This is a genomic window from Alistipes sp. An116 (assembly GCF_002161005.1).
GTDB classification, from domain to species: domain Bacteria; phylum Bacteroidota; class Bacteroidia; order Bacteroidales; family Rikenellaceae; genus Alistipes; species Alistipes megaguti.
The window spans coordinates 115,343-167,038 of the sequence record NZ_NFLR01000007.1; the positions used below are offsets into that span (position 1 = coordinate 115,343).

The following is a 51,696-nucleotide window of genomic DNA, read 5'->3' on the forward strand; positions in this document are numbered from 1 at the left end:
TTATCCGCCACCTGCGCAAACCCGGCGACACGCGGCACTACATCCCCCGCGGCGGCATGTTCCGCTACGTCTCGTCGGCCAACTACTTCGGCGAACTGCTCGAATGGATCGGATTCGCCGTGGCTTCGTGGTCGTGGGCCGGGGCGGTCTTCGCCTGGTGGACCTTCGCCAACCTCGCACCCCGCGCCGCCTCGCTGCGCCGCCGCTACGAGCAGGAGTTCGGCGAGGAGTTTTCCAAGCTCAGGCGCAAGCGCATCATCCCCTTTATTTACTAACCAGGCCCCGGCCTCAAGGAGCCGCCAAGGAAACCCGACATACCGTCCAAAGTCGCCAAGAAGCCGTCCTGCAGCCGCAGCGGACCGGGCTTTCGAAGCCCCGGGAGGCGACTCCGGACGCAAACAAGCGGACGGCCAATCCGCGGAGGAACCTCGCAAGGCGCCCGGCCCACTGAAAAAACCGAAAAACACACCATAAAGATGGAATCCAAACTTTTCACCCCCTTCAAGCTCGGGCCCGTCACGTTGCGCAACCGCACGATCCGCTCGGCGGCATTCGAGTCCATGGGCAAGGACTTCGGCCCCACACGGCAGCTCAAGGATTACCACGTGGCCGTGGCCCGCGGCGGAATCGGCATGACGACGCTGGCCTACGCCGCAGTCTGCCGCAGCGGCCTCTCGTTCAACAAACAGCTGTGGCTCCGCCCGGAAATCGTCCCCGGGCTGCGCGACATCACCGACGCCATCCACCGCGAAGGGGCTGCCGCCGCCATCCAGATCGGCCACTGCGGCAACATGACCCACTGGTCGACCGCCGGGCAGATGCCCATCGGGGCCTCGTGGGGCGTGAACCTCTACGCCTACACCCCGGTGCGCGGCATGAGGCGCAGCGAGATCGAACAGGTGGCCAAGGATTTCGGACGCGCCGTCCACACGGCCCACGACGCCGGATTCGACTCGGTGGAGCTCCACGCCGGGCACGGATACCTCATCTCGCAGTTTCTCTCGCCCTATACGAACCACCGCCATGACGAGTATGGCGGTTCGTTAGAAAACCGTATGCGCTTCATGCGGATGTGCCTCTCGGAGGCCGTCGAGGCCGCCCGCGCCTGCAACATGGCCATCACCGTCAAGCACAACATGTACGACGGCTTCAAGGGCGGCATCCAGATCCCCGAAAGCATCGAGATCGCCAAGGTCATCGAGTCGTTCGGCGTCGACGGCATCGTCCTCTCCGGCGGGTTCGTCTCGAAGGCCCCGATGGCCGTCATGCGCGGGCTGATCCCCCTCTACACGATGAGCTACTACTCGCCCCTCTGGCTGCGTTACTTCATCCGCTGGTGCGGTCCCTTCATGATCAAGCAGTTTCCCTTCAGCGAGTGCTACTTCCTGGAGGATGCCCGGAAGTTCCGCGAGGCGCTGAAGGGCACGCTGATCTACGTCGGCGGGCTCATCAGCCGCGAAGGGATCGAACGGGCCCTCGGGTCGGGGTTCGAACTGGTACAGATGGCCCGGGCGCTGGTCAACGATCCGGCCTTCGTCAACAAACTCCGCGCAGGAGACGAGTCGACCCGCAGCGAATGCGACCACCGCAACTACTGCATCGCCCGGATGTACTCCGTCGACATGAAGTGCTGCAAACACTGTCCGGATCTTCCGCGCAAGATCGTCGAAGAGCTCAAACGCCTCCCCTGATGAAGCGCACAAACAAAATACCGGCCGGTGCGGAGACCGGAACAGTCGCAAAAGCGGGGTACAGTGAGGCGGCATACGGCAATAAGGCGGCGTGCGGCAGTGAGGCGGCATACGGCAGTGAGACGGCATACGGCAGTGAGGCGGCATACGGCAGTGAGGCGGCATACGGCAGTGAGGCGGCGTGCGGCAGTGAGGCGGCATACGGCAGTGAGGCGGCATACGGCAGTGAGGCGGCATACGGCAGTGAGGCGGCATACGGCAGTGAGGCGGCATACGGCAGTGAGGCGCAGCCCCGGCGTCGGATGCGGCGCGGAGAGGTACGGCCCGGCACACGCTGGGCGCTGGTGAGCGGCGCCGGTTCGGGCATCGGGCGCTGTTATGCGCGTCGGCTCGCGGCGCTGGGTTACAACCTCGTCCTGGTAGGCAACCGCCGCGAACCGCTCGAGGAGGTCCGCAACGAACTGGCGGCCCGCTGCGAGGGGCGCGAGCTGCGGATCATCGAGTGCGACCTGGCCCGCGAGGAGGCGGCCCGCGAGCTGTTCGACCGCACACAGGCCGAGGGACTCCCGATCGACGTGCTGATCAACAACGCCGGCATGTTCTCGTTCCTCGACATTCTCCGAACGCCCGAGGAGCGCATCCGGCATATCATCCTGTTGCACGACCTGACCAACACACTGCTCTGCCGGCTCTACGCCTCGGAGATGGCCCGTCGCGGGCACGGCGGATACATTCTCAACATGTCCTCCTATTCGCAATGGATGCCCTGGCCGGGACTGGCCCTCTACAGCGCCTCGAAGGCCTATCTGCGGTCGTTCTCGGTCGCCTTTGCCCGGGAGGTCCGCGAGCAGGGGATCCGCGTTACGGCGGTCTCGCCGGCCGGCGTGGCCACGGATCTCTACGGGCTGACACCCCGCTGGCAGCGGATCGGGCTGCGGATTGGCGTGCTGATCTCGGCCGACCGCTGTGCCCGGGCCGGGCTCCGGGCCCTGTGGCGCGGCCGGCGCTCGATCGTCCCCGACTGGTGGAACCGGCTGTGGATCCCGCTGTGCAAGATGCTGCCGATGTGGGTGCTGCGCCCCGTAAGGCGTTTTACCATGAAATTCCAGAAATAAACGGTCCCCGACCGTACAAACGGGCACTTTGAATCCTATGGAAACTATCGAAAATGTCGTCTTCGACCTCGGAGGCGTGCTGGTCGATCTGGATATCGACCGCTGCCGGGCCTCGTTCCGGCGCCTTGGCATGGATGCCGTGGCCGAACTGATCAACCCCTACTACCCGGCCGAGATGATCGGGCAATTGGAACACGGACTGATCTCGTTCCACGAGATGTGCGACCTCATGCGGCAGTTGGCCGCGACGCCCGCGGTGACGGACGAAGCGATCGGCCGTGCCTACGGCGACTTCCTGACGGGGGTTCCGGTCGCGAAGATGCGGCAGATCGAGCAGCTGCGTCGGCGCGGCATCCGCACCTACGTCCTCTCGAACAACAACCCCTCGTCGATGCGCTTCATCCGCGAGATGTTCACGGCCGACGGCAAGTGCATGGAGGATTACTTCGACCGGATCTACCTTTCGTACGAGATGCGCGAGCTGAAGCCCTCGGAGGCGATCTTCCGCAAGATGATTGCCGACAGCGGCATGGTGCCCGAGCGGACGCTCTTCATCGACGACGGGCAGAAGAACGTCGATGCGGCGCAGGCGTTAGGTTTCGCCGTCTATAAGCCCGTCCCGGGCGAGGATTTCGGCCACCTGCTCGACAGCATCGGGAGGCCGTAACCGCCGCCGCCAACAATTGGCCACGCAGGTTCGGGACGCTTTTCCACCGAAAAGTTTGCCGGAACGGAAAAAAGCCGCTATCTTTGCACAACCTGTTCCGGGCGGACGGGATTCCGCCGCGGAACGGGACTCGGGGTGTAGCGCAGTCCGGTTAGCGCACCTGCTTTGGGAGCAGGGGGTCACAGGTTCGAATCCTGTTACCCCGACCAAATAAAAACAGCCGTCTGCATCGTTGCAGACGGCTGTTTTTATCTCCGTATCGGCCGGTCATCCGGCCAATCTGTCATTTTTTTGCGTGCGGATCGGAGCACCTCCGGGTCGGAAAGCCGATTTGCTCCACAGGACCGGAGTACGCCGAGCCGGGTCCCGACGCCCTCTCCCCCGTCCGCCCCGCTCTCCCCGGCCCCCTCAGCGTCGCGCAAAAAGGGTGATCGCCAGCGAGGCAAAGGTCAGCAGTGCCCCGGCGCCTACAACGCCCGGCCATCCATACAGCGTCCAGGCCGCACCCGAAAACAGCGTTCCCAGCGATCCGCCGATGAAGTAACTGCACATGAAGATCGTATTGATGCGGTTCGATGCCGACGGGCAGAGTTCGAACAGTGTCGTCTGGTTGCTCAACTGGATGCACTGCATTCCGATATCGAGCAGCAGAATACCCGCGATGATCGGCAGGTAATGGTCCGCACCCGCCAGGAAGAGCCCCCACGCCGCCAGCTGCAGCACCGCACCGATCACATTGAAGCGGAAGATCCCCACCCGGGCGATGTACCTGCCGCAGAAGGTTGCCGTCACGGCGCCCGCTACGCCGCACAGTCCGAGCAGTCCGACCACGTCGCTCCCGGCTTGGAACGGCTCCCCGGCCATCTTGAAGGCCAGCGATGCCCAGAAACACAGAAACGATCCGAAGGCCAGCGCCGCACGTGCCGAGTGGAGGCGCAGCAGCGGATAGCGCCGCACGAGGGTAAACAGCGACCGCATCAGCGCTCCGTAGCTGCCCGTGAAGTTGGGCTGCGCATCGGGGAGGATGCGGAAGATGACAACCGCCGAGAGGAGCATCAGCACGGCGGCTATGTAATACATCTCGCGCCAGCCGAGCCACTCGCCCACCGCCCCGCTCACGACACGCGACGCAAGGATGCCGGTCAACAGTCCCGAGAGGACGATGCCGACGTTGCGGTTCTTCCGCTCCGGACGCGAATACTGCGCCGCCAGCGGGATGAAGAACTGCGGCACCACGGAGCAGACACCGATGACGAACGAACTGACGTGCAGCGTCGTCATGTCGGGAGCCAGGGCAGTGGCCAGCAGCGCCGCGATCAACAGCGCGAAATCGGTCAGCAGAATCCGCCGCCGGCTGTAGAGGTCGGCCAGCGGGATGAGGAACAACAGCCCCAGAGCATAACCGCACTGTGCAAAGAGGGCAATGTGGTTGGCCGCGAGCGTTGTAGAGCCGAGATCCTGACGGATCATCTCCAGCAGCGGCTGGTTATAATAGAGGTTGGCCACGGAGACGCCCGCAATGACGGCCAACAAATAGAGCAGGCGATCGGGGAATCCGGCGCCCTCTTTCAACTGCAAATTCATGATGATTCGGTTTGCGGGGCAAAAGTACACAGAAATCCCCCGAAAAGCAAGTTATCGGAGCCGTAGAGCCATCAGGCATCAGGCAGCGTCCGAGTGGTAAAGGCTGTAAAGGCTGCAAAGCGGAGAGACCGGCGACCGAGGAACGGCGGGACCGGGAATGCAGCGGCCCCGGAAGAAAACGGGACTCGGATGGCAGCGAGTCTCGGGAGGGGGTGTCGGAAGAGAACAAAGTTCCGGGCGATCGCAACAATCGGGTAATCAATCGAATAGATCGACACGGGAGGTGCCGCCGTACAATATCGGACGAAAAAGCCGGACTCTGAGCACATCGTCGGGACGTTTTTTTCTGAAAATTATTTTGCGATTTCGGATTTTAGAGTTATCTTTGTGCGCTCTTAGAAAGATAAGGGCATCCGTTCGGGGTGTAGCGCAGTCCGGTTAGCGCGCCAGCTTCGGGAGTTGGAGGTCGCTGGTTCGAATCCAGTCTCCCCGACGAATTCAAACGAAAACCTTTGCTTCGGCAAAGGTTTTTTTGTTTCCGCTCCGGCAGATATCCGCCGGCCCTCTTCAAGGCATGAGGGCGTCGGCGGACTTTTCTTTTCTACACCTCATCGCGGCGGAAACCAGAGACGGAGCAAGAGGACCCATACGGGACAAGAACAAGAGGCCGAAAAATAGAAGAGGAAGTAAAGGACGGGGGGGGGCAAAGCGAAGCGGAACGAGGCGAGGAAAAGAGCGTGGAGGGGGGGGGAAAAAAAAAAAAAGCTAAAATGGAGAGCCGGGAAGCCCAACGGGTCGGACAAACCGGGGAATGGTCACGTTGGAAAACCGGAGGGGACGTTGGAGCCCCACTCTCAGAGCCTCTTGTAGTGACAATAGAGCAACGAGCCGTCGTCGTCGTGCAGGTGCATGCCCCCGCCCTGGCAGTAGCGGAACACCGCACAGTCGGCACACTCGCCGCGCCGCGCCCACTCGCGATTGCGGAACGGTTCGAAACGATGCTCCCAAACCTCCCAGAAGCGGTCGCGATAGATGTTCCCCTGATGGAAGTTGGCCCGGATCGACGTACAGCCCGAAATGGCGCCGTCGACACGGATCGATGCCACCGTAACACCGGCCGCACATTCGTAGAAGTGGTCGCGAACCTCGGCCTCATAGCCTCCCAGAAAGCCCTCGCAGGCGTAACTGGCATCGATACGCCCTTCGCGACGCGTCTGCCGGATGAACTCCAGCAGGGCGCGGAACTGTGCATCGGTCATCCGCAGCGTGGGGTCCTCCTTGGCCCGACCCATCGGAAAAATCGAGAAGAGCCGCCAATGCTCGACCCCCTCGGCGATAAGCATCTCGCGAAAGGGCTCCAGCTGCGGAATCAAGGCCCCCGTCACACAGGTCACCACATCGTACGACAACGAAGGTTCGCGCACGATCAGTCGGATGGCGTTCAACGCCCGTTCGTAACTCAGGGGATTTTGACGGATGTAATTGTGCTCGCGCTCAAAACCGTCGAGACTCACCGAAACGGACCTCAGTCCGGCATCCAACAGCGAGCGGAAGCGTCGCGGGGTCAGGGCCATGCCGTTGGTGACCATTCCCCAGGGGTATCCGCGGCGGGTCACCTCCTGTCCGGCCCGTTCGAGATCCTCGCGCACGAGGACCTCGCCGCCCGAAAAGATGATGAGCACCTCCGAAGGGTCGACATGGGGCGTGATCTCCTCGTCGAGAACCCGCAAGAAGTCCTCGAGCGGCATATCGGCCACGCCGGGATCCACGCGGCAATCGCTGCCGCAATGACGGCACGCCAGATTGCACCGCAGCGTACACTCCCAAAAAAGCGTATCGAGACGGTGTTCGGCAACCTTCGCATCGTGAAGATCCGCAAAGATATTCAGGGCCAAGCGTTTGCGCAGCCCCACGCGACGATTTCTCATAACAGCTTTCCTCCCTTTTCCGGGCCGGGGAGACAGATCTTCACGTCTACGTTCACCTCGGACAGATTCGGACACGCTCCATGACCGGCCACAGATTCCGCCCACGGTCACCCCGGACTCCTCCGCAACCGGCCCGCGCTTCATCCACAACCGATTCTCCGCCCCCCCCCGGATTCCGCCCACGGTCACCCCAGGCTCCTCCACAACCGGCCGCACTTCATCCACAGCCGATTCTCCGGCCCCCGGATTCCACCCACGGCCGGCGGCTACTTGCCGGCTGGAGCCTCCTCCTCCGTGACGGGCTGCTCGGCAACCGGCGGCAGTGAATCGGGACGCTCACGCTCCAACCGTTCCATGCGCTTGATCCGCGCACTGTCCGACAGGGGCGGACGCACACCGTACATCAACACGATACGCGGCGGCACCTCCGCGTGTTTCAATGCGGCCGTGTCGGCCGGCTGCGAGGCCGGTTGCTGCGGCTCCGCAGGCTTCTGCTGCGGCGCCTGACGAACCGTCGAACAGGCCGTCGAGAAGCCCAACAACGCCGCCAATGCCAGTTTCCACTTTCTGTTCTTCATACTCCGAACCATTGGATTCTTTTCACAAAGATAGAAAAATTTTCCCCGGAACAAAAAAACCGGGCAAAAAGTTTTGAATCTCAAGCTTTTTTGTTTTACTTTGTCTTAATTTTATTACTATTAATACTATTTTCTATGACAGGCAAAGTAAAATGGTTCGATAGCAAGAAAGGCTACGGATTCATTACGACGGAGAACGGCAAGGAGATCTTCGTGCATTTCTCGGGCATCGTAAAGGAGGGTTTCAAATCCCTGAACGAAGGTCAGAAAGTTGAGTTCGAAATCGGCAACGGCGCCAAGGGCGAACAGGCCATCAACGTAACCGTGGTCGAGTAAAGCATACCCCCACCGGCCGTGTCGGCAACTCTCTCCGCCGAAACGGCCGACACTCGCGGGACGTCCTCCAATCGGACGTCCTTTTTTTTTGCCCGAATGAAAAAATAATCGTATTTTTGGGCGGCTGAAAGAATTATTAAGGATTTTTCAAAATCATAAAACCAATTAACCATGAAAGAAGCTATCGCAATTCTCACCGGTGGAGGTCCCGCTCCCGGCATGAACACCGTCGTCGGCAGCGTCGCCAAGACCTTCCTGCGCAAGGGTTACCGTGTCATCGGTCTCCACGAAGGTTACACCGGCCTGTTCAACCCCTCGCCCCGCACGGTCGACATCGACTACCCGATGGCCGACGGCATCTTCAACCAGGGCGGTTCGTTCCTGCAGATGAGCCGTTTCAAACCCACCGATGCCGATTTCGAAAACAACTTCAACCTCAAGTTCTTCACCGACAACAACATCAAACTGCTTGTAACGGTCGGTGGCGATGACACCGCTTCGACGGCCAACCGCATCGCCAAGTTCCTCGAGGCCAAGAAGTACCCCATCGCCAACATCCACGTTCCGAAGACCATCGACAACGACCTCCCGCTGCCGAAGGGTACCCCGACGTTCGGTTACGAGTCGGCCAAGGACAAGGGCGCCGTCATCGCCCGTGCCGTCTACGTCGACGCCCGCACCAGCGGCAACTGGTTCGTACTGGCTGCCATGGGCCGCTCGGCCGGCCACCTGGCATTCGGTATCGGCGAGGCCTGCCACTACCCGATGATCGTCATCCCCGAGATGTTCGACAAGACCGAAATCACCGTCGAGAAGATCGTCAACCTCGTCATCTCGTCGATCATCAAGCGTAAGATCATGGGCATGGACTACGGTGCCGCCGTCATCTCCGAGGGTGTCTTCCACGCCCTGTCGGACGAGGAGATCCGCAAGAGCGGCGTTCACTTCACCTACGACGAGCACGGACACCCCGAGCTGGGCAAGGTTTCGAAGGCCCACATCTTCAACGAGATGATCGAGAAGAAGCTCAAGGAGCTCGGCATCAAGGTCAAGAGCCGTCCCGTGGAGCTCGGCTACGAGATCCGCTGCCAGACCCCGATTGCCTACGACCTGACCTACTGCTCGGAGCTGGGCATCGGCGTGCACAAGCTCTTCTCCGAGGGCAAGACCGGCTGCATGGTCTATGTCGACTCGGAGGGCAACGTTTCGCCGCTCTACCTGAAGGATCTGCAGGATCCCGCCACGGGCAAGATTCCACCCCGTCTGGTCGACATCAAGTCGGACCGCTTCACGTCGGTGGTCGAGAATATCCTCAACGCCATCACGCCGGCCGACTACGAAGCCGCTAAGAAATATGTGGCCAATCCCGAGGAGTACGACTTCCACAAGATCCTGAACTGGAAATAGGAGTCTCACAACCCGCCATACGGATCCCGGAGCCTTTCGCAGGCCCCGGGATTTTTTTTGAGGAGGGGGGGGGAGGAGGAGGACAGGCAGCGGGAAGAAAGGCCGGAACGGCAGGGAGTTGGGCTGAGGACCGGCCGCAGGGGCAGGATGCGAGGAGGCGACGCCGGGCCGGTCGGCGACGCCAGGTCGGTCAGAAGAGTTCCGACGCCGGGCCGGTCAGTGACGCCGGGCCGGTCAGAAGAGTTCCGGCGCAGGGTTCAGCGGGTGAAAGGGGGCTGCAGGATGAAGATTGATCACCTCGCGGAGACGTGTCCGGGCCCTTTCAACGGTGTAGTATGTCCCGCCTTCGGGCAAACCGTCGTACCAGGCCACGACGACCTGTGCATGGTCGACCAGGAAGTCGTTGCGCCGGGCATAACAGCCGCGGTGGTACTCCCCGGAAAGGAGCTCGATGCTGTCGGCCGCGGCCAGAATCCGCTCGTAGCGAAGGCGCTGGGCCGCCGGGAAGCGGGCCGCCTGATGGCGGAACGGAACGACGGCAACGAGCCGGACCTCCGCATGACGCTGCCGCAGGAGCAGAACCGCCTCGGCCGCCGCGAGGTCGAACCCGACGGCCATACCGCTCAGAAAAGTCCGGAAGCCACGTTCGTAAAGCGCCCCGAGAGTCGGGAGCAGCAGCTCGTGAGCTTCGTCACGATAGGTGCGATGGCCGGTGAAGGCGACACAGGTGCGCGGATTGAGGATCATACGATCAAAGATAGCGCTTTGGCCCGGAGTTTGCAAGAAAAACCGCTGAATTCAAAAACTTCAGCAACCATGAAAAACACAGGAATTGCCATCGTTTCGCTCGTGGGCGGGATGATCATCGGTTCGGCTCTGACAATGTTGTTCACGCCCCAGTCGGGGGCCGACCTACGCCGCAAGATCAAGAATTCGATCGACGACGAGATCGACCGCGTCAAGAACAAGCTCAGCGAGGTCGAGGAGCAGATCGAAGAGGCACGCTGCCGCTGCGAGGAGAATTAGCCCTCAAAAACCCGCACGATGGAGAGACACGCAACAGCCGAGGCACAAAACCGCGGCGACCGGGAGCGGCGGGAGCCCCGGCGGGAGCCCCGACGGGAGCCCCGACGGGAGTTCCGACGGGAGTTCCACACCCCGCCGCACCGGCCCCTCGGGCCATCCGAGAAGAAGACCGATTCGGACGACCCGAAGGAGCGTTCCACCCTTCGCAGAGAGCGGTCAGCCGGGCGTTTCGTAGTGGTCTTTCTGCTCTTCGGAACGCTGATCGGCATTGCCCTGCTGCTGTTGCTGACGGCGCTGGTGGTCTGGCTCTCGCAGGTCACCGGATCGTTCATCGTCGCCACGTTGATCCTCGGCGGCGCCTTTGCCCTGCTGGCTGCGGGACTCTACCTGCTCACGATCCGCGAGGCCGTGGAGCAGATCCGCGCCCGGGCCGAAACGGTCTACGAGGTGGCACGCCTGGCCCGCACGGGCTACGAATGGCTCTCCGAAAAGATCTCGATGCTGATCGGCATCTACAATCTGCTGCGAAAAGGCTGAGAAAACCCGGCAATCCGCCCCGCCCGGGAGCCGGCCGAAAACGACCGAAAACGAAAAGCCGGTGCCTTTGACAGGCACCGGCTTTTTTCATCAGGCAACCCGCAGGCTGCCGTTCGACTATTTGCCGAAGTAACGCTTGTAGAGTCCTTCGAAGCCCTTGCCGTGACGAGCCTCGTCCTTGGCCATCTCGTGAACCGTATCGTGCACGGCATCGAGGTTCTCCTGCTTGGCCAGACGAGCCAGACGCATCTTGTCCTCGCAGGCGCCGCACTCGGCCTCCATACGCTTCTCGAGGTTGGTCTTCGTATCCCAAACCACCTCACCGATCAGCTCGGCGAACTTCGAAGCGTGCTCGGCCTCTTCCCAGGCGTAGCGCTTGTAAGCCTCGGCGATCTCGGGATAGCCCTCGCGATCGGCCTGACGGCTCATGGCCAGATACATGCCCACCTCGGTGCACTCGCCCATGAAGTGGTTCTGCAGACCCTCCCAGAGCTCCTTGCTGGCGCCCTTGCCGTCACCGATCTTGTGCTCGGTTACGAACTCCATCTTCGAGTCCGACTCAACAACCTCTACGAACTTGTCCTTGCCTGCCTTGCACATCGGGCACTGCTCGGGTGCCTCGGGACCTTCGTGAATGTACCCGCATACGGTACAACGCCATTTCTTTGCCATAATCTTTTGTACTATTAAAAGGTGTGTTAATTGCTTTTTGTCTGTTTGCTATGCAAAGATAAGAAGAGATTTCGATTTTTGTATAAAAATTCGATTGTCTTTTCTGATCGCATGATAAGCGCAGCTTATACGGGGAGAGGTCAGCCCCGGCGGTCGATCACCTCCTCGATCTGCGCCACATCCACGGAATCCTTGACCAGCACCCGTTTGTTGCGGTCCAGAAGGTAGAGCGCCGGAATGGCGTGCAGGTCGTAGAGCAGTTCATTGCGGATCACGCATCCCTTGTCGTAGGCATTGATCCACGACGCGGGCATCTCATCGCGATAGGCGCGCCACTCCGAGAGATCCTCGTCGGGATAGATGGCCAGCACCTGAAGCCGGCCGTGTTCGATCATCTCCGTGAGCATCGGCGACGAAGAGATCGCTTCGCGGATTTCGCGGCACATGGCACACCCCGGATTGTTGATGAACAGCAGCACATACTCGGCATCCAGTCCGTAGAGCGTGCCGCTGCGTCCCGAAGCCAGCGTATAGCGGAAGTCGTTGGCCGGCTGACCGAGGCGGTTCTGCCGGGCGATCTGCAGATCATACTGCGGGGCGATGCGCTCGTACTCGTCGTACCACGGAGCGCGCAGCTGCGCCTCGAGCACCGGGATATAGAATTCGTCGTTGCGCAGCGGCGAGTTGGGGTCGTGCAGCACCACCTCGGCCATCTTCGAAAAGTAGTCGAGCATCCGCCGCGAGGTCGAGGCACGCCGCATGAGCGAATCCATCGGAGCGCCGTCCGTCGGGCGGCCGCCGAGCAGAACGACATAACGGGCATAGGCCTCAAAGAGCTGCGACGAGTCGACCCGGGTCAGGAAGAGCGTATCGGAGAAGTTGAAGCGGTCCCAGTAGTGCCAGCGGAGCCACTCCTGCTGTTCGGCCGCCGAAAGGCGCGAAGGCGGAATGGCCGGCAGGAAGACGGCCGGTTGCGGGGCCGCGGCATCGGAAGCGGGCGCCTTGCGGCGGCGTCCGCACGAGGTCATCACCACCAGCACGCACAACAGAAGGATCGAGAGTCGTTTCATTGTTTGTTTCAAGCGTTTTGGTCCTGAAGAACAAATATACGCATTTCCGGCGACAATTCCACAACCGAGGGCTCCAAAAGCCGCACCATGCGTTTTTTGCACGGTAGTTGCAACCCTTCGAGGCGACAAAACTCAAATCAAACCATTATGGATGTAAAGAAAACTACCACTTCCACGGGCTTCAAGCTGAGCGTCATGACCCTGGCGATCATGAACGTGACGGCCGTGGTGAGCCTTCGCGGGCTGCCGGCCGAGGCGGTCTACGGACCCTCGTCGGCCTTCTACTACCTCTTTGCCGCGATCGTCTTCCTGATCCCCACGGCAATGGTTGCCGCCGAGCTGGCCGCCATGTTCTCCGACAAGCAGGGAGGCGTCTTCCGCTGGGTGGGCGAGGCGTTCGGGGCCCGCACGGGCTTCCTGGCCATCTGGCTGCAGTGGATCGAATCGACGATCTGGTACCCCACGGTGCTCACCTTCGGCGCCGTGACCATCGCCTTCATCGGCACGAACGAGCCCCACGACATGTCGCTCGCCTCGAACAAGGTCTTCACCCTCTGCATGGTGATGGCCATCTACTGGATCGCCACCTTCATCGCCCTGAAAGGCCTCGACTGGGTGGGCAAGATCAGCAAATGGGGCGGCATGATCGGAACGATCATTCCGGCCGGACTGCTCATCGTCCTGGGCGTGGTCTACATCGCCTCCGGAGGCCACAACAACATGGACATGTCGCAGGGTTTCTTCCCCGACCTGTCGAAATTCGACAACCTGGTGCTGGCCAGCAGCATCTTCCTCTTCTACGCCGGCATGGAGATGATGGGCATCCACGTCATGGATGTCAAGAATCCGTCGAAGAACTATCCGCGGGCGATCATCATCGGCTCGCTCGCCACGGTGGCCATCTTCGTGCTGGGGACCTTCTCGCTGGGCTTCATCATCCCGGCCAAGGAGATCAGCCTCACGCAGTCGCTGCTCATCGGCTTCGACAACTACTTCAAGTATCTGCACCTGTCGTGGGCCGGTCCGATCATCGCCATTGCCCTGATGTTCGGCGTACTGGCCGGCGTGCTGACCTGGGTGGCCGGCCCCTCGAAGGGTATCTTCGCCGTCGGCAAGGCGGGCTACCTGCCCCCCTTCTTCCAGAAGACCAACCGCGCCGGCGTACAGCGCAACATCCTGCTCATCCAGGGCGCCATCGTCACGCTGCTGGCCCTTCTGTTCGTGGTGATGCCCTCCGTGCAGTCGTTCTACCAGATCCTCTCGCAGCTCACCGTGCTGCTCTACCTGATCATGTACATGCTGATGTTCTCGGCGGCCATCGTTCTGCGCTACAAGATGAAGCAGGCCCAGCGCCCCTTCCGCCTGGGCCGCAGCGGGAACGGCCTGATGTGGCTCATCGGACTGGTCGGCTTCTTCGGTTCGCTGCTGGCCTTCGTGCTGAGCTTCGTACCGCCCAGCCAGATCTCCACGGGCAGCAATACGGTGTGGTATTCGGTGCTGGTCATCGGCTGTCTGGTCGTCGTGGCCATTCCGTTCGTCATCTACGCAATGCGCAAACCTTCGTGGCGTGATCCGCAGGCCGCCGCCGAGTTCGCCCCCTTCCACTGGGAGCAGCCTGCCCCGAAGGCTTCCCCCGCTTCGGACAAGACTCCAACCGATAAAAACAACCGACAATAAACCATACGCACCATGATTCGTAAAATCGACAAAAAGACGGTCGGCGAGGTCCTCCGGGCGGCCTACGACCACTGCAAGAGCGAAACCAGCGGCAAGAATGCCGACTATATTCCCTTTCTGAAGAACGTGCCGTCGACGCTCTTCGGCATCGCAGCCACGCTGCCCGACGGCACGCTTCTGACGGTCGGCGACACCGACTACCGCTTCGGCATCGAATCCGTGTCGAAGGTCCCGACGGCACTGCTCGTCATGGAGCAGTACAGCGACCGCGAGGTGCTGCACAAGATCGGCGCCGACGCCACGGGACTCCCCTTCAACTCGATCATGGCCATCCTGCTCGAGAACGACCACCCCTCCACGCCGCTGGTCAACGCCGGAGCCATCGCAGCCTGTTCGATGGTCAAACCCGCAGGCGACAGCACGGGCAAGTGGCGCGCGATCGTCGACTTTCTCACGGCGCTGGCCGGATCGCCCGTCGAGGTGATCGACGAGCTCTACCGCTCCGAAAGCGACACCAACTTCAACAACCGCTCGATCGCCTGGCTGCTGAAGAACTACAACCGCATCTACGACCAACCCGAAATGGCGCTGGATCTCTACACGCGGCAGTGTTCGATCGGCGTGACGGCCGCACAACTGGCCACCGTGGCGGCGACGATTGCCAACGGCGGAGTCAATCCGCAGACGGGCAAACGGGTCTTCCGCGCCGAGCTGACGCCGCGCATCGTCTCGCTGATGGCCACCGTGGGCTTCTACGAACACACGGGCGACTGGCTCTTCCAGACGGGGCTTCCGGCCAAATCGGGGGTCGGCGGCGGCATCATGGGCGTCGTACCGGGCGTCATGGGTCTCGCCTCCTTCGCACCCCCGCTCGACTCGGCCGGCAACTCCGTCCGGGCGCAGAAGGCCCTGGCCTACATCGCCCGTGAACTGGACCTCAACCTCTTCGGCACCACCCGCTGCATGGTGACCACTCCGGCCTCGGCCGAGGTCTGACGCCGCTGCCGCAATCCGAAACGGGCCGGCAGGGGCTCGACGCCCCGGAATCCCCGGACGCGCCGCCTCTCTACCCCTCCACACAAACGAAAGAGCCGCAACCCTTCGCAGGGCTGCGGCTCTTCTTCGTATCGGCATCCGCCGCGGGAGGAGGGCTAAAGCGTCTCCGCCTCGACACCCTTGAACAGGGCGACATCCTCCGGCGTGGAGTTCATTACGTAAGTGTAGGCCTCGGTGATCTTGCCCTCGGCCAGTTTGGCGAAGATGCGGGCCGAAGCCTCGTACTCCGCCGCCTTGCCGGCCTGACGGGCCAGCAGGTAGCCGATGATGATGTGACCGGCCGTCTCGACCAGTCGGCGGGCATGGAAATCCTTGAAGCCATGGGCCTCCTTCTCGCCGGCCTCGACGTGAGCCACCATCTCCGTAAACTTCACCGTCAGAGCCTTGAGCCTGGCAACCACCGGAGCCATCGTCTCCGCATACTCCTCGGCGGCATAGCGGCCGATCTGCTCGACGAACGTACCCTTCGTCACGGCGTTGATCGCCGCCACGACCTGCAGCTGCGACGTACCCTCGTAGATGTTCATGATACGGGCGTCGCGGTACAGCCGCTCGCAGGGGTAATCCTTCATGAAGCCCGAACCGCCGTGGATCTGGATGGCGTCGTAGGCCAGCTGGTTGGCATACTCCGACGAGAAGAGCTTCACCAGCGGCGTGAAGCCGTCGGCCAGACGGTTGTAGAACTTCATCTCCTGGCGCTCTTCGGGCTCCAGCGAGCGCTCGTGCGAGATGTGCGAGTACTGCTTGTAGACCTCGACGAAGCGAGCCGTCTCATAGAGCAGCGCACGGGCACCCTGCAGCTTGGCCTTCATGTTCGAGAGCATCTCCGAAACGGCGGCGAACTCGATGATCGGTTTGCCGAACTGTGCACGCTCGTGGGCATACTTCAGCGCCTCGCGGTAAGCAGCCTCGCACAGACCCACCGACTGGGCTCCGATACCCAGACGCGCGGCATTCATCAGCGACATGACGTACTTGATCAGACCCATCTTCCGATCGCCGACCAGCTGGGCCGGAGCGTTCGTGAAGACCAGTTCGCACGTCGGCGAGCCCTTGATACCCAGCTTGTTCTCGATGCGGCGCACCTTCACGCCGCCGTCGCGCTTGTCATAGACGAGCATCGACAGACCGCGGGCGTCGGTCGTTCCCTCCTCCGTACGGGCCAGGACGAGCGAAACCTCGCCGTCGCCGTTCGTAATGAAACGCTTCACGCCGTTGAGCAGCCACGTCTGCCGCTCCTCCGACCAGGTGGCCTTCAGCATCACCGAACCCAGATCCGAACCGGCATCGGGCTCCGTGAGGTCCATGGCGCACGTCGCACCGGCTGAAACCCACTTCAGGTATTTCTCCTTCTGCTCCTCCGAGGCGAACTCGTTGAGCGTCTCGGCGCAGTCCTGCAGTCCCCAGATGTTCTCGAAGCTGGCATCGGCGCGGGCCACCATCTCGTTGGCCATGACGAAGCAGATCAGCGGGAAGTTCAGACCGTCGTACTTGCGCGGGAGAGTCATGCCGCTCAGTCCGGCATCAACCACGGCCTTCATGTTCTCGACCGTTCCCGAAGCATACTCCACGTGGTCGTTCACCACGCGCGGACCCTCGTGGTCGACACCCTCGGCATTGGGCGCGATGACGTCGCCGCACACCTGGCCGGCAATCTCCAGCACGCGACGGTAGTTGTCCATCGCATCGTCGAAATCCTGCGGCGCGTAGTCGTAGAGATCCTTCTCGGCGAAACCGCGCTCCTTCAGCTCCACGATCTTCCGCATCAGCGGGTGATCGAGCTGGAACTGCAAATCCTTGTTATCTGAAAAGAAATTAGCCATTACTTCGAGTTTTGCTTGTAGTATTTGATCATCTTGGGGATAATTTCGTTGACGTCGCCCGTGATGGCGTAGTCGGCGATCTTGTTGATCGGGGCATCGGGATCGGTGTTGATCGAGATGACCATCGACGACTGGTCCATACCGGCCGTGTGCTGGATCTGCCCCGAGATGCCGCAGGCGATGTAGAGTTTCGGACGCACCGTGACGCCGGTCTGGCCGACCTGACGCTCATGCTCCGTGAAACCGGCGTCGACCGCCGCACGGCTGGCACCCACCTCGGCACCCAGCACGTCGGCCAGATCGTAGACCAGTTTGAAATTCTCCTTCGAACCCATGCCGTAACCGCCGGCCACGATGATCGAAGCCCCCTTGATATCGATCTTGCGCTCCTCGATCTGACGGTCGATGATCTTCACCGCAAGGTCCGTATCCTTGATGAACCGGCGCCAGTCGATCGTCTTCACCTCGCCCTTGCCCGGCTGGGCGGCATACTCCTTGCGCATGACGCCCTCGCGGACGGTGGCCATCTGCGGACGGTGATCCGGGTTGACAATCGTGGCGATGATGTTGCCGCCGAAGGCCGGACGGATCTGGTACAACAGGTTGGTGTACTCCTTGCCGGTCTTGGCATCCTTGTGGTCACCGATAACGAGCTGCGTGCAGTCGGCCGTCAGACCGCTGTGCAGCGCCGACGAAACGCGCGGCGCAAAGTCGCGGCCCACGGGCGTGGCGCCGAACAGGGCAATCTGCGGCTTCTCCTGCTCGATCAGCCCGCGCATGACCGACGTATGGGGCAGCGTGCGGAAGGGCTCGAAGATCTCGTCGTCGGCCACCCACACCGTATCGGCTCCATATTTGGCCAGCTCCTTCTCCAGACCGGCCACGTTGTGACCCAGCACGACGGCTTCGAGCTTCACGCCCAGCGTCGAGGCCAGTTCGCGGCCCTTGGTCAGCAGTTCGAGACTCACATCGGCGACCTTGCCGCCCTCCATCTCGATATATACGAATACGTTGTTCATCTCTGTGCGCATTAACCGAGCGTGTGGCTCGCAATAAGTTCAACCATCAGTGAATTGATATCCTCGTCCGACGAGGTGAGGCGTTTGGCCTCCTTGGCGGCGAAGACCACGTTCTCGATCTTCTTGACCTTCGTCGGCGAGCCCTGCAGACCCAGCTGCGCGGGATCGGGGTTGACGTCGGCGGCAGCCCACTCGACGATCTGCAGATAGGGCTTCGCGGCGGCACGTTGTGCGGCGGGCGAATCGGGTGCTGCGGCGATCTCCGAACCGGCCAGCGCACCCTTGTACTTCATCACGCGCTTGGCGTTGCGCGGGCGGCACTCGGCAGCCGAAGCGTTGACCGTCACCACGGCCGGAATCGGGCACTCGACCGTCTCGACACCGTGCTCCAGACGGCGCTTGATCACCAGCGAGTGCTCCTTGACGTCGAGGATCTCCTCGGCGTAGGTCACCTGCGGCAGACCGAGCTTCTCGGCCACCTGGGGACCGACCTGGGCCGTATCGCCGTCGATAGCCTGACGTCCGGCGAAGATCACGTCGGGCTGAATCTTCTTCAGGGCACACGACAGGGCGTAGGAGGTTGCCAGCGTATCGGAGCCGGCGAACTCGCGGCCCGAAAGCAGGTAGCCGCCGTCGGCACCGCGGAACAGGGCATCACGGATGATGTCGGCGGCACGCTGGGGGCCCATCGTCAGAATGTGGACCGTCGATCCTTCGACGCGGTCCTTGAGCCGCAGAGCGGCCTCGAGGGCATTGAGGTCCTCGGGATTGAAAATGGCCGGGAGTGCCGCACGATTAACCGTACCTTCGGGGGTCATCGCGTCCTTGCCCACGTTGCGGGTATCGGGCACCTGTTTGGCCAGAACCAGAATTTTAAGGTTTTGCAACATATTGAATTTAAGTCGAATGTTTTTCTTGGTTGTTTCGTTCGCAACAGCGGAGAGAACATCGGATCGACGCGCGGAACCGGATCGGAAACCCGCCTCCGTTCCACCAGGTCGAGACGCAGGACCGGATCGGAAACCCGTCGTCGGAGCCTTCGTCCGAAGCGCTGAGCCGGATCGGAAACCCTCCACTCTTCGGCCGCCTATAAAACGGGCTTCTAAGCCCGCGGACGGACGATGGTTTCACCGCGGTCAGGGCCCACGGAGATGATCCGCACGGGCACGCCGGTCTGGTGCTCGATGAACTCCACGTAACGCTTGAAGGCCTCGGGGAACTCCTCGTAGGTGCGGCACTTGCGCAGGTCACACTTCCAGCCCTCGAACTCCGTGTAGACGGGCTTCAGGTCATCGGTAATCGTATAGGGGAACTCCGCGGTGCGGCGGCCGCCGATCTCGTAGGCTGTAGCGATCTTGATCGTATCGAAATCGTTCATCACGTCGGACTTCATCATGATGAGCTGCGTCACGCCGTTGATCATGATCGAATACTTCAGGGCCACCATGTCGAGCCATCCGCAGCGGCGGCGACGTCCCGTCACGGCACCGAATTCATGACCGATGTTGCTGAGTTTCTCGCCCGTCTCGTCGAAGAGCTCCGTGGGGAAGGGGCCGCTGCCCACACGGGTGCAGTAGGCCTTGAAGATGCCGTAGACGTCGCCGATGCGGCTGGGCGCAACACCCAGACCCGTGCAGACGCCTGCGCAGACCGTATTCGACGAGGTGACGAAGGGATAGGAGCCGAAATCGACGTCGAGCAGCGTGCCCTGTGCCCCCTCGGCCAGAATGGCCTTGTCCTGAGCCAGGCAGTCGTTGACGAAATACTCGCTGTCGATAATGTGGAAACGGCGGAGGTACTTCACGGCGTCGAACCACTGGGCCTCGAGTTCGGTGATGTCGTACTTGTAGTCCAGACTGCGGAGGATCCGTTCGTGACGGGCCTTGGCCGCAGCGTAGATCTTCTCGAAATCGGGGCTCAGCAGGTCGCCCACACGCATGCCGTTGCGGCTGACCTTGTCCGTATAGGTCGGGCCGATGCCCTTGCCCGTGGTGCCGATCCTGGCACTGCCCTTGGCGGCCTCGTAGGCGGCGTCGAGGATGCGGTGAGTCGGCAGAATGAGGTGGGCCTTTTTCGAGATGCAGAGCTGTTGGGTGATGTCATGGCCGCTCTTGGCGAGCTCTTCGGCCTCGGCCCGGAACAGGATGGCATCGAGCACTACGCCGTTGCCGATGATGTTGGTCTTGCCGCCCTGGAAGATTCCCGAGGGGATCGAACGGAGCACGTATTTTTCCCCGCCGAACTCCAGCGTATGACCGGCATTGGGGCCGCCCTGGAAGCGGGCTACCACCTCGTAATGGGGCGTAAGCACGTCCACGACTTTACCCTTGCCCTCGTCACCCCACTGGAGGCCGAGGATCACGTCTACTTTTTTCATTGTATCCGAATCAATTTATTGGTTACAAAAGTTTTTTGCTTCCAAAGATACAAAATAATCCGCGAAAAGCACAATTGCCCGGACGGGACTTTTCAACAAATTATAAAAAAAGGGCCCCGACGGAGCGTGTTTCCCCGTCGAGGCGTGTAAGAAGGCGTGTAAGAATCAGAAACAGACGGCCGCACCGATCGGGCCCAGGCCGGACTTCTCCCCCGCTGCTGCGGCCGTACGGGCATTCTCGCAACCGCCGACCCTGCTATCCGGGCCCCACGCAACCGCCGACCCTGTTATCCGGGCCCCGCGCAACCGCCGACCCTGCTATCCGGGCCCCGCGCAACCGTCGACCCTGTTATCCGGGCCCCACGCAACCGCCGTCCGGTCCCCGACCTGCGGCGTAAATCCGCCCGTGTCTCCGCGCTACCGTTCGACCAGCGAGGTAATGCCGTCGAAACGGATGCTCTGGGTGGCCATGCGGCAGTAGACCGTGGTCAGATCGGAATTCGCGCGTACGTCGGCCTGAAGCGTCGCGGCGCAGGTCGACAGATCGAGCGTCTGCAAGGCGTTGCCCCGCGCATCGAGCGTCACGAGCGAGGTATTCGACGTGAGGTCCAGCTCCGCCAGCACATTCTCCGAGCAGTCCAGCCACACCAGCGCACGCAGATCCTCCACATCGAGCCACACGAGATCGTTTTCCCGGCAGTCGAGGCGCGAAAGATGCGCACAAGCGGTCAGATCCAGCTCCGTGAGGGCGTTTCCCGAGCAATCGAGCCGCTCAAGATTGACGAATTCCCGCAGATCCGCGAGCGAAGCGATCCCTTCACCCGGGCACGCGATCTCCCGCACGCGCTGCGCTTCGTAGCGCGAGATGCGTGAATCGTTGTCCAGATCGAAGCGTTCGAGACAGAACGCCTCGAAGCGTTTGTCGAAAAAGGTGAGGTATACGTATCGGTTCCGCTCGTCACTGTCGCGATCGGCCAGGCCGCACGAAGAGGCAAGCAACGAGAGCAGGACGGGCAGCAGGCGCAGGCGCCGCACCGTGTCAGATGTCCACATCATCGTCCGACGATTCGGAGAGATCCGATGCATCGTCATCGCCCCCCTGCAGTTCGTCGGCCCCCTTCAGATCGTCGTCGTAGTAATCCTTGTCGTCGTCATCCTGCGCCGAGTCGTCGATCTTCACGTCGATCTTGATCATATAGGCCACATCGTCCGTGTCAAAGGGCACGGCATAAAAAAAACCACCGTTGGGTTTGTCTACGCGAATCATCGAATCGGTGAATCCCAGCGGATATTTCTCCTTGACGGCCTCCTGCATTTCGGGGGTCAGATTGTGGAAACTCGTTACGATATGTTTCTTTGCCATATTCTGTTTAGCCATCGTTGTGGTGCGAAATTTTCTGCAAGTATAAGCAAAATTTGAATATCGCACCACATCTGCAATTTTTTTTTGCATTTTTTTTGTTTTAGCCCCTTGTTCCGAGCAAAATATGTAACTTTACGCACGTTATTCCATAGGTATGATACGCGAACGCATCGAGGAGCTGCGCCGCCAGCTCGAACTGCACAACTACAAATATTACGTCGAAAACAACCCCGAAATTTCGGATTTCGAGTTCGATACGATGATGCGCGAACTCCAGGACCTGGAGCGCGAACACCCCGAATATGCCGATCCCAATTCGCCGACGATGCGCGTCGGGAGCGACCTGACGTCGGAGTTCGCCACCGTGCGCCACCGCTACCCGATGCTCTCGCTCGGGAACACCTACTCGCTCGACGAACTGCACGAATTCATCGACCGCATCGAACGCGAGGCCGGCCCCACGGACTATGTCTGCGAGCTGAAATTCGACGGCACGGCCATCTCGCTCACCTACGACAACGGCGCGCTGACGCAGGCCGCCACGCGCGGCGACGGCGTCACGGGCGACGACGTGACGGCCAACGTCCGCACCGTACGCTCCGTACCGCTGCATCTGCGCGACGGCGACTGGCCGGCCCATTTCGAGATCCGGGGCGAGATCCTCATGCCCTACGCCTCGTTCGACCGTCTGAACGCCGAACGCGAGGCCAACGGCGAGCCGCTCTTCGCCAATCCGCGCAACGCCGCCGCCGGGACGCTCAAGCAGCAGTCGTCGGCCGTCGTGGCACGCCGCGGTCTGGACTGCACGCTCTACCAGCTGGCGGGCGACAACCTGCCCTTCCGCACCCATTGGGAGAGTCTTCAGAAGGCCCGCGAGTGGGGCTTCAAGATCTCGGACCACATGCGCATCTGCCACAACGTGGCCGAGGTCGACGACTTCATCCGCTACTGGGATACGGCCCGCCACGGGCTTCCCTTCCCGACCGACGGCGTGGTGATCAAGGTCAACGACTTCGCCGTACGCCGCCAGCTGGGCTTCACGGCCAAGGCCCCGAAGTGGGCCGTAGCCTACAAGTTCAAGGCCGAACAGGCCCTCACGCGCATCGACAGCGTCTCGTTCCAGGTGGGCCGCACGGGGGCCATCACTCCGGTGGCCAACCTCGAGCCCGTGCTGCTGGCCGGCACCACCGTGCGCCGGGCCACGCTCCACAACGCCGAGCAGATGGCGCGGCTCGACATCCGCCCGGGCGACATGGTCTACGTCGAAAAGGGGGGCGAGATCATCCCCAAGATCACGGGCGTCGACCTCTCGCAGCGTCCGGCCGACAGCCAGCCCTTCCGCTACATCGACCGCTGCCCCGTATGCGGCACGCCGCTGGTGCGCTACGAGGGCGAAGCCAAACACTACTGCCCGAACCAGAGCGGCTGCCGTCCGCAGATCATCGGCCGCATCATCCACTTCATCCGCCGCAAGGCCCTCGACATCGAGGGGCTGGGCGAGGAGACCGTCGAACTGCTCTACGATAACGGGCTGGTGCGCACCGTGGCCGACCTCTACGACCTGCGCGCCGAACAGCTCTCGCCGCTGCCGCGTCTGGGCGAAAAGTCGGCCGAGAACATCATCCGCTCGATCGAGCGCTCGAAGGAGGTCCCCTACGCACGGGTGCTCTTCGGACTGGGCATCCGTTTCGTGGGCGAGACCACGGCCCGCTATCTGGCCGACCATTTCCGCTCGCTGGAGGGGCTGATGCAGGCCTCGCGCGAGGAGCTGGTCGAGGCCGAGGAGATCGGCCAGCGCATCGCCGACTCGATTCTCGAATACTTCGCCGATGCGGCCAATCTGGAGATCATCCGCCGGCTGCGGGCCGCCGGGCTGCAGTTCGAGACCGCGGAGCGCAAGCTGGCCTCGGAGGCGCTGGCCGGGAAGAGTTTCGTCGTCTCGGGGCGCTTCTCGCGCAGCCGCGACGAGATGAAGGCGCTGATCGAATCGCACGGGGGGCGCAATCTGGCCGCCGTCTCGGGCAACGTCGACTACATCGTCGCCGGCGAGAAGATGGGGCCCGCCAAACTCAAGAAGGCCGAGAAGCTCGGCATCCGCATCATCGACGAGGAGGAGTTCTTCCGGATGATCAACGGCGAGGGAGCCCCTGCCACGCAGGCTCGACCTGCCCCGGCGGCGGAGGCGCAACCCTCGGCAGAATCCGGCACATCCGCAGCCCCGGCCACGGATCCGCTCCCGAAGAGCACGCCGCAGCCGGACGCCGACACGCAATCCGGCAAGGGTGCGGAACAGCGTCTTTTTGACTAACGACCGAAAACCGCAAACAATAAAAAAGAGACCGATATGACACAGCACAAACTGGCCGGCGTAGGCGCCGCCATGATCACCCCCTTTACACGGGAGGGAAGGGTCGACTACGAAGCCCTGGCCCGCATGATTGACTACGTGATCGAGGGCGGCGTGGACTACATCGTCGCCCTGGGGACGACGGCCGAAACCCCGACCCTCTACATGCCCGAACGGGCCGTGATCGCCATGTTCATCACCAACCAGATTGCCGGGCGCGTGCCGCTGGTGATGGGTTGCGGCGGCAACTCGACGTCGGAGGTGCTGGACCAGCTGCGCGAATTCGACCTGCGCGGCGCCGATGCCATCCTGAGCGTGACGCCCTACTACAACAAACCCTCGCAGGAGGGGCTCTACCAGCACTTCCGCACTGTTTCGGAGCACTCGCCCCTGCCGGTGATCCTCTACAACATCCCGGGCCGCTCGGGGGTCAACATGACCGCCGAGACGACGCTGCGCATCGCCCGCGACTTTCCCAACATCATCGGCATCAAGGAGGCCTCGGGCAAGATCGACCAGATGCAGCGGATTCTCGACCAACGTCCCGAAGGGTTCCTCGTGCTGTCGGGCGACGACGGCATGGCCATCGAGCTGATGCGTCGCGGCGGCGACGGCGTGATCTCGGTGGCGGCCAACGCCTTTCCCGGGCGCTTCATGAGCTGCATCAACCACGCCAAGAGGGGCGACTTCGAGGCGGCCGACCGCGAGTACGAGGCACTCGACGAGGCCGTCAAGGCGCTCTTCGAGGAGGGCAACCCCGTCGGGGTGAAATGCGCCCTCTCGGTGATGGGGATTATCGGCGACACGATGCGCCTGCCGCTCGTTCCGGGCACGGAGCACCTGCGTGAACGATTCAAAAGCCTGATCACGAGATACGATTTGCGCTGATTTTGCGTTCCTATCGGAAAACAACCGACATGAAACGACTTCTGTTGCTGCTTACGCTGCTCGTGCCGCTGCTCGCCGCGGCGCGCGTCCCCGACGAGGAGATGATCCTCGACCGGACGCTCGATGCCGAATCGCCGTTCTACTATCCGGCCCTCATGCTGCGCTACAATGCCGGCGATGCGACACTCACCGACGAGGATTACTACTATCTCTATTACGGCTTCGCCTACCGCGACGAGTACAAGCCGCTGGCCACGAATCCCGACCTGGACAAGATGCTGCTGCTCATCGCCGGTATCGACCCCGAGAAACCGGACGTGGCGACGCTCGAATCGCTCGTCTCGCTGGGCAACGACGCCCTGGCCCGCGATCCGTTCAGCCCGAAGGTCCTCAACATGATGTCGTTCGCCTACGGGGCACTGGGCGACAAGGTGCGCGAGAAGGCCTATGCCGACCGCATGAACGGCGTACTGCGCACGATCATCGACTCGGGCGACGGATTCACCGAAAAGACCCCGCGCCACGTGCTGATGTTCGACCACGCGCTCGACGTGCTGGCCGCCGAGGAGCTCTCCTACGGCAAGGCACGCATCATCAGCCGCACCGTGGAGTTCGTGCCGCTGCTCACGCCCTACGTCGTCGACGGAAAGAAACGCAAGGGATTCTACTTCGATTTCGGGCGCGTCTACTGGAACAAGCCCGAAGGCTATACCTACAAACGTGACCGGACATGGCAATTCAACAACTTAAAGCCGCGTACCTACAAATGATGAAATACCTGTTCCGTGCCGCAGCGGTGAGACGGTCGCTGGTGGCTCCCCTGCTGCTGACCGTCGTGCTGCTTTCGGACGCCTGCTCGATGGAGGAGCTGCAACCGCTGTTTGAGGTCTCGTCCACGGAGATTTTCCTCTCGAGCGACGCCTCGGGCGAGGAGAGCATCACGGTCCGGGCCAACCGGCCGTGGGAAGTGACCTACACGGGTGAGGACTTCACGGTGACGAAGACATTGACGGACGGAACGGCCAGCGAAGGGTGTGTCACGGTCACCCCCACCCAAGCCAACGACGAACCCAACCGCCGAAGACTGGGGTCGATCCTTCTGCACTTCGACAACGACCGGCAACAGATCGAGGTGGCGGTCTACCAGCGCCCCGCCACGGCCACACGTACCGTGCTGCTCTACATGCCGGGGCAGAGCCTGCTGCGATTTTACAAGGAGAACATCGCGCGTCTGCGCAGCGCCGTCGACACGGACACCCCGGGTGACGGGCGAATGCTGATCTGCTACCAGCCCGAATCGCGCTACACGGCCGTGCTCGAGGAGCTCCGCTACGACTCCTCCACGGGAAGCTGTAAGACCATCACGCTGAAGCACTACGACACGTTCGACACGGGAAAACCCGAAGATGTGGCCCGACTCTTTGCCGATGCCGCCGAGGAGGCCCCGGCCGAGCGCTACGGACTGATCATCGGCTGCCACGGCAAGGCGTGGATTCCGGCCTCGAGCGGTGCCCTGCCGCGCTCGCGACGGGCGGGCGGTGCGGCGGCCGATGTCTGGACTCCCGCCGCAGGGGCCAAACCGACGCGTTCGTTCGGCGATACGGGTCACGAGCTCGACATCACGGAGCTGGCCGCGGTGCTCGAGGCCCAGCCGTTCCGCTTCGACTACCTGATCTTCGACGACTGCTTCATGGCCAGCATCGAGACGCTCTACGACCTGCGCCACGCGATCGACTATGTCGTGGCCTCACCCTGCGAGATCATGGCCGCAGGATTCCCCTACGACCGGATCCTCCCACACCTGTTCGACGACGAGGAGCTGCGGCCGCAACTGGGTGAGATCTGCCGCGAATTCTGGAACTTCTACCAGAACGACTGGAACACGATCTCCGGGAACGAACAGTCGGGCTGCATCTCGCTCACGGTGATGTCGGAACTTGAGGCACTGGCCTCGGAGATGCGACGGGTGGTCGAGGCGCCGAAAACCGACTTCGAGCTCTCCGAACTCCAGTATTACAAGGGAGGCACCACGAAACTCTTCTACGATCTGGGCCACTACGTCCAACTGAGCTGCGGCGACCAGGGGACGATCGACACGTTCGAGGCACAGTTGGAGCGGGCCGTACCCTCGGAGTACCGCTTCCACACGCCCAGCTACTATTCTGCCTACAACAACCTCCTCAACCCGATCACCTGCTACACGGGAATTACGACCAGCGAGCCCGAAACCACCGAGCCCTATGCTTCGGATTTCCGGCACACCTCCTGGTATCTGGCCACCCACTGACGGGGTGCGGCGCGGAGGCAAGCAAGTTACAAACGCGAAAATCCGACTCCCTTCAAGTTACGATTCGAAAGCAAAACACACCATAAAGCGTTCAAAGCGCCTAAAAAAAGGGACCCAACCCCCCAAAAACGACTTGTAAGCGACTCTTTCCGAAGGGTCGCTTATAGTTTTATCGGACGGACGCCCGACCAAACTGACAACTCAACAAACTAAGTAACAGAAAAATAGCAATCAATTCCCCCTCTGACAAGCGGTCCAAAAGCACAAAAAATATCGGAAAGGCGCATTATTTTAATTTTTTATTTATACATTTGTAGGCAAACAGCAACGCGCCATGATCTCCCCGACCTTAGAAGAACTCTTCAATGCACACTTCCGCAGTGCCGCCTACGTGGCCGAGGAGATCGTGCACTCGAAGTCCGCAGCCGAGGATATCGTGCAGGACGTCTTCGTCAAGCTGGCCCGCATGGACCTCTCGAAAATCGACTCCCCGACCAAGTACCTCTACCGTTGCGTGCGCAACGCCGCCCTGGACTACGCCTCCACCCACCGCCTGCGCCGCTGGGAGGAGCTCAACGGAAAGGAAGTGATCGCCGACGAGGTGAATTTCGACCTCAGCCGCGACGACGTCGAACGCGCCAACCGACTCCACCGGCTCTACCAGGCCATCGAACGGCTCTCGGAACAGTCGCGCAAGGTCGTCAAGCTGATCTGCCTGAACAACTACTCCTATGCCGATGCCGCCTCCGAACTGGGCGTTTCGCTGGCAACCATCAAGACACACATGTACCGTTCGATCAAGGCTTTGCGGAAGTTCATGGCCTTGTTCATCTTCTGAATGCGATTTTTTGCTGCATTTTTTTCCGAAAAACTGTAAGGAGTTTTCCCCCGAACCGGGTCTGTTAAGTAAAGGCCCGAACGCATGGAAAACACCCCCATCGACCGACTGCTGCACGACTACATCTCCGGACGGATCTCGCCCGAAGGGATGCAGGAACTCGAAGCATGGAGCCGCGAGTCCGAAGAGAACCGCCAGATCCTCGACCTGATCGACGGCAACTCGGACCTCGGGAGCGAACTCTCGCGGATGTACCGCTACGAGAAGGAGCGCGTCTGGCAGGCCATCTGCGAAGAGGACCGTCACTACATGCGTCGCAAGCGCTTCTTCCGCACCGTGCGTGCGTGTGCCGCCGTTCTGCTGCTCGTCGGTGTGTTCGTCAGCGGCGCCCTGCTCTACGAGGCCCGGGAGCGGCTGGACCCCAACCGCAACCACCTGCCCACCACCGTCGAACCCGGCACGCACCGCGCCGTACTGGAACTCTCCACCGGCGAAGTCGTCGCCCTGACGGACACGCTCCGTACCGAACTCCGCGAACGGAACATGCGCATCGAAATCGACGGCGACCGCATCGCCTACCGCGCCCCCGAAGCCTCCGAAACTCCCGAAACGAGGAAAAACACCGAATCCGTACCGATGGAGGAGGTATTCAATACGGTCCGCGTACCCCAGGGCGGAGAGTACACGCTGACGCTCAGCGACGGAACCCGGGCCTGGATCAACGCCGAATCGAGCATCACCTATCCGCTGCATTTCGGCCGCGAACGCCGCGTCACTGTCTGCGGCGAGGTCTTCTTCGAGGTGGCCCACGACGCCCGGCACCCCTTCATCGTCTCGGCGGCCGGAACGGAGATGACCGTCCTCGGCACCTCGTTCAACGTCATGGCCTACGACGACGAGCCCCGTGTGGAGACCACCCTGGTCACCGGATCGCTGCGCGTGGAGGCCCACGGCTCGCAGGTCGTGCTCACACCCGGGCAACAGGCCGGGGTGGAGAAGGCGTCGGGATTCCTCGACGTAAGGGAGGTCAACGTCGAAGCCTGCACGATGTGGCGCCGCGGGCTGCTGGTCTTCTACGAAGAGTCGCTGCGGTCGATCTGCCGCAAGCTCGAACGCTGGTACGACGTGCGCATCGACACCTCGTCGCCCTCGCTCGACGGCGTGCTCTACACCGGAATGGTCAAACGCCACGAGACCCTCAACACCATCGCCGATCTGATGAACCTGACCAACGACGTGGTTTTCAGCCAACAGGATGACGGCACGATCCGCGTGGTGCGGAAGCCGCGGCCGAAAGCCCGCCCCGCCCTATAGGCGGAAACTTCCCGATACTTCCCGCCGGGGAAGAGAGAGGCAGGGGGGGGGAAAAAAAAATGCGGAAAATCCCGACTCTTGACAGACGCATCAACGGGGAAGGGCCCGATACGAACCCAATGTTCCAGTTAAAATAATTTGCGTATGAAGAAACTTGCCTTACCGACACCTCTTCTCCGAAGAGGCCTGAGGGTCGTCGTTCTGCTGCTGACGGCCGTCTCACTCTTCACGTTCCGGACAGCAAGCGCTCAGGAGGCGGACCATCCGAAAAAACGGATGTCCATCGCCATGACGAACGCATCGCTCGACGACGTTCTCCAGCAAATCAAACAGCAGACAGGGTATCTGCTGCTCTACAACAGCAACGAGATCAAGGCCGTCCGCGGAATCACCATAAACCGACAGCAGGCACCCGTCGAGGAGATCCTCCGCGAGGTGCTCAAAGGCTCGGGATTCGACTTCTCGATCAGCGAGGATACGATCGTCATCCGGGTCGACGACCGTCCCTCGAATTCTACCCCCCCCCAACGGGTTACGCTCACCGGACGCGTCACCAACCGTGCAACCAAGGCCCCGATTCCGGGCGCCATGGTGCTGGTCAAGGGTACGACCGTCGGAACGACGACCGATGCCGACGGACGCTACACGCTGCGCTTCCCGAAACGACAGAATGTCGTCATTGCGGTGAGCTTCCTCGGCATGGAGAGCCGCGAAGTGGCCTACAACAACCAGACGGAACTCGACGTCCAACTGCTCGACAAGGTGGAGAGCATCGACGACGTGGTGGTCACGGGCTACGCCCAGGTGCGCAAGGAGAGCTTCACGGGTAACACCACGCGCATCAGCCGCGAGCAGATCGTCGAGGTATCGCCCAAGCACATGATCGATGCCATTCAGGTCTTCGATCCCTCGTTCCGCATCGCCGAGAACATCTCCATGGGTTCGGACCCCAACTCGCTGCCCGAATTCTACATCCGCGGCCAGAACAGCATCACCACCGAGCTGAACAACTCGGCCGACATCTCGCGCCAGAACCTCACGAACAACTCGAACCTGCCGATCTTCATCCTCGACGGTTTCGAGGTCGACGTCGAGAAGATCTACGACATGGACCCCATGCGCGTGCACTCGATCACGCTGCTCAAGGATGCCGCCGCAACGGTCCTCTACGGTTCGCGCGCCGCGAACGGCGTGGTGGTGATCGAATCGCGCGCCCCGGAGGCCGGGAAGCTCCGCGTCTCGTACAACCTCACGGGAAGCGTCGAGATCCCCGACCTGTCGGCCTACAACCTGATGAACGCCCGCGAGAAGCTCCAGGCCGAACTCGATGCCGGGCTCTACGCCTTCGATGCGACGGACGTCACCGAGAACACCTACACCACCAATCAAACCTATTACCAGAAGCTCAACGAGGTGAACCGCGGCGTGGACACCTACTGGCTCTCGAAGAACCTCCGCACGGCCCTCAACCACCAGCACAGCATCTACATCGACGGCGGTGAAAACGACGTGCGCTGGGGCATCGAGCTCAAGTACGCCGGGAACAAGGGTGTCATGCGCGACTCGAAGCGCGACACCTACGGCGCCGGGCTCTTCCTCGACTACCGCATCGGGAAGTTCCAGATCATGAACCGCGCCTCGTACGATGCAAACAATTCGAGCGATTCGCCCTACAGCTTCTCGCAGTTCTCGCACATGCTGCCCTACAACGTCCCGATCGACGAAACCACGGGCAAGTACCTCCAGAACCTGCGCTTCGGCTACTCGACGCTCAACCCGCTCTACGAGCGCGAATACCTCAACAACTTCAACCGCAGCAACTACCGCACCCTGCAGGACAACTTCGCCATCAACTTCTACGCCACGCCGCACTTCACCGCCAAGGCATGGATCACGCTCAGCCAGCGCAACTACGAGTCGCGCGTCTTCGTCGACCCGCTCTCGTCGTCGAACAGCTCCTTCGCCACGCCCCAGGAACTCGGGTCGCTCACGGTCAACGGGTCAGACACCTTCTCCTACGATGCGAACCTGCTGTTCATGTACAACCGCAACTTCAACAAGCACTTCCTGAACTTCTCGCTCGGCGGAAACGCCGTGGAGAACAGCTACATGGTCAACAACATCAAGTACATCGGATTCTCGACCGGCGCCCTCAACTCACCCAACGATGCCGCCCAGGTCGACGGCAAACCCTCGGAATCGAAGAACAAGACCCGGCTGGTGGGCATGTTCCTCTCGGGCAACTACACCTACGACGACATCTACCTGTTGGACCTTTCGGTGCGCATGGACGGATCGTCGGAGTTCGGATCCGACAACCGCGTGGCGCCTTTCTGGGCCGCAGGTGCCGGTATCAACATCCACAACTACAAGTTCCTGCGCGACCATCCCGTCCTGAGCCGCCTGAAGGTCCGCGGAACGATCGGTACGGTCGGAAAGGTCGGATATGCCGCCTACTCGGCCCGCTCGACCTACACCACCTCCTCGACGTCGGACTGGTACGCAACCGGCGCCGGACACATCCTCTACTACATGGGCAACCCCGACCTCGGCTGGGAGAAGACCCGCATCGCCGACATCGGTCTCGAACTCGGCTTCTTCAAGGACCGCCTCTTGTTCAAGGCCAGCTACTACGACAAGAAGACCATCGACCAGATCACCGACGTAACGATCCCCTCGTCGTCGGGATTCACGAGCTACAAGGACAATCTCGGCGAGGTGAGCAACCGCGGTTTCGAGCTCGACCTGCGCTACAACTTCTACCGCACGAAGAACCTGGAGATGACCCTCTTCGGCAACATGGCCCACAACAAGAACAAGATCATCAAGATCAACGACGCACTGCGGGCCTACAACGAACTGGTGCAGAAGCAGTACGAGGATTACGACGACAACTCCACGCAGAGCAAGTACGCCCAGACCTACACGCAGTATGTCGAGGGAGGCTCGATCTATGCGATCTACGGCATGAAGTCGCTGGGCATCAACCCCGCCAACGGCAAGGAGGTTTACCTGCGTCCCGACGGCACGATCACCTATGAGTGGAATGCCGCCGACCAGGTCGAGATCGGCAACACGGAGCCGTGGGCCCAGGGCTCCTTCGGACTGAACGCCCGCTGGAAGAACATCTCGCTCTTCGCCACGTTCCTCTACGAATTCGGCGGACAGCGCTACAACTCCACGCTGGTCAACCAGGTCGAAAACGCCAACCTCGAACGCTACAACGTCGACCGCCGCGTCTCGACCGACCGCTGGATCAACCCCGGCGACGTCGCCCCGCTGAAGGACATCAAGGACCGCACGCTGGTGACGCGCCCCACGTCGCGATTCATCCAGGACTACAACACCCTGCAGTTCAACTCGCTGTCGATCAGCTACGACTTCCCCTCGAAGCTCGTGAAGCGCTGGGGCCTGGGCATGTTGCGCCTGACGGCCAACATCGAGGATCTGGGTTACTACAGCACCGTACTCCAGGAGCGCGGTCTGGACTACCCCTACTCGCGTACGATCAACTTCACGCTCAATCTCACCTTCTAAATCCGTTTCCGCATGAAAACAATCTTCAACATACTTCTTTCCGGTTCGGCCCTGCTGCTCTCGGCCTCGTGCAGCAAGTGGCTTGACGTCATGCCGCAGGGCTTGACCACCGAGGAGAACCTCTTCAGCGACTATTCCGGATACCGTTCGGCCCTGAACGGCATCTACCAGCAGATGTCCTCCGCATCGCTCTACGGACGCGAGCTCTCCTGGGGTTTCACGAGCGCCCTGGCCCAATACTACGACTTCGGGTCGATGAGCTCCTCGCAGCTCTACACCTATACCGAGAAGCTCGACTACGAGAACAAGGAGGTCCTCGACTACCTGGAGAACATCTGGCAGACGGCCTACAACACCATCGCCAACTGCAATGCGCTGATCGCCCACGTCTCCGAAGCCGATCCCGGGATCTTCCCCTACTCCGAAAGCGGCGAACGGGAGATGATCTACGGCGAGGCGCTGGCAGCCCGTGCGCTGATGCACTTCGAGGTGTTGCGGCTCTTCGCCGCGGCGCCGGTCGTCGACCGCACCTCGAAGGCCATCCCCTACTCGACGAGCTATCCCGACCGGGTTCCGACACGCTACACGACCGAAGAGGTGCTGGCGAAGATCGTCGCCGATCTGGAGGCTGCGCTTCCGCTGCTGGAGATCAACGACCGGAACCTCGACGCCCTGAAAAGCGCCTCGACGCGTTTCATCTCGAACGATTCGCGCGGTCTGTTCTTCGGCTACCGCGGCACCCGGCTCCACTACTGGGCCGTCAAGGCGCTGCTGGCTCGCGTCTACCTGTACGCCTGCGACTATGAGAAGGCGCTGGAGACGGCCACCGAGGTCTATGAAACCTGCTCGGAGTGGTTCCCGATCACGACCAAGACCCAGGCTTCGGCCATCACCGGTGCGGTGAAACTCTACGACGACATCATCTTTGCGGCTTACGACCAGTATCTGAAGAAGAGCTACAACGACGTGATGCTTTCGAGCCTGGGTTCGACGTCGAACTTCATCCTCGCCCTGCGCCAGCCGAAGGACCGCTTCTCGGGAGAGACGAGTTACGACACACGCTACATGTACACGATCAACCAGCCCGACGAGGAGCAGCAGGAAGATCTCTACGCGTCGTGCAAATACGTGAAGTACACCAGCTCCACGGGATCGGACTACGACCAGGAGAATACCCAGGGGGCTCTGATTCCGGTCCTTCGCATGTCGGAGGTCATTCTGATCATGGCCGAATGCAAGGCCCGCGGAGCGAGCGGCCAGGGTGACGGCGACATCAGCGCCGCAGTCTCGGACCTGAATCTCGTACACAAGGTGCGCTGCTCGGGCCGCAAGACGGTCTCGGCTTCAAACTACACGGAATTCATGGAAAAACTCGACCTCGAAATGTGGAAGGAGAACATCGGCGAAGGGCAGTACTTCTTCTTCCTGAAGCGCCTGAACAGCCCGACGCTCGTCAGCACCACGCAGACGATCCAGATGGCAGGCAAATACGTCTTCGACATTCCCGACAGTGAAACGACCTTAAAATAAACCGACTCATGAAAAAAACGATCATACTTGCATTCGCCGCAGCGCTGCTCGGCGCCGGAGCCTGCTCCGAACAGGGGCTTCCGACCTACGGCGACGGCCACTACGTCTACTTCACGGAAAAATCCGACGAGATCGTGCGTTTCTCGTTCAAGACCACCCCGGGAGAGGATACGCGGACGATCCGCCTGGCCGTGGAGACCGTAACGCGCACGACCGACCGGACGATGAGCTACCGGCTGGAGATCGACCCCGCGAAGACCACGGCACCCTCCGAAGCCTACGATCTGGACCCGAATCCGGTGATCCAGGCCGGGATGTTCACCGGCGAGACCTACGTCACGGTCCACCGCACGGCGGTCATGGACGAAAAGGAGGTCGATATCGCCGTGCGCATCGTCGAGGGCGGGGACTTCCTCCCGGGCCCCACGACCAACTGCCTGCGCATCATCCGCGTGTCGAACATCATCTCCCAGCCCGACTGGTGGAATCAGGATTTCGCCGATGCCTTCCTGGGAACCTACTCCAACAAGAAGTACGAGGAGTTCATCAAGGCAACGGGCGTAAGCGACCTCTCGGAGATGGACAACAGCAAAATTACGGCCCTGTGCCGCGAATTCGTCTACTACCTGCGCGAACAGCGCGACCTGGGCAACGAAATCCTCGATGAAAACGACAGTTCGATGCTCGACGGAATCAATATCAACGCTTAATTCGAATGCAGCACATGAAAAGATACGTCAAACTTCTGACAACACTCCTTGCAGGCGCCTTTCTGGCCACGGCCTGCTACGAGGACAAGGGCAATTACGACTACTCCACGACGGGCGACGACATCCTCGTCTACCGCATGGACACGATGAAGAATGTGCGTCTGACGTGGTCCTACGACGAGGAGATCGTCATCGAACCCGGCTACAGGATTCTCCACGATCGGGTTTCGGAGAGCGATCTGGCCTACGAGTGGAGCATCGACGGAGAGGTTGTCTCCGAGGAGCGGATCCTGGAGATCGATCCGCTGCGCGTCGGACGCCACGCGGGCTCGTTCACGGTGATCGACACCGGGCGCGAGATCCGTTACAGCACGATCTTCACGCTGGTCATCACCTCGTCGTTTGCCGAAGGGTGGTTCATCCTCTCGGACGACGGCGGGCAGTCGCTGCTGAGCTACATCAACCTGATCGACGCCACGACCCCCGGGGAGCTCGTGCGCGACGTCTACGGCGACGTGAACGGTGAAGCGCTGGGCTCCGACCCGCGCAAGATCCGGCTCGTATCCTACGACGGACAGACGCCGACCTATGAATGGGAGGTGCTCCAGGGCAGCGGCAGTGTCAGCATCGACCAGGCCACGATCATGAAGGTCTTCGACATCAATACGGAATTCATCGGCGGAGCGGCACCCGAAGGATTCGTACCGGTGGACGGGTTCCAGCGCGACGGCGGTTCGATCCTGCTTTCGGAGGACGGCAAGGTCTACCAGCGCGACTTCAGCTTCTACAACGACTATCCCGTAGCGCATTCGGGCAAGTACGGCACCACGCCGGTCTACTTCGACGGCGGCATGGAGATCGCGCTCATGAACGGATTCGACCACTTCACCAACAAATCCTACGGGCACATCCCCTTCGCCCTGCTCTACGACCGGCAGAACAACCGCCTGCTGAGCGTCTACGGCTTCAACGTCAAAGGCAACATCGCCAGCGAGTTCGGGACGTTCCGCGCCGTACGGATTCCCGAGTCGTCGGCCGTACAGCCCGGCGATACGGACCCCGAATCGGGGCTCGCGTTCCCGGACGTGGCCGCCCTGGGCGACTACACGGTCGAGGCAATGGGAGCCCGCGTAACCTATGCCACGGTCGGAGTAGCGACGAACGCTACCAATATTCTACTGCTCAAAGGTAAAACAGACGGGAAATACTACCTGCTGTCGTTCGACTACAAGATGAACAGCGAGACCTCAGTGGCTATTGCGCTCAACTGGTTCCGGGCGATGCCCGAGGTCGAAGGCTTCGGCGCCGAGAGTCTCTTCGAGGTGTGCGTCGCCGGTATCGAAACGGTCTTCTTCACAGCCGGGACAAACAACAACACACTCTATGCCTATGACCTGGTAGCAGGCACCGTCACGGCGGTCTACACGGCTCCGGGACAGATCACGGCCCTGCGTCCGGGAGTGGTTGACGTTCCGTCGACGTTCGCAGCTTTTGCCAAGACGGTCTACAAGGACCGGATGCTGCTCGGCACCGAGTCGGGGCAGCTCGTTCTGCTGGACATCTCGGAGGAGGCCGTCACGGCGGGCAGCACACCCGCAATCGCCACCTTCTCCGGACTGGGCAAGGTCGTGGACATGGATTTCTACGTAGCGAAAAATCCCTACTGCTATTTCGGATTCTAACCATTTAATCACGCGATATGTTGCGAAAAATCCTCTTATTGGTGTTGTGTTGCGGTCTGACGGCCGGGGTGCTCGGAGAAGCCACCCCGGCGTCGGCCGCTTCGAAGAAGAGAAAGAAAAAGGCCCAAACCGAACAGACGGCCGCAAAACCCAAACCCACGGAGTACGAAAAGCTCTTCAAGGAGAAGCACGATGTGGCCGACGGCATGATCCGGCTGCACAAGGTCAAGGGCAAACTCTATTTCGAGTTTCCGCTCGCGCTGCTCGGGCGGGACATGCTGCTGGGGTCGACCGTCAGTGAGATTTCGGACAACGGCGACGCCGTCATCGGCTCGAAACCCACCGAGCCGCTGTGGGTCCGTTTCACGAAGACGGGCGACAAGGTGCAGATTCGCAAAATGGTACGCGACAACGTGACCGACACGGCGAGTCCGAACATCGCCCGTTCGCTCGAAGCCAACGGCATCGGTGCCATTCTCAAATCGTACGACATCGCGGCCTGGAGCCCCGACAGCTGCGCCGTGGTCTTCAACGCCACGGACCTCTTCCTGAGCGACAACAAGGCCCTCACGCCGTTCGATCCCTACGGCGAGAACCTCCGCTACGGACAGGTGACCCGCACGTCGAACTACCAGTCGGACCGGTCGTTCCTCGGGGAGATCCGGGCCTTTGCCGACAACATCGTGGTCCGCAGCCACCTGAGCTACACCTACACGCTCAAGGCCGGGAGCAGCGTGATTGCCAGTGACGTACCCTTCACGGCCGTGATGACGCGCTCGCTGGTGCTGCTGCCCGAGGATCCCTACGAGCCGCGCTTCGTCGACAGCCGCATGTCGGTCTTCCCGACCGGGAAGATCCTCTTCAGCGAGCGCGAACAGCAGGCACGCCTGCTCTGCTATGCGAACCGCTGGCGGGTGGAGCCCTCGGACGTGGAGGCCTACCGCCGGGGCGAACGGGTCAAACCCAGGAAGCCCATCGTCTTCTACATCGATCCGGATTTCCCGGAGAGCTGGCGGCAGCCGATCTTCGAGGCCGTGCGGCAGTGGAACGAGCCCTTCGAGCGCATCGGATTCGAGGGGGCCGTCGAGGCGCGCGAATATCCGAAGGACGACCCGGAGTTCGACCCCGACAACATCAAGTATTCGTGCATCCGCTACGCTCCGATCGGCATATCGAACGCCATGGGGCCCTCGTGGGTCGATCCGCGGAGCGGTGAGATCGTCAACGCCTCGGTCTACGTCTTCCACAACATCGTCAAGCTGGTGAACAACTGGCGCTTCATCCAGACGGCGCAGGCCGACACCACGGTGCGGAGCGTGAAACTCCCCAAGGAGGTGCTCGACGATGCGCTGCGCTACGTCGTGACACACGAGGTCGGGCACTGCCTGGGCTTCATGCACAACATGAGCGCCTCGGCCGTTATTCCGGTGGACTCGCTGCGCTCGCCGACCTTCACGCAGCAGCACGGCACCACCACCTCGATCATGGACTACGCGCGCTTCAACTACGTGGCGCAGCCGGGCGACCTGGAGCGGGGCGTGAAGATGACTCCGCCGCGCTTCGGGACCTACGACTACTACGCCGTGAAGTGGCTCTACACGCCGGTTTACGACGCATCGTCGCCCGAGGAGGTCTACAAGATCACCTCGCAGTGGATCACCGACGCCGCGGCCGATCCGGTTCTTCGCTACGGCAAGCAACAGGGGGTGGTTCTCGATCCGCGGTCGCAGAGCGAAGACCTGGGTGACGATGCCGTGAAGGCCTCGCAGTACGGAATCGCCAACCTGAAATACATCCTCGCACACCTGAACGAGTGGGTCGAGGGCGAGGACCGCGACTACTCCTACCGCACCGACATCTACAAGGGCATCATCAGCCAGTATATCCGCTACATCGGCCACGTTTTCGCCAACGTCGGCGGCATCTACCTCAACGAGAAGCATGTGGGCGATCCGTTGGAGGCCTACCGGAGCGTTCCGAAGGAGCGGCAGCGCGAGGCGCTTCAGTTCCTGCTCGGGCAGCTCGACGACCTCGACTGGCTGGACAACGAGGGGCTGATGCAGAACATTCAGCTGATGGGCTCGCCCAAGACCTACATGCAGGTGGCCATCATCCGGGCCGTGGTGATGAGCGCCGCGAAGGTCGAGAACTCCGCGCAGTTATCCGACGACCCCTACAGCGTCGAGGCCTGCATGAAGGATATCTACGACTACGTCTGGAAACCCACCCTCCAGGGCCGGGACCTCACCGACGAGCAGATGATGATCCAGCGCGAATACCTGCTGACGATCTGCAAGGCCGCCGGGCTGAAATATGCCGGCACGGGAGCCGTTCCGGCGAAGAGTTTCGCCGGGGAGGTCGGGGATGAGATCGGTTTCGACCCCTACACGATTGCCATTCCGGCGTGCCTGCGCGAGTACCACGCCCTGAGCGACAACCTCTGCTACGGAGCCTCGTGCACGGCGCACCACCACGCGGCGGCCGATCCCGGACCGGTTTCGGGCTATAACCCGCCGCGCATCCTCTACGTGGTGAAGCAGTCGCTCGAAGCCGAGAACTACGCCAATCTGCTGCGCGTGCAGCGGCTGCTGAAGAGCCGTGTGAACCGCGGTTCGCAACAGACCCGGATGCACTACGCGCTGCTGCTGCACAACATTGAAAAGACCCTGAAATGAGTGCCACGGCCATGAAAAGAGGTTTGACAAGCATCCTTCCGGTCCTGTTGTCCCTGATCCTGGCCGGGAGCCTGACCCTCGCTCCGCAACATGCGCGAGCCCGGGGCAAGAAACGCGCGGAAAAGGCGAAGAGCGAAGCGTCGAAACCGCTCACCGACTACGAAAAGCTCTTCAAGGAGAAACGGGTGACCACGGCCCGGGGGTTCCTGACGCTGCACATGTTCGAAGGGAACAAACTCTACATCGAGCTTCCCGACTCGCTGCTCGGGCGTGAAATGCTCCTGGGCACGACCATCGAGGAGAGTTCCGACCCCGGCGAGGGATTTGCCGGACAACAGCCCGGCGTGCCGCTGCACGTGACCTTCACGCGCGAGGATTCGATCATCTGCCTGCGCCGTGTACGGTCGGACCTGCTCGTCGACGGCGATTCGCTCATGGCGCGGGCCGTGCGGCGGAGCAGCATCGCCCCGCTGCTCGCCTCGTTCCCGGTGAAGTGCAAGGCCCCGGACGGTTCGTCGGTCTTCGAGGCCACGTCGTTCTTCGTGAGCGGCGACCCGACCATGCGGCCCCACGACCCCTACGGTATCAACAGTTTCGGGGGCTTCCTCGCCACGTCGGTGAAATACGTCGCGGGGAGTTCGCTGCTGAGCGGCGTGGAGGCCTTTGCCGACAACGTTTCGGTGCTCAGCAGCTTGTCGTTCACGCTGACGACCCGCTTCGGAGGCTACCTCATCCAGCAAGACACCCCCTTCACGGCCCTGGCACGGCGTTCGCTGATGCTGCTGCCCCGCGAGACGATGCGTCCGCGGCTCTGTGACGCCCGCATCGGGACGGTTCCCGCCACCTTCACCCAATACAGCGACCGGGAACAACAGGCCCGGGAGGTCTACTACGCCTGCCGATGGGACCTCCAGCCGGCCGATCCGGAAGCCTTCGCGGCCGGACAATTGTCCGAACCCGTCCGCCCGATCGTCTTCTACGTCGACGACACCTTCCCTGCGGGGTGGTACGACGCCATCCGCCAGGGTGTGCTGAGCTGGAACGCCGCCTTCGAGAAGATCGGGTATCGGGATGTCGTGCAGGTGCGGCCCTACCCGAAGGATGACCCGTCGTTCGATCCCAACGACATCAAGTTCTCGTGCATCAAGTACGCCTGCACGATGGGTGAGAACCTGTCGAGCAGCACGCGCGTCGACCCGCGCAGCGGGGAGATCCTGAGCGCCACGATCTGCATTCCGCACAACGTCGCAACCCGGATCCGGACCGATCTCTTCGTGCAGTTGGGGGCCGCCGATCCCGAGGCACGCCACGTGAAGCTCTCCCCCGCCCTCTTTGCCCGGGCGCTGGCGGCCGACGTGGCCCGCCACACGGGAGCCTGTCTGGGTCTGGCCGTGAACTACGCCGGATCGCAGGCCATACCGACCGATTCGCTGCGTTCGCCGTCGTTCACCCAACGTTACGGCATCTCGGCCTCGATCATGGATGCCCTGCCCTACAACTTCGTCGCACAACCCGGAGACAAGGAGCGCGGAGTGGTGCTGATGCAGGAACGACCGGGCGTTTATGACGAGTATGTCGTCGACTGGCTCTACCGTCCGGTTGCAGGGGCTGCAACCCCCGAGGCGGAGATCCCGGAGCTCGACCGGCGGATTGCCCTCCACCGCGGCGACCCGGTGTACCTCTACACCCCGACCCCGGTCTCCGTAGCCCTCGATCCGCGGGCCATGCCCTACAACCTGGGCGATGACCCGGTGCGCACCTCCGCCTACGAATTTGCCAACTACGCCTACGTCATGCAGCACGCCGACGAGTGGATCGGCACGGAGGACAAGGATTATACGTTCCGTTCGCTCGTGCAGGCCAGCGTAATGAACCAGCTCTACTACTCGTTCGTAAGCGTCTCGGCCAATCTCGGGGGCATCTACCTCAACGAGAAGTACGAGAACGACCCGCTTCCGACCTACACCTCGGTGCCGCGCGAACGCCAGCGCCGGGCCCTGCGCTACATGCTCGAACAGCTGGAGGAGATGTCGTGGCTCGACAACCACCGGCTGAACGAGGATGTGATCGAGGTGGTGTCGCTGGGCGAATACTGCCAGGACATGCTCAGCGAGGTGATCTTCAAGAGCCTCTCGACGCTGGACCTGAGCGCCTCGAAATCGGAGGATCCCTACACGCAGCGCGAAGCGATGCAGGAGTTGCGCGACTATATCCTGCGGGACGTCGCCGCGGGTCGGGAGTCCACCGAGGCGAACCTCGCCCTGCAGCGGCGCCTGCTGATCGACGTCATCCGGAAGGCCGGGGTGCTGGAGCCGACCCGCAAACGGGTAGCGGCTTTCGCCGATCCGGAGCCGGTCTTCGGTCCGACCGCCGCAACACGCGACCCGAGCACCGATCCGGCGTTCGCCCCGCTTCCCGACAAGGCCCGTCTCATCCGCGAATCGCACCTGCAACGTACGTTGTCGGGGCGCAGTCCGGAGGAGATCGAAGGGATGCGGCCGCTGCGGTCGATCGCCTTCCGGGTTCAGCCATCGACGGATTACAACTACTTCGAGATGCTGCACAACATGCAGCAAACCTACCGGCAGGGACTCCAGAGCGGCGCTTCGGAGCGCATGAAGAAGCACTACCGCTACATGCTGCTGGCCATCGAACGGGCCCTCAAGGTCGAGTAGCCTCCGCCGAACACCCGCCTCGGGCACTCCGGTCTGCCGGTTTGCCAGAGCCACGAAAAAAACCCGATACGAAAATCCGTATCGGGTTTTTTCGTTATTCCGAACGACGGGAAGGCGTCATCCGCCGCCAGGGAGCCCCCAGGTTCAGCATCTCAGATTCAGCGCCTCCCTGTTCAGCCCTCCTGGTTCAGTGCCTCTGGTTCAGCGCCTCCCTGTTCAGCGCCCCTGTTCAGTCCTCCTGGTTCAGCCCTCCTGCTGGTTCAGTGCCCCTGTTTCGGTCCGGCGCCCTGCCCTACTCGTAGAGTCCGGACTTGAGGCGCTCGACCTCCTCGCGGGTGAGGAAACGCCACGCCCCGCGCTTGAGGTTCTTCTTCGTCAGACCGGCGTAGTAAACGCGGTCGAGTTTCGTGACGGTGTAGCCCAGGAACTCGAAGATGCGGCGCACGATGCGGTTGCGGCCCGAGTGGATCTCGATGCCGATCTCCTGCTTGTTCTCCTTGACGTAGGAGATCTCGTCGGCGAAGATCTCACCGTCCTCGAGCGTGATGCCCTCGGCGATGCGGTCCATGTCGGCACGCGTCAGCGGCTTGTCGAGCGTCACCTGGTAGATCTTCTTCTTCTGATACGACGGATGGGTCAGCTGCTTGGTCAGATCGCCGTCGTTGGTGAAGAGCAGCAGTCCGAGGCTGTTCTTGTCGAGACGCCCCACCGGATAGATCCGCTCGGTGCAGGCCCCCTTGACCAACTCCATGACGGTTTTGCCGGCGTGCGGATCGTCGAGCGACGTGACGTAGCCCTTGGGCTTGTTCAGCACCAGATAGACCTTCTTCTCGCCGTGTACGGGTTCGTCGTTGAAGCGCACCTCGTCCGTCGGCAGCACCTTCGTGCCCAGTTCGGTCACCACCTTGCCGTTGACCGTCACCACACCGGCCTGGATGAAGTTGTCGGCCTCGCGGCGCGAACAGATGCCCGACTGGGCGATGAAGCGGTTCAGACGCATCTCACCGGTCTGCTTCGCGGGGTCGAACTTCGGATAGGAGACTGCGGGGCGCTCGCCGCCGCGGCTGCTGCGGTCGTTACGGTCGCTGCGGTCGTTGCGGTCGGAGAATTTGCCGCTGCGCTGCTCGCCGTAGGCCGGTTTGGAGCCGCGGCTGTAGGAGCGCTGCGGACGATCCTCGCGATTGAAGCGATCCTCGCGGTTGTCGCGCTCGCCGAACGAACGGCGCGGACGATCCTCGCGATTGAAGCGGTCGTCGCGGTTGAAGCGATCCTCGCGGTTGTCGCGCTCGCCGAACGAACGGCGTGGACGCTCGTCGCGGTTGAAGCGGTTATCGTTTTCGCCATAGGAGCGATGCGGGCGGTCGCCCTCCGTGCGGGAGTTCGCGTCGAAGCGGGGACGCTCGCCGTACGGACGGTGCGGACGCTCACCGTCGTCGTGGTGAGGATGTTCGAAACGGGGCCGGTTTTCGGCCGTGAAGTTGGGGTTGTACGAGGCCCGGTGTTCGGGCCGGTACGACCGGGACGGTTGCTCCGAATCGGCAGCGTCACGCTGCAAACGCGGGCGACGCTCGACGCGCTCCGCCGTAGCAATCACGGTGCGCTTGCGCTTGTCGCGTGCGAAGCGCTCGAGCACCGGGGTCGAGTCGTTTTTCGAATCTTTCATGTTCGTATCTTCTATAAGATGAATTTGCGCGGCAAAGGTAATCCATTTTTCCGGATTCCAACACATTGCATGCCCGAAATCGAGAAAAAGTCGCCGTCGCCCGAAAATTCGCCGTTTTTGCCTTATCTTTGCACCCGTCATGCAACGAATGAACCGCGACATATTGCGTCTGGCGCTGCCGAACATCGTCTCGAACATCACCGTACCCCTGATGGGCATCGTCTCGACGGCCATCGCCGGACACTGGGGCGAGGACTCCGCCGCGACGATCGGCGCGCTGGCCATCGGCGTGTCGATCTTCAACTTCATCTACTGGAACTGCTCGTTCGTGCGCATGGGCACCAGCGGACTGACGGCCCAGGCCTACGGCGCCGGCAACTACGCCGAATGCACCAACATGCTGGCCCGGGCCCTGGCCGTGGCGGCCGTCATGGGGGTTTTGATGCTGGCGCTGCAGTACCCGCTGGGCGAACTGGCCCTGTGGGCCATGAACGGCGGCGAGATGACCCGCGCCTACTTCTACACGCGCATCTGGGCCGTGCCGGCCGGCATCCTGCTCTTCGGCTTCAACGGCTGGTTCACCGGCATGCAGAACGCCCTCTTCCCGATGGTGACGGCCGTCACGGTCAACGTGATCCACCTTGGATGCAGCCTCTTCTTCGCTTTCGGTCTCGATCTGGGCATCGTCGGTATCGCCTGGGCCTCGGTGGTGGCGCAATGGTGCGGCGTGGCCCTTTCGACCCTACTGCTCGTGGCCCGTTACCGGCGGCTGCTGACCGCCGTACGCTGGTCGGAGGTCGTCGACCTGCAGCCGCTGCGCCGCTTCTTCCGCATCAACCGCGACATCATCCTGCGCACGCTCTGCATCGTGGCCGTCTATACCTTCTTCACCGGCGCCTCGGCCCGCATGGAGGACCACACGCTGCTGGCCGTCAACGCGCTGCTGCTGGAGCTCTTCACCCTCTTTTCGTACATGAACGACGGCTTTGCCTACGCCGCCGAGGCCCTCACCGGCCGCTTTATCGGCGCCCGCGACCGGCAGTCGCTCGGCCAGAGCATGCACCGCTGTCTGGTGTGGGGAACGGTGATTGCCGCCCTGTTCGTGGGGATCTACCTCATCTGGTGGCGCGATCTGGTGGGGCTCTTCGTCGACCACTCGGCATCGAACGCGGCGCAGATCGTCGAGCTGGCAGGCCGCTACATCGTCTGGATCATCCTGATCCCCGTGGCCTCGGCCCTGCCCTTCATCATGGACGGCATCATGGTGGGCGCCACCGAGACGCGCATCATGCGCAACTCGATGTTCTGGGCCACGGCGGCCTACTTTGCCATCTTCTACGCCCTGCGGCCGTGGATCGGCAACAATGCCCTCTGGCTGGCCTTCACGCTCTACATGCTCCTGCGCGGGGCGTTCCAGTACATCATGACGCACCGCCTGCGCACGATCCTCGAAAAGGCCTGACCCCGGCTCAGTCTCCCTTCATCCAGGTCTCCTCCAGCAGCGGATTCCAGTCACGGCGGAACTGCTCCGACCCGGTCTTCTTGGCGAAAATCCGCTCCGGAGTGTAGAGCGCCGCCTCCTCGTCCGTGAGTTCGCGCGACCACGCGACACGCCCCCGGCGGTCGGCTCCCGGCCCCGTACAGCGGTACTCGGCGTAGTAGACATCGCCCTTGCGGGCCGAGTCGTGCCAGTCGCGCCATCCTTCGGGACAGATCGCCGCCGGCAGTTCGCAGCGGATCCACACCGTGCGGGCGGTCGATTTCCAGGGACGGCCCAGGTAGAGACGCCCTACCGAGGTGTCGGCCGTCACGCGGCAGTCGCGGAAGACATAGCCGTAGAGGTTGCGCTCGGTGGTCGAGGCGGCAGTCAGAAAGCTGTCGGCCTTGGCGTGGATCCGGCAGCGGTCGAAGAGGACGATCGAGGGGCCGAAGATGAAGTCCGTCGTCCCTTCGATCCACGAGTCGGTGACCCAGATGCGCGACACGTACCCCTTGGTGAAGAAGGTGTCCTGATCGCCCACCAGGCGGCAACGGTTGATGTGAATGCGGTCGCCGCGGGTCTCGAGGGCCACGGCCTGCCCGACGCGCCCGGCATCGTTCTCGACGGTCAGCCCCTCGAGGATCACGTCGTCGGCCTGCAGCGAAAGGGTCCACGTGTCGTAGGTCGACATCTCGTAGCCGTCGACCACGCGCCCCGAAAAGTCGTTCCAGACGATGCGCACCTCCTCCGCACCGCCCACACCGACGATCCGCACGCAATTCTTGTAGACGTCCAACGTCACCTTCTCGCGGTACGTGCCGGGCAGGATGCGGACGGTGCACCAGCCGTCGGGTTTCGAGGGCAAGGCGTCGAGGCACTCCTGCACGGTACGGAAGTCACCCCCACCATTGCAGTCGACCGTATAGACAGTCTCTTCGGCAAAGGCCCGGACCGCGAAAAGGGAACAAAAAGCAAAAAGAGTCAGCAATTTCATAGTTCGCATCCATCTTGTTTCACATCTGCTGTCCAAAACCGCAAGCCCCCTCCGAGGAGGGGGTTGGGGGAGGGTCGGATTTGCATACGACGCCGCAGGCGGCGGGCAACAACCGGAAGAAAGCCAATCCCGGCCAAACCCGGAAAACCACAAATCCCTACAACGTTACGCCCGACTTGAAGATGGCGATCTCCTTGAAGCCCGTGCGCTCGTGCTTGAGGTGTTCGCCGTCGGCCGTGGCGAGGATCTTGTCGATCAGCCGTTCCAGCACGGCGTGGGGCTCCTCGTCCTCGACGAGCGTGCCGGCGTTGAAGTCGATCCAGTTCGACTTGAACTGCGCGAGCGGCGTGTTGGTCGCAATCTTCATCGTCGGGACGAACGACCCGAAGGGCGTGCCGCGCCCCGTGGTGAACAGCACCATCTGACACCCCGAAAGGGCCAGTGCCGAGGCGGCCACCAAGTCGTTGCCCGGTGCCTGCAACAGGTTCAGCCCCTGACGGACGATCGGCTGCGCATAGCCCAGCACGTCGACCACCGGTTGTGCACCCCCCTTCTGCACACACCCCAACGACTTCTCCTCGAGGGTCGTGATGCCGCCCTTCTTGTTTCCGGGCGAGGGATTTTCGTAGATCGGCTGGTCGTAGCGGCGGAAGTAGTCTTTGAAGTCGTTGATCAGATGGACCGTCTCGTCAAAGACCGTACGGTCCGTGGCGCGGTCCATCAGAATGGTCTCGGCGCCGAACATTTCGGGCACCTCCGTCAGCACGGTCGTGCCGCCCTGCGCCACCAGCCAGTCGGAGAACAGCCCCACCAGCGGATTGGCCGTGATACCCGAAAAGCCGTCCGAACCGCCGCACTTCAGTCCCACCTTCAGATACGACAGCGGCAACGGCTGGCGTCGGTCTTCGCGGGTTTTCCCGACCAGCTCGCGGCAGATCTCGAAACCCGTCTCGACTTCGTCCTCGACCTCCTGCGCAATGAGAAATTTCACGCGCTCGTCGTCCCACTCGCCGATCTCCTCCCGAAGGGCCGAGACCTGGTTGTTCTCGCACCCGAGACCCAGCACCAGCACCGCACCCGCATTCGGATGCTTCACCAGGCGGGCCAGCGCCCGGCGCGTATTGGCGTGGTCGTCGCCCAGTTGCGAACAGCCGTAATTGTGCGCGTAGACGCGCACGTCGTCCAGATGCGAGCAGTCGCACTCGCGGCGCACCCGCTCGGCAATGGCCTGCGCCTGCCCGTTGACACACCCCACCGATGGCACGATCCACAGCTCGTTGCGGATCCCCATCTGCCCGTTGTGGCGCAGATAGCCCTGCACGCGCAGGTCGTCGCGTTTCGGGATCGCGAGCGGATAGACCCGCGGCGTATAGGTGTACGAGAGGTCGTCGCAGAGGTTGGTCTTCAGGTTGTGCGAGTGGATCCACTCCCCGGCGGCCACCGGCCGCGTGACGTGACCGATCGGATAGCCGTACTTGATGACATTCTCCCCCTCGGCCAGATCCCGCAGGGCGAACTTGTGGCCCCGGGCCACCGCCTCGCGGAGTGTCACCTCGCGGCCGTCGATCTGCAGATGCTCGCCCGCGGCGAGATCCGCCAGCGCCACGGCCACATTGTCCGCGGCATTGATTTTCAGAAAACGTTTCATATCATCCTGCGCTGAAAAAGACGAAACCGGAGCCTCTGCCGGCTTCCCGGTTCAGACGCCCGCCCCGCGCGACACCGCATCTGCGGCATTCGCTGAGGGTCCGTGGCCGCCCGGCACTCCGACACGCCTCCGGCTTCGCCTCTCGGATTAGAAGCTGCTTGTTACTTGTTCAGGAACTTCTCAAGGGCCCCCTTCATGCCCAGCGACTCGATGTCGGCCACATACCCGGCCACGGCCTCGACAAATCCCGGCACCTCCGAGAAATCGACCGTGAAGATGCCGCTCTCGTGCACGATCTTGCGGATCGTCCCCACGAGGTCCTCCGAATTCCAGTTCGTACGGATGTAGTCGACAAACTCCTTCGTGTCGTCGGGTTCGAAACCGCTCTTCGGGCCGTACAGCGCCATCAGCGCCGCAAAGGTGAAGCACTCGCGCCGAGCCAGCTTCCCGGCCTTGAACCAGTTGTCCTTGACGGTCGGATAGTTGCGCGCCTCCCACTTCGACAACGAGTTGAGCGAGATCGACCGCAGCATGTGCTTGATGAAGGGATTGTAGAAACGCTCGAGAATCCCGGCGGCGAACTTCTTCAGCTCCTCCTGATCCTCGTCGATCATCGGGATCACCTCCCGGGCGACCATCTCGTTGATGAAGCGCTCGATCGACGGCGTGTTGAAGGCATCCATCACCGTCTCGCAGCCCATCTGCAGGGCGATGGGCACCATGCCCGTGTGCGAACCGTTCAGAATGCGGACCTTCTTGTCGCGGAACTGCTTGATCGAGGGCATGAAGATGACGTGCAGGCCAGCCTTGTCCAGCGGCAGCACCTTCTGCACCTCCTTGTAACCCTCGCCGCCGATAGCCCACAGGTGGTACAGCTCGGCCTTGACCACGAGGTTGTCGTTGTAGCCGATCTCCTCCTTGATTTCGTTGATCGTGTCGCGCGGGAAGCCAGGCACGATGCGGTCGACCAGCGTGTCGCAGAAGTGGCAGTTGCGCTCCACCCAGTCGATGAAGTCGGCCCCCAGGCCGTTGTACATCGCATGGCGGATCACATACTCGTGCAGCGTCGAGCCGTTGTTCTCGATCAGCTCGCAGCAGATGATGCACAGCCCCTTCGTCGGATCGCCGTTGAAGTGCTTGAAGCGCTTGTACAGCAGTGCGGTCATCTTCGCCGGATAGGACTTCGGCGGACGAGCCTCCAGATCGTCACCCTCCTCGTAGCGGATACCCGCCTCGGTGGTGTTCGAGATGGTGATCTTCAGGTCGGGCGAGAGGAAGTAGTGCTCGTACTTCTCGTAGTCGACATACGGATTGAACGAATCCATGACGCTCTTCACCAGACGGATGTCCTTCTTGGGCTGGCGGTTCTCGATGCCCTCCAGATAGACGTGGTAGAGGTTGTCCTGCTTGTTGAGCAGGTCGATCATCCCCAGTACCTTGTGCTCGGGATCGAGGATCGGCTGGCAGATGGCCACGCCGGAGTTCATGACGCCCTTCTCGTTGGCGATGTCGATCTGCCAGTCGACGAAGGCGCGCAGGAAGTTTCCTTCACCAAACTGAAGGATGTGAACGGGGCGGTCGACCTTCTCGACGGTCGACCTATTCAATTCCTTAATCATTGTTTTTCAGAATTTTGGATTCCGGAAGGGCCGACGGTGAAATTCGGTCTTTCCTCCACCGCCGGCCCGGAATCCGTCCGTTATTCGATTACGATGGGCTTGTATTTCGGAACGAGCGTCTTCATGACGATCCAGCCGACGAGATAGGCCACGGCGCAGATGCAGAAGACCACGAAATAACCGGCCGGCTTGCCCTCGAAGCCCATGAACTGCATGCCGGTCTCATCGGCGTGCACGAAGAGCCATCCGGCAAACCACTGCAGGATCATCGACCCCACACCGCCGGCCATGCCGCCGATACCCGTTACCGTTGCGATGGCCGATTTGGGGAACATGTCGCCCACCGTGGAGAAGATGTTGGCCGACCACGACTGGTGAGCCGCACCGCCGATACCGATCAGAATGATCGGGAACCACGGCGAGATGGTGCCCAGCGGCTGGGCCAGCAGTACCAGCAGCGGGAAGAAGGCGAAGATCAGCATCGCACGCATACGCGCCGCATAGGGGTTCAGCCCCGTCTTGTTGATGATGATCGTCGGGAGTTTGCCGCCGTAGATCGACAGCATCGTGATGGCGTAGAGCGTGAAGATCAGCGCCACGCCCAGCCCCTCGGACATCTTGATGCCGAACTGCGAATTCAGATACGACGGGGTCCAGAAGAGGAAGAACCACCACACGCCGTCGGTCATGAACTTGCCGAAGGCGAAAGCCCAGGTCTGCTTGAAGCTCAGCGTCTTCCAGAACGAGATCTTCTCGGTCTCCTGCTCCTGGTCAATCTTTTCGCCGTCGACCACTTCGTGCTTGTCCTGCTCGATGTACTCCAGCTCGGCGGCATTGACGCGGGGCTGCTCCGAGGGCTTCTTGTAGAGGAAAACCCAGAAGCCCATCCAGATGAAGCCCAGCGCACCGATGACGATGAAGGCCAGCTCCCAGCCCCAGGCCTTGGCCAGCAGCGGAATGGTCAGCGGGGCGAACAGCGCACCGATCGAGGCGCCGGCATTGAAGATCGAGGTGGCGTAGGCACGGTCCTTCTTCGGGAAGTACTCGGCCGTCACCTTGATGGCGGCGGGGAAGTTGCCGGCCTCACCCAGAGCCAGGATGCAGCGTGCGGCGATGAAGAAGTACATGCTCACCATGGCGATCGTGGCGGCTACGGCCGATCCGGTCTCCACGGCAACCAGCGCCGCACGGTTGGGCAGTCCGACCCACGCCTCGGTAGCCACTCCGCACAGAGCGTGGGCACAGGCTCCGGCCGACCATACGCCAATGGCCCACAGGTAGCCCTTCTTGGTGCCCATCCAGTCGATGAAGCGGCCGGCGAAGAGCATGCAGATGGCGTAAACGATCGAGAAGATGGAGGTAATCAGACCATAGTGGTACTCGTTCCAGTGGAATTCGGGTTTGATGAACTCGTCCCACGTCAACGAAAGCACCTGACGGTCGAGGTAGTTGACGGTCGTCGCGAAGAAGAGCATCGCACAGATCACCCAGCGATACTGCGTCATCTTCCCGGCGAAGGTAGATTTGTTGTTGTCAGTCATTTATCCGGTTTTTAAAAAAGTAGTGTCAGGGGTAAGGTTCGGTAAAAACCGGCTGAACGTCTCCGGCGGTGATTGGGAACACCGCCGGAGCGTCATTCAGCGGGGAAAATTCAGCGATGGATTGACCGCCAGCGGCGGCCTGACCATTGCAAGGAAGAGGCATTCATACACTGGAAGAGGAGCCATCCGCCCACGGACCCGACAGGGCTTTCAGAGGTGGATCCGGCCCGAACGCGGCGGCAGGTCAACACCCGCACCGCTCAAGCCATCCGCCCACGGACCCGACAGGGCCTTCAGACGTGGTTCGGCCCGAACGCGGCGGCAGGTCAACACCCGCACCGC

Annotated in this window: 40 protein-coding genes and 2 tRNA genes (1 of these 42 running past the window's edge); 25 read left to right on the top strand and 17 right to left on the bottom strand. The window is 61.8% G+C overall.

Going from position 1 to position 51,696, the window contains the following annotated elements; translation table 11 throughout:
• From B5E60_RS06715 to B5E60_RS06735, 5 genes are all read left to right on the top strand, one after another.
• On the top strand, positions 1-275 hold the end of the coding sequence (locus tag B5E60_RS06715; protein WP_087310591.1) for a DUF1295 domain-containing protein. Its footprint begins 487 nt before the window's first position; the window shows 275 of its 762 coding nt (coding positions 488-762); its start codon lies off the left edge, out of view; it ends in the stop codon at positions 273-275.
• Between the two features lie 201 nt (positions 276-476).
• Positions 477-1,691, top strand: coding sequence for an NADH:flavin oxidoreductase (locus B5E60_RS06720; RefSeq protein ID WP_087310593.1), 1,215 nt, complete (start codon positions 477-479; stop codon positions 1,689-1,691).
• Positions 1,691-2,806: an SDR family NAD(P)-dependent oxidoreductase gene (locus tag B5E60_RS06725; protein ID WP_239403252.1), complete on the top strand. Its 1,116-nt coding sequence runs from the start codon at positions 1,691-1,693 to the stop codon at positions 2,804-2,806. The genes B5E60_RS06720 and B5E60_RS06725 overlap by 1 nt, the downstream gene beginning before the upstream one ends.
• A 37-nt stretch (positions 2,807-2,843) precedes the next feature.
• Positions 2,844-3,473, top strand: a complete 630-nt coding sequence (locus B5E60_RS06730) for an HAD family hydrolase (RefSeq protein WP_087310596.1) — start codon at positions 2,844-2,846, stop codon at positions 3,471-3,473.
• 131 nt (positions 3,474-3,604) lie between these two features.
• A tRNA-Pro gene (locus B5E60_RS06735) sits at positions 3,605-3,682 on the top strand.
• 199 nt (positions 3,683-3,881) lie between these two features.
• On the opposite strand, the gene B5E60_RS06740 is transcribed toward B5E60_RS06735, so the two are convergent.
• On the bottom strand, positions 3,882-5,057 hold the full coding sequence (locus tag B5E60_RS06740) for an MFS transporter (protein WP_087310598.1): 1,176 nt from the start codon (positions 5,055-5,057) through the stop codon (positions 3,882-3,884).
• Between the two features lie 418 nt (positions 5,058-5,475).
• On the opposite strand from B5E60_RS06740, the gene B5E60_RS06745 reads away from it, so the two are divergent.
• A tRNA-Pro gene (locus B5E60_RS06745) sits at positions 5,476-5,550 on the top strand.
• A 361-nt stretch (positions 5,551-5,911) separates the two neighbouring features.
• Here the strand turns inward: B5E60_RS06745 and B5E60_RS06750 are convergent.
• Positions 5,912-6,985, bottom strand: a complete 1,074-nt coding sequence (locus B5E60_RS06750) for a TIGR04133 family radical SAM/SPASM protein (protein ID WP_087310600.1) — start codon at positions 6,983-6,985, stop codon at positions 5,912-5,914.
• 266 nt (positions 6,986-7,251) lie between these two features.
• Positions 7,252-7,563 (bottom strand): hypothetical protein, encoded by a 312-nt coding sequence (locus B5E60_RS06755; RefSeq protein WP_087310602.1) that lies wholly within the window; start codon positions 7,561-7,563, stop codon positions 7,252-7,254.
• Positions 7,564-7,698: 135 nt separating this feature from the next.
• Between B5E60_RS06755 and B5E60_RS06760 the strand changes: the two genes are divergently transcribed.
• Together B5E60_RS06760 and B5E60_RS06765 are read left to right on the top strand one after the other, a co-directional pair.
• Positions 7,699-7,899, top strand: a complete 201-nt coding sequence (locus B5E60_RS06760) for a cold-shock protein (RefSeq protein WP_087310604.1) — start codon at positions 7,699-7,701, stop codon at positions 7,897-7,899.
• A gap of 171 nt (positions 7,900-8,070) precedes the next feature.
• Positions 8,071-9,306 carry a 6-phosphofructokinase gene (locus B5E60_RS06765; protein WP_087310606.1) on the top strand — a complete coding sequence of 412 codons (1,236 nt, stop codon included), beginning with the start codon at positions 8,071-8,073 and terminating at the stop codon, positions 9,304-9,306.
• 234 nt (positions 9,307-9,540) lie between these two features.
• Here the strand turns inward: B5E60_RS06765 and B5E60_RS06770 are convergent, their stop codons facing one another.
• On the bottom strand, positions 9,541-10,053 hold the full coding sequence (locus tag B5E60_RS06770) for an SLOG family protein (RefSeq protein WP_087310608.1): 513 nt from the start codon (positions 10,051-10,053) through the stop codon (positions 9,541-9,543).
• A 69-nt stretch (positions 10,054-10,122) separates the two neighbouring features.
• Here B5E60_RS06770 and B5E60_RS06775 point away from each other — a divergent pair, with 69 nt between their 5' ends.
• Positions 10,123-10,332 carry a YtxH domain-containing protein gene (locus B5E60_RS06775; protein WP_087310610.1) on the top strand — a complete coding sequence of 70 codons (210 nt, stop codon included), beginning with the start codon at positions 10,123-10,125 and terminating at the stop codon, positions 10,330-10,332.
• A gap of 18 nt (positions 10,333-10,350) precedes the next feature.
• Positions 10,351-10,869: a hypothetical protein gene (locus tag B5E60_RS14200; protein WP_239403253.1), complete on the top strand. Its 519-nt coding sequence runs from the start codon at positions 10,351-10,353 to the stop codon at positions 10,867-10,869.
• A 117-nt stretch (positions 10,870-10,986) separates the two neighbouring features.
• On the opposite strand, the gene B5E60_RS06785 is transcribed toward B5E60_RS14200, so the two are convergent.
• Together B5E60_RS06785 and B5E60_RS06790 are read right to left on the bottom strand one after the other, a co-directional pair.
• Entirely contained in the window at positions 10,987-11,541 is a 555-nt protein-coding gene (locus tag B5E60_RS06785; RefSeq protein ID WP_087310614.1) for an NADH peroxidase, read from the bottom strand.
• A gap of 140 nt (positions 11,542-11,681) precedes the next feature.
• Positions 11,682-12,611 carry a DUF5106 domain-containing protein gene (locus tag B5E60_RS06790; protein ID WP_087310616.1) on the bottom strand — a complete coding sequence of 310 codons (930 nt, stop codon included), beginning with the start codon at positions 12,609-12,611 and terminating at the stop codon, positions 11,682-11,684.
• A 147-nt stretch (positions 12,612-12,758) separates the two neighbouring features.
• On the opposite strand from B5E60_RS06790, the gene gadC reads away from it, so the two are divergent.
• Both gadC and glsA read left to right on the top strand, forming a co-directional pair.
• Positions 12,759-14,288, top strand: coding sequence for a putative glutamine/gamma-aminobutyrate antiporter GadC (gadC, locus tag B5E60_RS06795; RefSeq protein ID WP_087310618.1), 1,530 nt, complete (start codon positions 12,759-12,761; stop codon positions 14,286-14,288).
• 12 nt (positions 14,289-14,300) lie between these two features.
• Positions 14,301-15,284, top strand: a complete 984-nt coding sequence (glsA, locus tag B5E60_RS06800; protein ID WP_087310620.1) for a glutaminase A — start codon at positions 14,301-14,303, stop codon at positions 15,282-15,284.
• 155 nt (positions 15,285-15,439) lie between these two features.
• Here glsA and B5E60_RS06805 read toward each other — a convergent pair whose 3' ends face one another.
• The 6 genes from B5E60_RS06805 to B5E60_RS06830 form a co-directional block, all read right to left on the bottom strand.
• Positions 15,440-17,167 carry an acyl-CoA dehydrogenase family protein gene (locus B5E60_RS06805; RefSeq protein ID WP_087310622.1) on the bottom strand — a complete coding sequence of 576 codons (1,728 nt, stop codon included), beginning with the start codon at positions 17,165-17,167 and terminating at the stop codon, positions 15,440-15,442.
• The gene (locus tag B5E60_RS06810; RefSeq protein WP_087310673.1) at positions 17,167-18,186 is read right to left on the bottom strand and encodes an electron transfer flavoprotein subunit alpha/FixB family protein; all 1,020 of its coding nucleotides are present in this window, start codon (positions 18,184-18,186) and stop codon (positions 17,167-17,169) included. Before B5E60_RS06810 ends, B5E60_RS06805 begins: the two co-directional genes overlap by 1 nt.
• Before the next feature lie 11 nt (positions 18,187-18,197).
• Complete coding sequence (locus tag B5E60_RS06815; protein ID WP_087310624.1) at positions 18,198-19,076, bottom strand: electron transfer flavoprotein subunit beta/FixA family protein; 879 nt, start codon at positions 19,074-19,076, stop codon at positions 18,198-18,200.
• A 212-nt stretch (positions 19,077-19,288) separates the two neighbouring features.
• On the bottom strand, positions 19,289-20,563 hold the full coding sequence (locus B5E60_RS06820) for an adenylosuccinate synthase (RefSeq protein ID WP_087310626.1): 1,275 nt from the start codon (positions 20,561-20,563) through the stop codon (positions 19,289-19,291).
• A gap of 417 nt (positions 20,564-20,980) precedes the next feature.
• On the bottom strand, positions 20,981-21,619 hold the full coding sequence (locus tag B5E60_RS06825; protein ID WP_239403254.1) for a leucine-rich repeat domain-containing protein: 639 nt from the start codon (positions 21,617-21,619) through the stop codon (positions 20,981-20,983).
• Positions 21,603-21,926 carry a hypothetical protein gene (locus B5E60_RS06830; protein WP_232009226.1) on the bottom strand — a complete coding sequence of 108 codons (324 nt, stop codon included), beginning with the start codon at positions 21,924-21,926 and terminating at the stop codon, positions 21,603-21,605. The genes B5E60_RS06825 and B5E60_RS06830 overlap by 17 nt, the downstream gene beginning before the upstream one ends.
• A gap of 154 nt (positions 21,927-22,080) precedes the next feature.
• Here B5E60_RS06830 and ligA point away from each other — a divergent pair, with 154 nt between their 5' ends.
• From ligA to B5E60_RS06890, 12 genes are all read left to right on the top strand, one after another.
• Positions 22,081-24,234, top strand: a complete 2,154-nt coding sequence (ligA, locus tag B5E60_RS06835; protein ID WP_087310632.1) for an NAD-dependent DNA ligase LigA — start codon at positions 22,081-22,083, stop codon at positions 24,232-24,234.
• Between the two features lie 36 nt (positions 24,235-24,270).
• Positions 24,271-25,161, top strand: a complete 891-nt coding sequence (gene dapA, locus B5E60_RS06840) for a 4-hydroxy-tetrahydrodipicolinate synthase (RefSeq protein ID WP_087310634.1) — start codon at positions 24,271-24,273, stop codon at positions 25,159-25,161.
• 29 nt (positions 25,162-25,190) lie between these two features.
• Positions 25,191-25,931 carry a DUF4919 domain-containing protein gene (locus B5E60_RS06845; RefSeq protein WP_087310635.1) on the top strand — a complete coding sequence of 247 codons (741 nt, stop codon included), beginning with the start codon at positions 25,191-25,193 and terminating at the stop codon, positions 25,929-25,931.
• Positions 25,931-27,448 carry a clostripain-related cysteine peptidase gene (locus B5E60_RS06850; protein WP_239403255.1) on the top strand — a complete coding sequence of 506 codons (1,518 nt, stop codon included), beginning with the start codon at positions 25,931-25,933 and terminating at the stop codon, positions 27,446-27,448. Before B5E60_RS06845 ends, B5E60_RS06850 begins: the two co-directional genes overlap by 1 nt.
• Positions 27,449-27,782: 334 nt before the next feature.
• Positions 27,783-28,286: a sigma-70 family RNA polymerase sigma factor gene (locus tag B5E60_RS06855; protein WP_087310637.1), complete on the top strand. Its 504-nt coding sequence runs from the start codon at positions 27,783-27,785 to the stop codon at positions 28,284-28,286.
• An 84-nt stretch (positions 28,287-28,370) separates the two neighbouring features.
• The gene (locus B5E60_RS06860; protein WP_087310639.1) at positions 28,371-29,600 is read left to right on the top strand and encodes a FecR family protein; all 1,230 of its coding nucleotides are present in this window, start codon (positions 28,371-28,373) and stop codon (positions 29,598-29,600) included.
• Positions 29,601-29,744: 144 nt separating this feature from the next.
• Complete coding sequence (locus B5E60_RS06865; protein ID WP_239403256.1) at positions 29,745-33,137, top strand: SusC/RagA family TonB-linked outer membrane protein; 3,393 nt, start codon at positions 29,745-29,747, stop codon at positions 33,135-33,137.
• Positions 33,138-33,149: 12 nt separating this feature from the next.
• On the top strand, positions 33,150-34,667 hold the full coding sequence (locus B5E60_RS06870; protein ID WP_087310641.1) for a RagB/SusD family nutrient uptake outer membrane protein: 1,518 nt from the start codon (positions 33,150-33,152) through the stop codon (positions 34,665-34,667).
• Between the two features lie 8 nt (positions 34,668-34,675).
• The gene (locus B5E60_RS06875) at positions 34,676-35,377 is read left to right on the top strand and encodes a DUF4843 domain-containing protein (protein WP_087310643.1); all 702 of its coding nucleotides are present in this window, start codon (positions 34,676-34,678) and stop codon (positions 35,375-35,377) included.
• A gap of 14 nt (positions 35,378-35,391) precedes the next feature.
• On the top strand, positions 35,392-37,059 hold the full coding sequence (locus B5E60_RS06880) for a PKD-like family lipoprotein (RefSeq protein WP_087310679.1): 1,668 nt from the start codon (positions 35,392-35,394) through the stop codon (positions 37,057-37,059).
• 17 nt (positions 37,060-37,076) lie between these two features.
• Entirely contained in the window at positions 37,077-39,734 is a 2,658-nt protein-coding gene (locus B5E60_RS06885) for a zinc-dependent metalloprotease (protein ID WP_087310645.1), read from the top strand.
• Positions 39,735-39,745: 11 nt separating this feature from the next.
• On the top strand, positions 39,746-42,409 hold the full coding sequence (locus B5E60_RS06890; protein ID WP_239403257.1) for a zinc-dependent metalloprotease: 2,664 nt from the start codon (positions 39,746-39,748) through the stop codon (positions 42,407-42,409).
• 292 nt (positions 42,410-42,701) lie between these two features.
• Here B5E60_RS06890 and B5E60_RS06895 read toward each other — a convergent pair whose 3' ends face one another.
• On the bottom strand, positions 42,702-44,072 hold the full coding sequence (locus B5E60_RS06895; protein WP_087310649.1) for a pseudouridine synthase: 1,371 nt from the start codon (positions 44,070-44,072) through the stop codon (positions 42,702-42,704).
• Between the two features lie 148 nt (positions 44,073-44,220).
• On the opposite strand from B5E60_RS06895, the gene B5E60_RS06900 reads away from it, so the two are divergent.
• Positions 44,221-45,534 (top strand): MATE family efflux transporter, encoded by a 1,314-nt coding sequence (locus B5E60_RS06900; protein WP_087310651.1) that lies wholly within the window; start codon positions 44,221-44,223, stop codon positions 45,532-45,534.
• Positions 45,535-45,541: 7 nt separating this feature from the next.
• Here the strand turns inward: B5E60_RS06900 and B5E60_RS06905 are convergent, their stop codons facing one another.
• The 4 genes from B5E60_RS06905 to B5E60_RS06920 all read right to left on the bottom strand — a co-directional run bounded on the left by B5E60_RS06905 (position 45,542) and on the right by B5E60_RS06920 (position 51,318).
• On the bottom strand, positions 45,542-46,546 hold the full coding sequence (locus B5E60_RS06905; RefSeq protein WP_087310652.1) for a pectinesterase family protein: 1,005 nt from the start codon (positions 46,544-46,546) through the stop codon (positions 45,542-45,544).
• Positions 46,547-46,703: 157 nt separating this feature from the next.
• Entirely contained in the window at positions 46,704-48,194 is a 1,491-nt protein-coding gene (locus B5E60_RS06910; protein WP_087310654.1) for a UxaA family hydrolase, read from the bottom strand.
• Positions 48,195-48,355: 161 nt separating this feature from the next.
• Complete coding sequence (locus B5E60_RS06915) at positions 48,356-49,813, bottom strand: tagaturonate reductase (RefSeq protein WP_087310656.1); 1,458 nt, start codon at positions 49,811-49,813, stop codon at positions 48,356-48,358.
• 80 nt (positions 49,814-49,893) lie between these two features.
• Positions 49,894-51,318 carry an MFS transporter gene (locus tag B5E60_RS06920; protein ID WP_143256489.1) on the bottom strand — a complete coding sequence of 475 codons (1,425 nt, stop codon included), beginning with the start codon at positions 51,316-51,318 and terminating at the stop codon, positions 49,894-49,896.
• Positions 51,319-51,696: the final 378 nt, after the last annotated feature.

Excerpts from the sequence above, each read along its gene's own strand:
- gadC (WP_087310618.1), top strand. The coding sequence starts at position 12,759 with ATGGATGTAAAGAAAACTACCACTTCCACGGGCTTCAAGCTGAGCGTC.
- B5E60_RS06775 (WP_087310610.1), top strand. The coding sequence starts at position 10,123 with ATGAAAAACACAGGAATTGCCATCGTTTCGCTCGTGGGCGGGATGATC.
- B5E60_RS06910 (WP_087310654.1), bottom strand. The coding sequence starts at position 48,194 with ATGAAACGTTTTCTGAAAATCAATGCCGCGGACAATGTGGCCGTGGCG.
- B5E60_RS06905 (WP_087310652.1), bottom strand. The coding sequence starts at position 46,546 with ATGAAATTGCTGACTCTTTTTGCTTTTTGTTCCCTTTTCGCGGTCCGG.
- B5E60_RS06870 (WP_087310641.1), top strand. The coding sequence starts at position 33,150 with ATGAAAACAATCTTCAACATACTTCTTTCCGGTTCGGCCCTGCTGCTC.
- glsA (WP_087310620.1), top strand. The coding sequence starts at position 14,301 with ATGATTCGTAAAATCGACAAAAAGACGGTCGGCGAGGTCCTCCGGGCG.
- B5E60_RS06875 (WP_087310643.1), top strand. The coding sequence starts at position 34,676 with ATGAAAAAAACGATCATACTTGCATTCGCCGCAGCGCTGCTCGGCGCC.
- B5E60_RS06760 (WP_087310604.1), top strand. The coding sequence starts at position 7,699 with ATGACAGGCAAAGTAAAATGGTTCGATAGCAAGAAAGGCTACGGATTC.
- B5E60_RS06845 (WP_087310635.1), top strand. The coding sequence starts at position 25,191 with ATGAAACGACTTCTGTTGCTGCTTACGCTGCTCGTGCCGCTGCTCGCC.
- B5E60_RS06815 (WP_087310624.1), bottom strand. The coding sequence starts at position 19,076 with ATGTTGCAAAACCTTAAAATTCTGGTTCTGGCCAAACAGGTGCCCGAT.
- B5E60_RS06790 (WP_087310616.1), bottom strand. The coding sequence starts at position 12,611 with ATGAAACGACTCTCGATCCTTCTGTTGTGCGTGCTGGTGGTGATGACC.
- dapA (WP_087310634.1), top strand. The coding sequence starts at position 24,271 with ATGACACAGCACAAACTGGCCGGCGTAGGCGCCGCCATGATCACCCCC.
- B5E60_RS06740 (WP_087310598.1), bottom strand. The coding sequence starts at position 5,057 with ATGAATTTGCAGTTGAAAGAGGGCGCCGGATTCCCCGATCGCCTGCTC.
- B5E60_RS06895 (WP_087310649.1), bottom strand. The coding sequence starts at position 44,072 with ATGAAAGATTCGAAAAACGACTCGACCCCGGTGCTCGAGCGCTTCGCA.
- B5E60_RS06730 (WP_087310596.1), top strand. The coding sequence starts at position 2,844 with ATGGAAACTATCGAAAATGTCGTCTTCGACCTCGGAGGCGTGCTGGTC.
- B5E60_RS06820 (WP_087310626.1), bottom strand. The coding sequence starts at position 20,563 with ATGAAAAAAGTAGACGTGATCCTCGGCCTCCAGTGGGGTGACGAGGGC.
- B5E60_RS06725 (WP_239403252.1), top strand. The coding sequence starts at position 1,691 with ATGAAGCGCACAAACAAAATACCGGCCGGTGCGGAGACCGGAACAGTC.
- B5E60_RS06865 (WP_239403256.1), top strand. The coding sequence starts at position 29,745 with ATGAAGAAACTTGCCTTACCGACACCTCTTCTCCGAAGAGGCCTGAGG.
- B5E60_RS06890 (WP_239403257.1), top strand. The coding sequence starts at position 39,746 with ATGAAAAGAGGTTTGACAAGCATCCTTCCGGTCCTGTTGTCCCTGATC.
- B5E60_RS06825 (WP_239403254.1), bottom strand. The coding sequence starts at position 21,619 with ATGATGTGGACATCTGACACGGTGCGGCGCCTGCGCCTGCTGCCCGTC.
- ligA (WP_087310632.1), top strand. The coding sequence starts at position 22,081 with ATGATACGCGAACGCATCGAGGAGCTGCGCCGCCAGCTCGAACTGCAC.
- B5E60_RS06850 (WP_239403255.1), top strand. The coding sequence starts at position 25,931 with ATGAAATACCTGTTCCGTGCCGCAGCGGTGAGACGGTCGCTGGTGGCT.
- B5E60_RS06765 (WP_087310606.1), top strand. The coding sequence starts at position 8,071 with ATGAAAGAAGCTATCGCAATTCTCACCGGTGGAGGTCCCGCTCCCGGC.
- B5E60_RS06720 (WP_087310593.1), top strand. The coding sequence starts at position 477 with ATGGAATCCAAACTTTTCACCCCCTTCAAGCTCGGGCCCGTCACGTTG.
- B5E60_RS06920 (WP_143256489.1), bottom strand. The coding sequence starts at position 51,318 with ATGACGCAGTATCGCTGGGTGATCTGTGCGATGCTCTTCTTCGCGACG.
- B5E60_RS06785 (WP_087310614.1), bottom strand. The coding sequence starts at position 11,541 with ATGGCAAAGAAATGGCGTTGTACCGTATGCGGGTACATTCACGAAGGT.
- B5E60_RS06900 (WP_087310651.1), top strand. The coding sequence starts at position 44,221 with ATGAACCGCGACATATTGCGTCTGGCGCTGCCGAACATCGTCTCGAAC.
- B5E60_RS06750 (WP_087310600.1), bottom strand. The coding sequence starts at position 6,985 with ATGAGAAATCGTCGCGTGGGGCTGCGCAAACGCTTGGCCCTGAATATC.
- B5E60_RS06770 (WP_087310608.1), bottom strand. The coding sequence starts at position 10,053 with ATGATCCTCAATCCGCGCACCTGTGTCGCCTTCACCGGCCATCGCACC.
- B5E60_RS06880 (WP_087310679.1), top strand. The coding sequence starts at position 35,392 with ATGAAAAGATACGTCAAACTTCTGACAACACTCCTTGCAGGCGCCTTT.
- B5E60_RS06855 (WP_087310637.1), top strand. The coding sequence starts at position 27,783 with ATGATCTCCCCGACCTTAGAAGAACTCTTCAATGCACACTTCCGCAGT.
- B5E60_RS06915 (WP_087310656.1), bottom strand. The coding sequence starts at position 49,813 with ATGATTAAGGAATTGAATAGGTCGACCGTCGAGAAGGTCGACCGCCCC.
- B5E60_RS06805 (WP_087310622.1), bottom strand. The coding sequence starts at position 17,167 with ATGGCTAATTTCTTTTCAGATAACAAGGATTTGCAGTTCCAGCTCGAT.
- B5E60_RS06860 (WP_087310639.1), top strand. The coding sequence starts at position 28,371 with ATGGAAAACACCCCCATCGACCGACTGCTGCACGACTACATCTCCGGA.
- B5E60_RS14200 (WP_239403253.1), top strand. The coding sequence starts at position 10,351 with ATGGAGAGACACGCAACAGCCGAGGCACAAAACCGCGGCGACCGGGAG.
- B5E60_RS06810 (WP_087310673.1), bottom strand. The coding sequence starts at position 18,186 with ATGAACAACGTATTCGTATATATCGAGATGGAGGGCGGCAAGGTCGCC.
- B5E60_RS06885 (WP_087310645.1), top strand. The coding sequence starts at position 37,077 with ATGTTGCGAAAAATCCTCTTATTGGTGTTGTGTTGCGGTCTGACGGCC.
- B5E60_RS06755 (WP_087310602.1), bottom strand. The coding sequence starts at position 7,563 with ATGAAGAACAGAAAGTGGAAACTGGCATTGGCGGCGTTGTTGGGCTTC.
- B5E60_RS06830 (WP_232009226.1), bottom strand. The coding sequence starts at position 21,926 with ATGGCAAAGAAACATATCGTAACGAGTTTCCACAATCTGACCCCCGAA.